This window comes from Vibrio sp. 10N.247.311.14 (genome assembly GCF_041467715.1).
Taxonomy (GTDB): domain Bacteria; phylum Pseudomonadota; class Gammaproteobacteria; order Enterobacterales; family Vibrionaceae; genus Vibrio; species Vibrio crassostreae_C.
In genome coordinates, this window is the sequence record NZ_JBFSVE010000032.1 from 1 (window position 1) to 57,671 (window position 57,671).

Below are 57,671 nucleotides of genomic sequence, written 5' to 3' on the forward strand. Positions count from 1 at the left end.
ATGTAAACTGACCAAATTGATTGGTAATCAAGTTTTCATTTTATAATGTACATTGTGCCTCCCACACTGGTGTTTGCCCGGGTATATGATGGATATGTGAGCCTTAAAACCGAATAACAGAGGTGGTTTTCCGTGACATTACAGCTCAAAACCGATTTCAACGACGGTCTAGACTGAAGGCGAACCTCAACATTGAAGCCTTCATCACTTATGTCCGTGGTACACGTACATAAGTGATTATCTGAATGAGCGATCCAGAAAAACTCTATCTAATAGATCTTTTGATGTTAATTTAATAAATTGAGAGGAATTTAAGTTTTCATTTTACAGTGTACATTACATTCAAATTACAGAGGTGGTTTTCCGTGGCATTATTGTTCAAAACCGAATTAGTCGGCGGGCTTGACCGTTGCAAAGTTGATAAAGAGCATTAACTTAAATGTATTTATTTAAATTAAATGATAAAGATGCTGCTCGCTAAACACAAACAAGCTGAGCGTCATTTGAAGAAGCAATTTCAATATCGACTGACACACAAACTCTATTACGCCCGAGTATGGGGTTCAGTAGAAGAAGCAGAAGGTTTGATTGACCTCCCTCTTATTTGCGATTGGCCAAACCGGCCGAAGCAAAAAGTGTGTTTCGAGGATGGTAAATCATCACAGACTCGTTATGTGGTAGAACAGCAAGAACTCCAAACGACTTTACTTAAGTTACTGCCAATTACCGGGCGTTCTCACCAATTGAGAGTGCATTGCATGGAAATAGGCGCACCGATTGTGGGCGATGAGTTTTACGCAACATCAGAAGCATTTGAATACAGTGATAGGTTGGCTTTGCATGCGTGTGAGCTGAGCTTTTATCATCCAGCGAATAATCAATTGTTTAAAGCCTTTGTTCCCTGTGACTTTTATCCTCAAGCATCCCCACAAATCGAACAGCACTTTGAAATTGCGCTTGAGCTTCCAGACTACAGTAAGCTAAAAGCTTAGAATGGACTGATTCATAGATCTAACCAAGGAAGAAGAATGCCAACGCTGAATGTTGTGTTTCTCGATAGAGCGACTATCCCATCTCAAATTCATTTAAAGCCTCTGAGCTTTGAGCATGAATGGGTAGAGTATGATTTCACAGCTCCTGAGCAAGTATCAGAGCGAGTTGAAGAAGCTGATGTGGTGATCACTAACAAGGTAGTGCTCAATGAGTCGAATCTCGCTGGTGCGAAAAAACTCAAGTTGATCGCGGTTTCAGCGACCGGTGTCAATAATGTCGATGTGGAATACTGCAAATCTAAAAACATTGCAGTGACAAACGTGCAAGGCTATGCGATTCAATCGGTTCCTGAACATGTCATCGCAATGCTGTTTGCACTTAAACGAAACCTTGTTGGTTATCATAAAGACATTGAGGCGGGCGAGTGGCAAAAGGACAAGCAGTTCTGCTTCTTTACTCATCCGATTCAAGATGTGGCTGGCAGCACACTGGGGTTGATGGGGAGTGGCAGCTTAGGTCAAGCCACCGCAATGTTAGCCAAAGCGCTTGGTATGAAGGTGATGTTTGCCGAGCGAAAAGGAGCAGAGTCTTGTCGAGAAGGGTATCTACCTTTTGATACGGTATTGAAGCAAGCGGATGCGATCAGTCTACATTGCCCATTGACTGATGCGACCCAAAATCTGATTTCAGAGCGAGAGCTCACAATGATGAAATCGAGCGCGGTATTAATTAATGCCGGGCGCGGAGGTCTAGTAGATGAACAAGCCCTAGTTGAGGCTTTGAAAAAACATGAGATTGCAGGCGCAGGTATGGATGTGTTTACACAAGAGCCAGCCGACAACTCAAATCCACTATTGGCTAATAGCCACTTACCGAACTTATTACTCACTCCACATGTGGCGTGGGGCAGCGACAGCTCGATTCAAAAACTGTCTGATATCTTAATGGATAATATTGAAGGCTTTATTGCGGGTCGCCCGCAAAACATAGTGAATTGACTCTAAAGCTATGTAGCATGAATTAAAACAAAAAAGGTTGGCCTGTAGGCCAACCTTTTTAGATTGTGTGTCGATTAAATGACTTAACCTTGCGGTTTAACCACCAATACATTGATTGGTGAGTTCTGTACCACTTTGCTTGCAACAGAACCAAGCACAACTTTGTCGATTTTCGAACGCTTATGGCTAGGCATCACGATAAGGTCAGCGCCCAGTTTTTCTGCGTAATCTAGAATCGTTGTGTAAGTCTTGCCTTCGGCAACGTGAACTTTATACACCACTTCATCGTCAATGTGCTTGTCAGCAAACTCTTTCAGCTGATTTTTAACATCAAGCTTCATTTGGTTCGCTGCATCTTTCGGGAAGTAAGACGCCACCATCGACATGTGAATGCCTGGTAGTACGTTCAGAATGTGGATTTCAGCATTGCTGTGTTTTGCGTGCCATACCGCCAGTTCGACTGCCTTATCAGAAAAGCCTTTGTCGTTAAGATCAACGGGAACAAGGATTTGTCTATACATGTATTCGTCTCTTTTTGAGCAGCGCTTAGTACATACCAAACGCTGTAATTATCTTTTCCATGTAGTAAAAAAGCCAAATAGAGTAGAGCGCTACTTGGCTCTATCCATTACGCGCTAATCTCATCCTTACGAGCACGCCTTCTTTGGTTCATCGCTAAACCAATCAAAATCAGTAGGGCAGGTAAGAATACCCACTCTTTCATTGGTCGATCTGCATCTTGGATAACGGATTTGATTTCCCAATCGAAATCAATACCAGCCGCTTCTGCTGGGCTACCGAACTCAACCATATCAACAATCATCTTGCCTTCTGATTCAGTCAGCATTAGACCCATAGAGGCAATACGATCTTCACTTGAGGTCGCAGAATCTTCAAACGGCAGGCGAACTGTCTTTTCAGAATAGTCACCTTCTAAGTTTTCGCCACCCACTCTAAGTTCAAGTGATTGTCCCACATCCAGCTTTTCCGTGATTTGAGCAATCTCAACTCCAGGTGAAAGAACTTTCTCTGGGTAAATCATGTCCCACCAGAAGCCAGGGCGGAAGAAAGTGAAGGTTAATGCAATAAGCAGCACCGTTTCCCACCACTTGTTCTTCGTGAACCACCAACCTTGTGTTGCAGCTGCGAAGATAAGTACCGCAGTCACAGATGAGAAAATCGTTAGTGCTAAGTGCCACCAAGAATCAATGCCCATCAGTAGTAGTTGAGTATTGAAGATGAACATGAAAGGTAGAATTGCGGTACGGATATCATAGGTAAAACCTTGAATACCAGTGCGAATTGGGTCTGATTTCGCAATCGCGGCGGCAGCAAAGGCTGCCAAACCTACTGGAGGTGTATCATCCGCAAGAATACCGAAGTAGAACACAAACAAGTGAACCGCAATCAATGGAATGATTAGGCCGTGTGCTGCGCCCAGGGTAACAATGACCGGAGCCATCAAGGTTGAAACAACAATGTAGTTCGCTGTGGTTGGTAAGCCCATACCTAAGATTAAGCTGATTACCGCGGTAAACAACAGCATAAGAATGATGCTACCGCCTGAGATAAATTCAACGAAATCGGTCATAACAAGGCCGATACCGGTCAGAGTTACTACACCTACAACGGTACCAGCAGCCGCTGTCGCTACGCCGATACCGATCATGTTACGTGCGCCTGAAACCAAGCTCTCTGCGAGGTCAACGAAGCCCGCTTTGGTTTGTTCTGCAAGATCGTTCGATTTGTTCATCAGAGTCATCAAAGGACGCTGAGTGATCAAAATGAAGATCATGAAAACTGTTGCCCAAAATGCAGATAGACCCGGAGAGAAGCGCTCAACGGTTAGACACCATACTAGTACGACAATCGGTAGTAAGAAGTGAAGACCTGATTTAATCGTTGGGCCAGGGTCTGGAACCTCAGTAAGCTCAGCATCGATTTCCATGCCGCCTTCAGCGGCGTATTTTGCTGATACGCGAACGAGGGCAACATAAGCGATCAATAGCGCTACTGTTACGATTGGTGTTGCAGCATCGCCAAAGACATCTTTTGTCCAACCTACACCGTAATAAACCGCAGCGCTAATCACACATAGCCCAAGAATGGTACCCGTGAAGGAAAGTAGGCTTTGTACAAGTGTCGGTGTGTGACGGCGAGGTAAGCCAGTCATACCTGCTTTACATGCTTCTAGATGAACAATGTAAATCAGAGCGATGTAAGAGATCAGAGCGGGCAGTAGCGCGGCTTTGATTACTTCTACATACGAGATGCCCACATACTCAACCATCAAGAATGCCGCAGCACCCATGATAGGTGGTGTAAGCTGACCGTTGGTTGAAGCTGCTACTTCTACTGCACCTGCTTTTGTGCCCGGGAAACCAACACGCTTCATTAGCGGGATAGTAAAGGTACCTGTGGTAACAACGTTTGCAATCGAAGAACCTGATACCAGACCAGATAAACCAGACGCCACAACGGCTGCTTTCGCTGGGCCGCCTTTCATGTGACCAAGCAGAGAGAATGCAACCTTGATGAAGTAAGCACCAGCACCCGCGCGCTCTAGCATTGCACCAAACAGTACAAACAAGAATACGAATGACGTTGATACGCCAAGCGCTACACCGAATACCCCCTCAGTTGTTAGCCACAGGTGCGACATTGCCTTGTTCAGGCTCGCACCTTTGTGGGCAATAACGTCTGGCATGTGAGGGCCACCAAAGGTGTAAAGTAGGAATACTGCCGCCACAACCATAAGAGGTGGACCTAAAGCGCGTCGTGTTGCTTCAAGCAGTAGAACCATACCGAACACCGCTGCAACAATATCAAATGTTGTGGGAGCACCAGAACGACCGGCAAGTTCAGTGTAGAAAATATAGATATAAGAAGCTGAAAAACTACCTACAAGCGCTAATACCCAGTCGACTGCCGGGATATGGTCCCGCGGCGAGTTCTTCATAGCTGGATAAGCGGTAAATGCTAGGAAAATAGCAAAGGTAAGGTGAATTGCTCGAGCTTCGGTATCGTTTAAAATTCCGAAGTTAAAAATGAACGGCAGCGGAGATGCATACCAAAGTTGGAACAGTGACCAACATAGAGGCACAAACCATAAAATACGGCCTTGGATACCGCGAGGGCTACGCGCACCAGTGTCTGATTGTGCCACCATTTCTTGCACATCTGGAGACGGTGATGTTGTCTGCGTCATGTACTTTATCCTTATTATTGATGGTCTGCCTTTCTTACGAACAACGAGACGTTATTTCTTTCCTATCTAGTGTAGTGAATGGATAGGGAAATGCGTTTTTTGCTCGTCTTTGTCTTAGGCTTGATACGAAGGTAAGTCCGCCAAATTGGAGAAACTTAAAGGGCTGTTCTTTTCACTTAAATTATTTTTATAAAACGTGAAAAGCCAATAAGGAGGGCTAGCCTCCTTATTGGTGTAGTAGGCTTAAAGTAGAGTTACTTTAGAAGGCCCACTTCTTTGTAGTATTTTGCTGCGCCTGGGTGAAGAGGGATAGAGATACCCGCTTTAACCATGTCTTCTTTTTTCAGGTTAGCAAATGCTGGGTGTAGGCGTTTGAAAGTGTCAAAGTTTTCAAATACTGCCTTAGCAACGTTGTATGCAACTTCTTCAGAAACGTCTGAAGTTGTTACCATAGTAGCTGCAACACCGAAGCTGTTTACGTCAGCGTCAGTACCACGGTACATACCAGCAGGAACTGTGCTGTAAGCGTAGTATGGGTTTTCAGCTACGATCTTGTCGATCTGTGGACCTGTTGCTGAAACCAGTTTTGCATCACAAGACGTTGTTGCTTCTTTGATTGATCCGTTCGGGTGACCAACCATGTAGATGAATGCATCAATTTTGTTATCACAAAGTGCTTGTGAACGCTCAGAACCTTTAAGTTCAGAAGCAAGCTTGAAGCTGTCGTTAGTCCAGCCCATAGCGTCCATTACAACACCCATCGTTGCACGGTCACCAGAACCTGGGTTACCAATGTTTACACGCTTACCTGCTAGGTCAGACACATTGTTGATGCCAGCATCAGTACGAGCGATGATGTTGAACGGTTCTGTATGTAGAGAGAACATCGCGCGAAGTTTCTTGTATTCGCCCTGATCTTTGAACTTACTTGTACCGTTGTAGCCGTGGTATTGCCAGTCCGATTGAACAACACCGAAATCTAGTTCACCAGCACGGATGGTGTTAACGTTGTAGATTGAACCACCAGTAGACTCTACAGAACAACGAATGTTGTGGTCTTTGCGGCCCTTGTTCACTAGCTTACAAATCGCACCACCAGTTGGGTAGTAAACACCCGTAACTGAACCAGTACCAATCGTGATGAACTCTTGAGCGTTAACAGCGCCAGCGCCCATTACAGCAGCTGCAATAGCACCAACTTTAATAAGTTTGGTAAATGCCATGAATTTCCCTTCCTTTATTCATTATTAACCCTGAAACAAGTGTAGTTGCTTCAGGAGTTTCCTATTTGGAAACGGCACCTTTTTCAATCCATGTGATGAAAAAGTGGCTGAATAATATCAAAAATTGGCAGAAAATTACTCGAATGTTAAAAGGTATAGCTAAAAAATCTAACAAATGATGTCTTGATCTCGTGTTTGATTTGCTACTGAGTTTTTTAAAATCAATGGTTTAGTGTGATTTTGGAAGGGAGGTATGGATATTCTAGGATGTGATTTGGATCACGAAGCGAATAGATGCTCGTGATCCATTAATAAGGCTGATAGTTATGAAACAGAGATCAATTATCCAGCGTATTCAAACAGTTCGCACACTGAATCAAACAGTTGCTTAGTGGTAACCGATAACGTTGGAGTAATGAAGATAGTGTCATCACCTGCGACTACGCCCAGTATACCTTCCGACTTACCTAGTGAGTCTAATAAACGAGCAATCAGCTGCGCCGCACCAGGACCTGTGTGTATCACCACCAATGCATTGTTGTGGTCAATATCTAGTACTAATTCTCTTAGAGAGCTAGAAACGGTCGGAACACCTAGCTCAGCAGGAAGACAGTAAACCATCTCCATTTTTGCGTTACGAGTTCGAACGGCACCAAACTTGGTTAACATACGCGAGACTTTAGACTGGTTGATGCTTTCAAAACCTTCGTGTTTTAGGGCATCCACAATTTCGCCTTGTGAGCCAAAACGTTCTTCTTTTAGTAAGGCTTTAAATGCACGAACTAAGTTGTCTTGCTTTTCTGTATTGCGCATATGTCATTCTTATTCATTAACAAAGATGTTTGCATATTCTCGCATACATATTCAATTTTAGCCAAAACATCCCTGTAATTTGTTAGTCATATCACTGTAAATATTTAATAGAATAATGTGTTATTTGCGACGACTTATTTTGTTATTTCAGTCGATTATCGCCATAATGCGAACTTGCTGTGTAGCACGGTTTTATTGACTTGCGCGAAGTCGCAAAGCTAGCGTTAATTGATTGTAATCACTTTGTGATTAATATAGTTTTTTAACTTAGATTTAGCTCAAGAATTACCCTACAAAGAATCTATAAGAGAAAGCTCTCAAGGAGAATAACAATGAAAGTAGCTGTTATTGGTGCCGCTGGTGGCATCGGTCAAGCCCTAGCCCTACTACTTAAGAACCGCCTACCTGCTGGTTCAGATCTTGCACTTTACGACATCGCTCCGGTAACACCGGGTGTTGCTGCCGATCTTAGCCATATCCCAACGCCTGTTTCGATCAAAGGTTACGCGGGTGAAGATCCAACACCAGCACTCGAAGGTGCGGATGTTGTACTTATTTCAGCGGGTGTTGCTCGTAAGCCTGGTATGGATCGTGCGGATCTTTTCAATGTGAATGCTGGCATTGTTAAGTCTCTTGCAGAGAAAATCGCAGTTACTTGTCCTACTGCTTGTGTTGGTATCATCACGAACCCCGTAAACACAACAGTGCCAATCGCGGCTGAAGTACTGAAGAAAGCGGGCGTTTACGACAAGCGTCGTCTATTTGGTATTACGACTCTTGATGTGATTCGTTCTGAAACGTTCGTTGCTGAACTTAAAGACAAAGATCCAGGCGACATTCGTGTTCCTGTTATCGGTGGCCACTCAGGCGTAACGATTCTTCCTCTACTTTCTCAAGTTGAAGGCGTAGAGTTCACTGACGAAGAAATCGCAGCACTAACGACTCGTATCCAAAATGCAGGTACAGAAGTAGTAGAAGCGAAGGCTGGCGGCGGCAGTGCGACACTGTCTATGGGTCAAGCGGCTTGTCGTTTCGGTCTTGCTCTAGTGAAAGCGCTTCAAGGTGAAGAGAACGTGATTGAATGTGCATACGTTGAAGGTGAAGGCGAACACGCTCCATTCTTCGCACAGCCAGTTAAACTAGGCAAAGAGGGCGCTGAAGCGATCCTTAGCTACGGTGAGCTGAGTGACTTCGAACGTAACGCTTTAGATAGCATGCTTGAGACGCTAAATGGTGACATCGAGATTGGTGTTGAATTCGCTAAATAAGCGAAACGCTATTTAACTCAGACTTAAGCTAATTAATAAGGGCCGGTCATTATGATCGGCTTTTTTGATCCTGAAGTTCAAGCTACTCGTATTTAGCTTTACAATTAATGTGAAGGTAAATGTTATGGCTACTGTTCAGAAGGGTATGAATGTCGAATATTTGGGGCACTTAGGAAAAGTATTGGTAATTGATGAGCAAGAGCAGTACGCGCTAGTAGAGACTTACAACGGGCATGAGCAGTACGCGGTGCCAATGGAAGAGCTTGAAGAGATTGAAGCACAACTGCCGTTATCATTAGAAGCCAGTCGATATTGAATTTGGCTCACCTACAAATATTTGTTGAAAACCAAAAAAAAGAGCCCTGAGGCTCTTTTTGTTATTTATATAGAAGCTAGAAGCTAGAAGCGAGTTGTCTATTAACCTGCTTACTTACTGCGTTTAACAGCTAAGTGTGCGAGCGTGGTTAGCGCTTGCTTATATTCTGAGTCAGGAAGTACAGAAAGCTCAGCGATGGCTTTATCGGCCTCTTCGTAGGCTTTATTTGTTGTGTACTCTAAAGAGCCTGTCTCTTTCATTACAGCCATAATATCGTCAAGACGTTCCATGCCGTTCGCTTTCTCAATCGCTTCACGAATCATGCTTGCTTGTTCAGGAGAGCCATTATGCATTGCGTAAAGTAGAGGCAGTGTTGGTTTGCCTTCGGCTAGATCGTCACCAACGTTTTTACCCATCTCTTTACCATCTGCAGTGTAATCCATCACATCGTCAATCAGTTGGAAAGCGGTGCCTAGGTATTTACCATAGTTCTGCATTGCTGTTTCGATCTCTGGTGATGACTCAGTAAGAATCGCACCGATTTGGGTCGCAGCTTCGAACAAACGAGCAGTCTTAGAGTAGATCACCTGCATGTAGCTTTCTTCTGTGGTGTCTGGGTTATTGCAGTTCATTAATTGTTGAACTTCACCCTCGGCAATCACGTTTACCGCTTCACTCATTAGCTCAAGGATCTTTAAAGATCCTAGCGTTGTCATCATTTGGAATGAGCGTGTGTAGATAAAGTCACCCACCAAAACGCTAGCGGCATTACCAAAAGCGGCATTGGCCGTCGCTTTACCGCGTCTCATGTCTGATTCATCGACAACATCGTCGTGAAGCAGGGTTGCGGTGTGAATAAACTCGATAAAGGCTGCAGAGGTGATATGAGCTTCACCTTGATAACCAAGTGCGCGAGCAGATAAAAGAGCAAGCAAAGGGCGTAGGCGTTTGCCACCACCGCTAACGATATAAAAACCAAGCTGGTTGATTAAACTTACGTCAGAATTAAGTTGGGCTTGAATTGTTTCATTCACTTTTGCCATATCATTGGCAGTAAGCGTTTGGATAGCTTTAAAATCCATTGTTCATCCGGCTGAAGTTAGACCCTGTAAGGCTTATACGTTGTATTTAATTGTTGAATAATACACTAAAAAACGTTGATTAATACATCGCTAAAGGGCATGATTGCCGCACTTTTCTTTGGCGAACAGGTTTTCGCCAATTTTTTAAAAATATGGCTTGTCATAGCGCCATGATTCCCGTAGAATCTGCGCCCTATTGATTAGTTTAGCGCACACCCGAGTTGTACAATTAACAACCATAGGCTGTGCGGAAAAAGCGGAGTAAAATATGTACGCTGTTTTCCAATCTGGTGGCAAACAACACCGAGTAAGCGAAGGTCAAACACTTCGTTTAGAGAAATTAGACGTTGAAACTGGTGCAACTGTTGAATTTGATAAAGTTCTTCTTGTTGCTAACGGCGAAGAAATCGCTGTTGGTGCACCTCTTGTTGAAGGTGGCAAGGTTACTGCAGAAGTAGTACAACACGGTCGTGGCGATAAAGTAAAAATCGTTAAGTTCCGTCGTCGTAAGCACTCGCGTAAGCAAGCTGGTCACCGTCAGTGGTTCACTGAAGTGAAAATCACTGGCATTAACGCTTAAGTATTAGGAGAGTTTAACAATGGCACATAAAAAAGCTGGCGGTTCTACTAATAACGGCCGCGATTCAGAAAGCAAACGTCTTGGTGTTAAGCGTTTTGGTGGTGAATCTGTTCTTGCAGGTAACATCATCGTTCGTCAACGTGGTACTAAGTTCCACGCTGGCACAAACGTTGGCATCGGTAAAGACCACACTCTTTTCGCTCTTACTGAAGGTAAAGTGAAATTTGCTGTTAAAGGTCCTAAAAACCGTAAGTTTGTAAGCATCGAAGCTGAGTAATTTAATCTTTAACTAGATTATTTTATTAGCTTTCAAGCTGAATTCAAAAGCCCTGCCGATTCGGCAGGGTTTTTTATTTATAGCAAGAATAAAAAAGCAGACGCTCTTGTTTTGGTTTTGAGAAGCCGTTTTATTTTTTGATAAACAGATTAGTTTTTAAGAAATAAGAAGCAAAGAACCTCTCCTTATTTGTTCCTTGGTTGCAGGTCGGCCTAGATCTTAGGTGATCGATCTAAACACGGATCTGCTAGAATTTATATCACTCCTTGATGAGTGGTAACGCAACGTAAGTGCGGAGTTAAAAAATGAAATTCGTTGATGAAGCGGTAGTAAAAATAGAAGCCGGTGATGGCGGTAATGGTACAGTTAGCTTTTGGCGCGAAAAATTCGTCGCTAAAGGTGGTCCTGATGGCGGCGACGGTGGTGACGGCGGTGATGTTTACATCCAAGCGGATGAGAACTTAAACACACTGATCGATTACCGTTTCCAACGTTTTTACAATGCAGAGCGTGGCGAGAATGGTCGCGGCGGTAACTGTACTGGTAAACGTGGTAAAGACATTACGCTGAAAGTACCAGTTGGTACGCGTGCAGTTGATATCCACACCAACGAAATCGTTGCTGAAGTTGCTGAACACGGCAAGAAAGTAATGGTTGGTAAAGGTGGTTGGCACGGTCTTGGTAACACGCGTTTTAAATCGTCTGTTAACCGCGCTCCTCGTCAAAAGACAATGGGTACTAAAGGCGAAGTTCGTGAACTGCGTTTAGAGCTTCTTCTATTAGCTGACGTTGGTATGCTTGGCCTACCAAACGCAGGTAAATCTACTTTTATTCGTTCAGTATCTGCTGCGAAACCAAAAGTGGCTGATTACCCGTTCACTACTTTGATCCCAAGCTTGGGTGTGGTAAGTGTTGTCCCTGAAAAGAGCTTCGTTGTTGCCGATATCCCAGGACTAATCGAAGGCGCAGCTGATGGCGCTGGCCTTGGTATCCGATTCCTTAAGCACCTTGAGCGTTGTCGTGTTCTGCTGCATATGATCGACATTATGCCGATCGATCAATCTGATCCTATTCAGAATGCACTAACGATCATCGATGAGCTTGAGCAATACAGTGAAAAAGTTTCACAAAAACCTCGCTGGTTAGTGTTCAATAAAGTTGACCTAATGCCAGAAGACGAAGCAGACGAAAAGATTCAAGAAATCATCGATGCTTTGGGCTGGGAAGGCGAGTACTTCAAGATCTCTGCTGTGAATAAAATCGGCACCAAAGATCTTTGCTTCAAACTAGGTGAGTTTATGGAAAACCTACCTCGTGAAGTTGTAGAAGTTGAAGAAGAAGAAAAAGTAGACTTTATGTGGGATGACTACCATAAAGATGCGATGAGCGGTAAGAATGTCGTTACTGAAGATGACGACGATTGGGACGATTGGGATGACGAAGAGGATGACGGCCATGTTATCTATGTTCGTGACTAATCCTCTTAGTTTCTCATAACGCATCGGTCGCTTCTTACAAGTACACTGATAGTTTTATTAAACCGCAATGAAAATTGCGGTTTTTTTGTATCTAAATCATGACGTCTTACTGTTTTTTATGCAAAATTTATCTTTAGATAATTAACGCCTATGGGAAGGAAATCATGGCATCAAAGCAAAGAGCGATCTCAAGACTCGTCGCTCAATCAGGACAAATGTTATTGGCGCACGGGGCAGAGAGCACACTGGTCGGCGATATCATGCGTCGCATCGGTATTGCTTGTGGGGTGAATGAGGTTGAAGTCGCACTGTCAGCCAATGCGCTTGTTGTAACTACCGTAATGGATGATCACTGTATTACCACTACTCGAAGTTGTGCTGATCGTGGCATTAACATGCAGGTTATCACCGACATTCAACGCATTTGCATCATGATGGAGAAGGGAATTCTCGATTATGATTTGGCGTATAAAAAGATTCAAAACATCAGCCCCGAGCGCTACAACCGTTGGTTAGTGGTTGTGATGATAGGGTTGTCGTGCGCCTCTTTTAGCCACCTTGCGGGCGGAGACTGGCAAGTCTTCATGATGACTTTTATTGCTTCAGCTTGCGGTATGATCGTCAGGCAAGAGATTGGGCACCGCCATTTCAATCCGCTATTAAACTTTGCTATCACAGCATTCGTTACCACGACCATTTCAGCTCAAGCCGTACTTTACAATATTGGCGGCCAACCCACGATCGTGATGGCTTCATCTGTATTAATGTTAGTACCTGGTTTTCCTCTGATTAACTCCGTCGCTGATATGCTTAAAGGCCATATTAATATGGGGTTAGCGCGCTTTACCATGGCCAGCTTATTAACCCTGGCGACGAGCTTGGGCATTGTCGCGGCGATGAGTCTATCAGATGTTTGGGGGTGGGCAAGCTAATGAGTATTTTCGAACTGTTTTTAGGTCTGCTCAACGATATGTTTTTCGCCGCTATTCCTGCGGTTGGGTTTGCATTGGTGTTTAACGTTCCGCAACGTGCTTTAATTTATTGTGCACTCGGTGGTTCTATCGGTCATGGTAGCCGGTATCTGATGATGCACTTTGGTATTCCAATCGAATGGGCGACGTTCTTCGCCGCAACCGTGGTTGGTATGATAGGGGTTCATTGGTCACATAAACTGTTAGCACATCCGAAGGTGTTTACGGTTGCAGCTCTAATTCCTATGGTGCCAGGTGTGTTCGCCTTCAAGGCGATGATTGCGATGGTGGAGATTAACAGGGCAGGCTACACGCCTGAGTTGTTGGCAATGTTGATGGAGAACTTTTTAAAATCGATGTTCATTATCGCAGGGTTGGCGGTTGGCTTAGCTGTGCCAGGGCTGTTATTCTATCGCCGTAGACCTATCGTTTAGCGTTAATTTTCTTTTTAGGGACAGGACTTTCGATTTATGATCATCAGCATGATAGCGGCAATGGCAAACAACCGTATAATTGGTAAAGACAATCAGATGCCTTGGCATTTACCTGCGGATTTTGCATGGTTTAAACGCTCGACTATGGGTAAACCAGTCGTGATGGGACGTAAGACCTACGATTCTATTGGACGCCCTTTGCCGGGTCGGTTGAATGTCGTAATCAGCCGTGATGAGAGTTTAAAGATTGAAGGTGTAACGACGGTAACTTCTATTGAACAGGCTCTAGAGCTACTCAGTGATGTTGAAGAGGTGATGATCATTGGTGGCGGCTCTATTTATGAGAGCTGCTTACCTAAAGCGGACAAGTTGTATCTGACTTACATCGATTTCGCCGTCGATGGAGATACACAATTTCCTGACTGGGGTGAAGGTTGGAAGCAGAGCTTTAACGAGAGCTATCAAGCTGACGAGAAAAACAAACACAACATGGAGTTTGTGATTCTCGAGCGTTAACTGTGGTTATCAATAGCTAGTCTCTGAAAAATGCTTGCGTTACCCTACCAAGGTAGCGCAAGTTTCTCGTATCTTTATAGCGCTTTCTGAGTGAAAAACTGTTTATCTTCCCAGCGAAGAATTGTCAATTCACCTCCCCAGACGCATCCAGTATCAAGTCCAATTACGTCTTTTCCGTTATAGCCTTCAAGCGCAGCCCAGTGTCCAAAAACAACGGTTTTATCGAGCTTTATGCGTTGCGGAAGGTCAAACCATGGCAAGAATGGTTCATCGGTAATCTCATTCGGTGGTAGCTTACATGCCATGTCGAGACGGCCATCTTCAAAACAGAAACGCATTCTTGTCAGGCTATTGATCGCATAGCGATAGCGCTCAATATCATGTAAATCCTGATGCCATAAATCAGGCGCGTTGCTGTACATGTTTTCGATTAGCCATTGCCATTTATCGGACTTTAACAAGGATACGATCTCTCGATTTTCAACACGTGCTCTTTCTAGATTCCACTGCGGTGAGATACCCGCATGGCACATCACGAACTCTGGGTGTTCTTGAAGCAAAGGCTGTTGTCTTAACCATTCGATTAGCAGTTCACGATCTTCAGCATCAAGAATCGCTTGAGTCTTATCTTTTGGTTTCGCTGGAAATAGTCCTAAGGACACCGCCAGAAGATGTAAGTCGTGGTTGCCTAATACAACCTTAGCTGCGTCACCAAGGTTACGAATAAAGCGTAACGTCTCCAATGATTTAGGGCCTCGAGCAACTAAGTCTCCGGCGACCCATAAAGTATCTTGGTGTTTATCAAAGTTAATTTTTTCAAGTAGTCCTTGAAGTTCGTCGAAGCACCCTTGGATGTCTCCGACAATGTAATTCGACACAATAATTTCCTGTAGATACGGATGTACGGCTAATTAAGAATATTAGGGATTGCGAGTCTGAATGGGTCAACTTCGGTAATAAAATCAATGCCCTTGTTATCGGTCATCACATAGTGACCTTGCATAACGCCAACAGGGGTTTCGATGACCGTACCACTTGTGTAGGTGTACTCGTCGTTGGCTTCAATCACGGGTTGTTGGCCAACTACACCATCACCCTCAATGGTGAGCTGCTTGCCGTTAGAGTCGGTAATTAACCAGCGGCGAGACATAAGTTGCACCGTTGTTTTACTTAGATTTTTGATGGTAATAATGTAGGCGAAGACATAACGATTCTTCGTTGGCTCAGATTGTTCTTCTATGTACTTAGAGTGAACCTGGCATTTGATACAAGGCGTAGATATATCCATATTCGCACCTTTTGTTGTTGATATACTTAATGTAATTAAAGTATTACATAAAAAAGGCTCCTAACCGAAGTGTAGGAGCCTTTTTTATTTATTTGTCAGCGTTATGACTGTCGTACAACCAGTTTGCCATGTCGACAAACTGCTCGAGCGTTAAGTTCTCAGGACGCATGCTTGGGTTGATACCTAGCTCTTCAAGCACTTCCTTATCGATTAAGCTCTTGTAGCAGTTACGAACTGTTTTACGACGTTGGTTAAAGCCTTCACGACATACGCGATCTAGCCATTTCAGATCTTTTGCCGGATAAGGCAGCACTTCGTATGGCTGTAGGCGCACGACTGCTGAGTCTACTTTCGGTGGCGGAACGAAGGCCGTTGGTGGAACTTCTAACACAGGCGTTACTTTACAGTAGTATTGAGCCATTACAGTAAGACGACCGTAAGCTTTACTGCCAGGGCCAGCAGCTAGACGGTTAACCACTTCTTTTTGAAGCATAAAGTGCATGTCTTGCACGTCTTTATGGAATTCAAAAAGGTGGAACATCAATGGTGTAGAGATGTTATATGGCAAGTTACCAAAGATGCGTAGCTTATTGTTTGGCTTAACCAGTTCTTGGAAATCGAACTTCATCGCATCGCCTTCACGGATCGTTAGCTTGTCCGCAAGATCTGGATGGTTACGAAGACGTTCTGCAAGGTCTCTATCCAATTCGATAACAGTAAATTTATCGACAAGCTTACCCACAGGCTCAGTAATTGCGCCTAGACCAGGACCGATCTCTACCAAGTTTTGACCTGGTAGTGGGTTAATACTCGATACGATGCCATCAATAATGTATGGATCGTTAAGGAAGTTTTGACCAAAACGTTTACGCGCTTTGTGCCCTAAGTGGACATCATTTCTCATTGCTTTTTCTCTACTAATTCAATGGCGTGCGTGAGCGCTGTTCTAAAGCTCCCTGTATCGGCTTGGCCTTTCCCTGCCAAGTCTAAGGCGGTACCGTGGTCGACTGATGTGCGAATAAACGGTAAGCCAAGCGTGATGTTCACTGAGCGACCAAACCCTTTGTATTTCAATACCGGGAGTACTTGGTCGTGATACATACCTAAAACAGCATCTGCATCTTGCAAATATTTTTCATTAAAGATGGTGTCTGCTGGCAATGGGCCAACTAAATTGATGCCATCTTCTTGGCGAATTTTTTCTAGCGTCGGGGTGATGGTTTCAATCTCTTCACGCCCTAAACAACCATCTTCACCAGCATGTGGATTCAAGCCACATACGTAGATAGTTGGTTTCTCAATAGCAAACTTCTCAACCAAATCTTTATTCAGAATAGCAATAATTTGCTCTAATCTGTCTTCGGTCACTACTTGAGATACATAAGCTAGTGGGATGTGCGTTGTGACTAGCGCAACACGCAGCCCTTCAGTTGCCAACATCATCACCACCAGTGGTGTATTGGACTTCTCTGCAAAGAACTCGGTATGGCCGCTAAAAGCAACGCCAGCTCGGTTAATTACACCCTTGTGAACGGGGCCGGTGACAATAGCATCAAATTCATCATTCATACAGCCAATTGCTGCGGTTTCTAAAGTATTTAATACGTAATGACCATTAGCCTCATTGAGTTGACCTGCAACTGCCGCTTCAGCAAGTGGAACGTGTTTCACTACCAGTGTGCCAGCGCGTAGCGGTTGCTTAGTTGCGTTTGCGTCATAATCTAGCAGATCGACTTCGATACCAAGAATTTTAGCTCGCTCGGATAGCAGTGTTTTATCAGCACAAACCACGAGTTGATGAGGCCAACTTTCTTGAGATAGAGCCAAAGTTAAATCTGGGCCTATCCCTGCTGGTTCACCTGCGGTTATGACAATACGTTTAGTTGTTGCCATCTTGGTCGTCCTCAACCATCTCAACAAAGGCACTTGCTCTTACTTCTTGTAGCCAAGCACCAGCTTCTTCGTTGAATTTACGGTTAAATAGAATTTGGTAAGCTTTGTTTTTCAAAGCTGAATCGGTACGGTCGACTTCGCGACGGTCTAGTACTTCAACAATGTGCCAACCGTGTACGGTTTTGAATGGCGCACTGATTTTGCCTTCTGGTAGCGTTTCTACTTGGTGTTTGAATTCTGGTACATACAAATCTGGTGTTTGGTAGCCTAGCTCACCATCTTGTACTGCAGAACCTGGATCTTGGCTGTATTGCTGTGCAAGGTCGCCAAAGCTCGCTTCACCTGCGTTTACGCGGCGCGTGATCTTTTCAAGTTGTTCTTTCGCGCCATCGTCACTCAAGATTACGGTTGGCTTAATCAAGATATGACGAGCATTCACTTCCGTTACTGCTACGGTTTCTAAGCCTTTCACATCTTCAATTTTTAGAATGTGGAAACCTACACCGCTACGGAAAGGACCGATGATGCTGCCTTTATTTTGCATTTTGATCTGGTCAGCAAAAATGGTTGGCATCTCTTCTTTACGCATCCAACCCCAATCACCACCTTGCAGCGCTTTAGGACCCTTAGAGTAAGTATATGCCATGGTGCTGAAATCTTTGCCTGAGTTCAGTTCTTCGACAAGTTCTTTAGCTTGGGCTTCTAGCTCTTCTTTGGTTTGGTCATCATTGAAGCGAAGTTGAATGTGTCCAATCTTGTATTGAACGGTTGCGTTAGTCTCTTGCGCTAAGATATCCGCTAGGTTATCGACCTCTGCAGGAAGGATGTTAATACGACGGCGAACTAGAGCATTGCGAGCCTCACTTGCCGCAATTTCTTTTCTTACTTGCTCTCGAAATGCATTGTAGCTAAGGCCTTCTTCAGCAACCGATGCGGTAAGTTGTTCTACCGTTTGGTTGTTGTCTTTAGCGATACCTTCAATTGCTTGATCAAGTCGAGCATCATCAATACGAACACCGATACGTTCTGCTTCTTGAGTTTGAATAGTATCGATGATCAGTTTTTCTAGTACTTGCTCATTGAGCACATCTTGCGATGGCAATGTTTGCCCGCTTTTCTTAGCGTTTGCGCGCAGCGTCTTCATCGAGGCATCGATGTCGCTTTGTAAGATAACGCCTTCGTTAACGATAACTTTTACGCTGTCTAGCTCGACTGGCGCTGCAAAGCTTGTTGATAAAGTACAAGTCGCTGCGATAGCAATTAATGTGCGTTTCCACAATGTCATGTGTAATCCTTTAAATTTACTGACGTTTTATCAATAAAGAAAATTAGTTATTTAAGAAGAATGGGCGACCGTAGCTCAAAGAGTTATCTGAACTGCTATCACCAATAGCGCCGGAATCAGATCCGATATTGGTACCAAAGCCAACAATACCGAAGTTCACACTGAAGTTGTTTTCGTATTCAGGTGTGGTATTCGGGTCACTAATGTTATTTGTCAAACGGTTACTATAGGTAAAGCCGATGTACCAACAATCCGATCTATAGTTTAAACGAGCTAACCACTCTAGATCTTCTTGTGTGGTTAAGTCATAGAAATATTGAGCACTGGTGCTCCATTTCGGTGAAATTTGGTAGGAACCAAGTAAACCCGCTTGCGAAATACCATCTCTTGTTATGGATGATACGTCAAAATCTACAGTTTCATTTATGTACTCTTCTGTTACATAGCGGTAGTTGGTTTGTATGTAACCGCCTGCGAAGCGATATTCTAATGTGCTGTTTGCAAGTTGCATTGCAGTAGTATCGATATCGTATTGCACGCCACCATGGTAGAACAGGTAGTCATCATAGTTGAAATCCATTTCAATAGCCCAAGACGAGTAATTAGTTTTTTTGCCTGAATCGTCGTTGTCTAAAGTCTGTTTTGTATCTTTGTCGATATAAAAAATTTGACCGAAAGAGATATTGAGGCGCTCTTTATATTCATCATCAAAGAAACGAGATGAGGCGCCGTAGCTGATTTGGTTTGCTGAAGCAATACGGTCTACGCCACTGTATTTACGACTTCTAAATAAGCCGTAATAATCTGTTTGTAATAGTGTAGTGTCGTACAAGCCAATATCACTTTGATCTTGCTCTGGTACATACAAATACTGAACCTGTGGCTCGAGTGTTTGAGTGTAGTTGCCAACAATAGTGGTGTCGCGTTCTAGGACGATACCTGCGTGGCTTCTAAACTCTGGAATAACTCGGCTTACCGATTCTTCTAAGCCTTCATAATCAGAACCCGCACCTGTATCAACGCCGTCAAGGTCTTGTTGATAGTAAGTACCAAGTAGTCGAGCTTCAGTTGTCCACGTTCCCCAAGTATTTCCAACAGGTATAGTAATACCCGGTTCGATATGGACGCGAGTCGCAGATGGCTTGCCTTTGGCGTCAGTATCAAATGCCGATACATGACTGACCATATCGAAATCTAAATATTCCATTACCTCAGGAGCGTAGTAGTTATATTCAAGCTGCGGCATTAGGCGGTAAGGTAGGTTGTTACTGGTTGTTAGGACTTGGAAGTCTCGGACAAGCACTGACGCATCCCAATTGTGAGAACGGTAAGTCGCTTGGCCTTCCTGCAATAGTTGGCCATCTTCACGGTTACCAATGCTGCTTGAGCTAACGTCAGTAAAGTAATCAATATCACTCACTTTTGAGTAGTCGACTTCGAATAACCAAGACTGTTGGAATATACCTGAGTGCTGGAGTTGTGCACCCCAGCGGTCACCTTTCTCTTCGAACTTTTTATCATCAGGTAGGTATTCTGATTTGATGCTACCTGAACCAAAGTCGCTCAAATATCTGAATTTACTGTTGAGTTGAGTGCCACGCTCTTGCATGTACTTGAAGGTGGTTTCTAAGTCGTAGTTTGGTGCTAAGTTCCAATAAACTGGGATTTCAGCTTCAAAACCATCACTTGAACCGTATGACACTGTTGGGTATAGGAAACCAGTCTTACGTGTGTCACCAATAGGAACGGTCAGGTATGGTAGGTAAAAGACAGGAACACTTTGAATTTCAAAACGTGGGTTATAAAAAGTGGCTTGTTCTTCATTCTGATCTACGTCGATGCTTGATGCTCTCAGACGCCACGCGTTGTCCCCAATAGGACAAGAGGTGATCGAGCCATCTTCGATCTCATAAACCGCTTTACCTGTTTTTGCGATATAAACTGCATCGCCACGGCCTGGCTCACATAGAAATTCGTAGTCGGTGTTTTCTAGCGTCATTTCATCAGTCGTCAGATTATTGGTCGCTCTGTCTGAGATAGATTTGATTTGACCATCACTAAAGTTTACGTTGCCTTCAGCTACAACGATGTTTTCTTGTTGGTGAAGGGTTACGTTATCTGCAAGGATGGTCTTGTTTCCTTGCGTAACTCTTACGTCACCTGAATATATTGCCTTGTCACCATTGATAGCCTCTAAGCGATCTGACTCAACATGAGCGGGTAGTTGAGTCTCGTTTTCTGCAGCGGGTTCGATCAAGCATTGATCTATAGAGGGCATTTCCTGCACACTACTATCGGTGATTGTTTCAGCTTGAGTTGTCGACACGTATAACGCCGTACTTATAGACGCGGCTAACAAGGTGCGGGAAAAAGATTGCATGAAGTTGAACTATCCTGTGTCACTAGATGAAGGGTTGATCTAGTATCAATCCAATTAATAAAGCATTTTCCTTATGATAAAGGAAATAATAGCATTCAGCATCATCAGACAGCATTACTCAGATAAAATTCATAGATAGAGAACACATAATGCAAATATTTGGCAAAATTTTGGGCGCGTTTTTTGGCTTTTTATTTGGAGGGCCACTCGGTTTAGTTTTTGGTCTGTTTTTAGGACACCAATTCGATAAAGCTCGCGGATTGAACCAATCAGGCTTCAATAGCTCTGGTTTTGGTCGAGGTCCAAGCCAAGCAGAAAGACAGAACGAGTTTTTTAAATCCGCTTTTGCGGTTATGGGGCACGTTGCTAAAGCGAAAGGGCAGGTAACGCCAGAAGAGATTCAACTCGCTTCTACCATGATGGAGCGTATGAACCTGCATGGCGAACAGCGTAAAGCAGCGCAAGATGCATTCCGTGACGGCAAAGAGAGCGACTTCCCTCTGAACGACGTACTTGAGCGAGTTAAAATCTCATCGGGTGGTCGTTTTGATCTTCTGCAGTTCTTTCTAGAGCTTCAGGTATCTGCCGCATTTGCGGATGGAAGTTTGCACCCGAGTGAACGTCAAGTTCTGCATAAAATAGCGCAAGGGCTTGGGTTTTCGGCAGCACAACTAGAACGCCGCTTGCAGATGCAAGAAGCTGCGTTCCGTTTCCAACAGCAAGGTGGAAGCTTTGGTGGCCATCAGGGTCATGGGCAATCATCAGGTTGGCAACAGGCTTCGCAACAGAACCAACTTGGCGACGCATATAAGGTTCTTGGTGTGAGTGAAAGTGCTGACGGTAAAGAGGTGAAGAAAGCCTACCGCAAGCTGATGAATGAACATCACCCAGATAAACTGATGGCGAAGGGCTTACCGCCTGAGATGATGAATGTTGCGAAAGAGAAATCGCAAGAAATTCAGAATGCTTATGACCTGATAAAGAAAGTAAAAGGTTTTAAGTAATTGAACACTAAACCGAGTAATAACAAAGTTACTCGGTTTTTTATTAAAGGGAATTATATGACGGTAACGTATCAGGATGTTCTAGAGTTTTGGTTCGATGAGTTGACGCCTAAAGATTGGTTTACTGGCGGCGCCGAGATTGACACTTTGATAGAGTCTCGATTTTCTGAATTGCATAAAGCAGCCATTCAAGGCGAGCTATTTGAGTGGCGCCAAACTGCGCAAGGACGATTGGCTGAGATTATCGTACTTGATCAGTTTTCTCGAAATATTGGTAGAAAAAGTCCGACAGCATTTTCTGCTGATCCGATGGCGTTGGCTCTAGCCCAAGAGGCGGTAGCGGGTGGTTTTGATCACCTGCTTAACGAGCAACAGAAAAGCTTCCTGTATATGCCTTATATGCACAGTGAATCTTTGTTAGTCCATGAACAAGCCGTGGAACTCTTTTCTCAAACGGGATTAGAGCATAATCTGGACTTTGAGTTTAAGCACAAGGTTATCATTGAGCGATTTGGTCGCTATCCGCACCGTAATGAGGTGTTAGGGCGAGCTTCGACTCCCGAAGAGGTTGAGTTCTTGCAGCAACCGGGCTCAAGCTTTTAATTGTAGAAATACGGTCAAAGAATTGAGAAGAGGCTAGAGGTTAATAAAAACCTCTCGCCTCTTTTTTACTTTAGTGATCAACTTTAGCCTTAGAGCTAGTTTGCTTGGTTGAGCGACCAATCGTATTCATAACTGATGTTTTGAGTATTGGTTACTGCTTCAATTCGATATTGTTCTAAGTGCTGAATAAGCTGTTTCTTCGTACCAAAATCCACAGCAAACCATTCGTAAATCGATGATAGTTGAAGCTTATTGTTTGTAACCATCACGCCTTTGTCACTGCTTACAAACTCAGTTGCAGCTTGCTCTAGCAAGGCTTCAGTATTTTTAGAGGTAAAAGCGTCAGGTTGTAAGTTAGGGCAACCTAGGCTGGCACAGTTCACTGCATAATGCGTGCGAGGATCTTGCCAAATTGGTCTTAGGATTCGGTGTTCAATGTCATTGAGTGTCAGTGATTTCCCATTAACGACTACCACATCATCTCCCCACGGACCGAAACTAAATAGTCCGCCAAGTTTAGTTATGGATTTGATCGGGTAGGCATCAAGAATCAAATCGACAGTCACGGCGTTGTATAGGTTAACCCAATAGGCATACTGCTCCGCTTTTGAATAGTCGAGCGGATTCACCTGTTCGAGTTGCTTGATGTATTGTTTAAGCTTTGTTTTATCGGCGGTGTTCACTGCTTTATAGCGAACTAACGTATTTTGCCCCTGTTTAACCAAGTAGCTATCGAGGAATTGCTGCCAATCTTGATGAGATACCTGTTCTAGGTTGGTTTCGTCGCTTTGCTTCCAGTATGGCCAAAGATCGGATTTAGGCGCAGACCAAGCTAAGGTTGAGAAAAGTAGGCTGACAATAAAAAGTAGTTGTTTCATGGCATTCTCCTGATGACTGACTACTAAGACCTTAAGGCTTACCATTTTCTTTCATTGCTCTTCATTTAAATAAACATATGAAGTTAAGTTAAAAGCTTAGCCAAATAAAAAAGGTTGGCACTTGGCCAACCTTTAGATTTATTCAGAAACGTCTCATTATTTTAGGAAGCTAGGAATCTTAGCTTCAAACTCTGAGATCTTATCGGCATGTTGAAGTGTAAGGCCGATATTATCTAAACCATTCAGTAAGCAGTGACGACGGAACTCATCAATTTCAAACGAGTACTCTTTGCCGTTCGCGCTGACTTTCATTGCTTCTAGATCAACCGTAATTTCTGCACCTTCATTCGCTTCAACGAATTGGAATAGCTCATCCACTTCTTGCTCAGTCAATCGAACTGGCACCATTTGGTTGTTGATCGAGTTACCGTAGAAAATGTCGGCAAAGCTTGGTGCGATCATTACTTGGATACCGTAATCGGCAAGCGCCCACGGTGCGTGTTCACGAGATGAACCACAACCGAAGTTTTCACGAGCTAAAAGAATTGAAGCGCCTTGGTAGCGAGCTTCGTTCATTACAAAATCAGGGTTTGGCTGTTGGCCTGCATCGTCTAGGAAGCGCCAATCGTGGAACAAGTGCTTACCAAAACCGATGCGGTTTACTTTCTGTAGAAACTGCTTTGGAATGATCGCATCAGTATCGATGTTGGCCGTATCTAGAGGAACGACTAATCCGGTGTGTTGTTGAAAACCTGACATGTTAAATCCTCTAATTAAAGTTCACGAATATCGACAAAGTGACCAGCGATAGCCGCTGCGGCTGCCATTGCTGGGCTAACTAGGTGCGTACGACCATCACGGCCTTGGCGACCTTCAAAGTTACGGTTTGATGTAGAAGCACAGCGCTCTTGTGGACCTAGACGGTCGTTGTTCATCGCAAGACACATAGAGCAACCCGGTAAACGCCATTCAAAGCCTGCTTCGATGAAGATCTTATCTAGGCCTTCAGCCTCAGCTTGTGCTTTAACTTGCTCTGAACCCGGAACGATAAGCGCTTGAACATGTTTCGCTACTTGACGGCCTTTCGCTACCGCTGCTGCTGCACGCATGTCTTCGATACGAGAGTTAGTACAAGAACCCACGAACACTTTATCTACGTTGTAATCAGATAGAGATTTACCGGCTTCAAGACCCATGTAAGCCAGCGCTTTTTCAGCTGATGCTTTTTCTACAGGGTCTGCGAAGCTTTCTGGTGCAGGGATTGGTGTGTCTACTGAGATAACCTGACCTGGGTTGGTACCCCAAGTGACTTGTGGTTTGATGTCTGCCGCTTCTAATGTAACAACTGCATCGAATTCTGCATCAGCATCGGTTTTTAACGTATCCCAGTATTCGATTGCTGCTTCTAGGTCTTCGCCTTCTGGAGAGAACTTGCGACCTTTGATGTACTCGTATGTCGTTGCATCTGGAGCGATTAAGCCTGCTTTAGCGCCAAGCTCGATTGCCATGTTACATACTGTCATACGACCTTCCATTGTAAGGTCTGTAATTGCCTCACCACAGAATTCAACTACATAGCCTGTTCCGCCTGCAGCTGTTGTCTTGCCGATGATCGCGAGCACGATATCTTTGGCTGTAATACCTTCTGCGACTTTGCCTTTTACTTCGATCTTCATGGTTTTAGCGCGCGCTTGTTTTAGCGTTTGAGTCGCTAGAACATGCTCTACTTCTGAAGTACCGATACCGAATGCTAATGAACCAAATGCACCGTGTGTCGCCGTGTGTGAGTCACCACATACGATGGTCATACCCGGCAGAGTAATACCTAGCTCAGGCCCCATTACGTGCACAATACCTTGGTATTTGTGGTTTAGGTCGTAAAGCGTGACACCAAACTCTTCACAGTTCTTCGATAGCGTTTCCATTTGGATACGAGCCATCTCACCAGAAGCGTTGATGTCTTTGGTTTGTGTCGATACGTTGTGATCCATGGTCGCGAAGGTTTTGCCTACTTGGCGAACTTTACGACCTTTTTCACGCAGGCCATCAAAGGCTTGTGGCGACGTTACTTCGTGGACTAAGTGGCGATCGATATAAAGAATTGGCGTTTCGCCCTTCGCTGCAACTGCAACGTGAGCGTCATAAACTTTTTCGTATAAGGTTTTTGCTTGCTGGTTTGTCGACATAGCTTTCTTCCTTGGGAGCATCAGTCCCAGTGTTTGTTTCGAGCCAAGTCATGCGGTTTACGCTGACTTGGCTTGATATTATTCTTATGTACTTGCTTCTAATCTAAGCATCTCGCTTATGAAGCTAAGATGTACTCAGCGATCTTGTCACCCATTTCTGAGGTAGTCAGTGCTTCGTTCTTACCTGCAAGGTCTGCCGTTAACTCGCCTGCAGAAAGTGCTTTCGATACCGCTGCTTCGATGTCTTGTGCTGCTGCTTCTTCGCCTAGGCTGTAACGAAGCATTAGTGCTGCAGAAAGAATTTGCGCGACTGGGTTTGCAATGTTCTTACCTGCGATATCTGGTGCGCTGCCACCTGCTGGTTCATATAGGCCGAAGTTGCTTTCGTTTAAGCTTGCAGAAGGAAGCATACCCATCGAACCTGTGATCATTGCACACTCATCAGAGATGATGTCACCAAAGATGTTTGAACATAGCATTACGTCAAACTGAGATGGATCTTTGATTAGCTGCATGGTCGCGTTGTCGATGTACATATGGTTTAGCGTGACATCTGGGTAATCTTTTGCGATCTCTTCAACGACTTCACGCCATAGGATAGAGCTCTGTAGAACGTTCGCTTTATCGATTGAGTAAACGTTTTTGTTACGTAGGCGTGCCGATTCAAACGCAATCTTTGCAATACGTTCGATTTCGTAGCGGTGGTAAACCTCTGTATCAAAAGCTTTTTCAGTTGCGCCTTCGCCTTCACGTCCTTTAGGTTGGCCGAAGTAGATACCGCCTGTTAGCTCACGGACTACCACGATGTCGAAACCGTTACCTGAGATGTCAGCACGTAAAGGAGAGAAAGACTCTAGACCTTTATGGATTTGAGCTGGACGTAGGTTACAGAACAGTTGGAAGTGTTTACGTAGAGGAAGTAGGGCACCACGCTCTGGTTGGTCGTTCGGTGGAAGGTGTTCCCATTTAGGACCGCCAACAGAACCAAAAAGTACTGCGTCAGATTCTTCACAGCCAGTGACTGTTGCTTCTGGAAGTGGACAGCCGTGGTTATCAATTGCGATACCACCAACATCATACTCTTCACGAGAAAAGCTAATCGCATGCTTCTTTTCAATCGCGTCTAGCACTTTGTGTGCTTGCTGCATTACTTCTGGGCCAATGCCATCACCAGGTAGTACGGCAATCTTGTATGATTTATCAGTCATGTTAATCCTTTAATTCTTGTTACTGAGCTCTTTCGCTCGTTTTAAATTTTGTCCCTAAAGCCAATAACATCGGCTCTAGGGCTCTGTTATTGGGTGTTTAAACTGTTGCGATTCTTTGCTGTTTCATTTCAGCAATGGTGTCTGCGCGTTGAATGCTATTAATAACGTGCAGTAGCGCCTGACCAGAGGCCTCAACGATATCCGTTGAAACGCCCGTACCGTGGTACTTACGGCCTTTATAGTTAGCAATAATATCAGCTTGGCCTAAGCCATCTTCGCCTTCACCTTTCGCGGTAAGGTCGAATTTATCCAATGCAATTTCGTAACCCGTTAAGCGGTAGATACATTGGTATAAAGCATCAACCGGGCCGTTACCGACAGCCGCTTCGCATTTCTCTTCATCACCACATTGCAGCTTGATGCTGGTGGTTGACATAACACTACCAGATTGTACGCTTAGGTAGTTAAGTTTATAGAAGTCATCTTCGTCACGTAGATTTGCGAAGTGCATTAGTGCTTCTAGGTCGTAATCGAATACTTGGCCTTTACGGTCAGCCAGTTTCAAAAAGTCTTCGTACAATGAATCTAGGTTGTACTCATTGTCTTTGTAGCCCATTGCGTCCATGTGGCTCTTAACGGCTGCACGACCACTGCGACTTGTTAGGTTCAATGCCTTGTTTTTCAAGCCAATAGACTCAGGAGTCATGATCTCGTAAGTGTTCTTGTTCTTTAGCATGCCGTCTTGGTGGATACCTGAAGAGTGGCTGAATGCGTTAGCACCGACGATTGCTTTGTTGTCTTGAATTGGCATGTGGCAAAGCTGGCTAACCAACTTACTGGTACGGTGAATCTCTTGATGATCCAAACCAGTATGAACACCTAGTAACTCTTGGCGAGTTTTGATGATCATTGCGATTTCTTCTAAAGAACAGTTGCCCGCACGCTCACCGATACCGTTAATAGTACCTTCAACTTGACGAGCACCGGCTTGTACCGCAGCAATTGAGTTAGCAACCGACATACCCAAATCATCGTGACAGTGAACAGAGATGATTGCTTGGTCGATGTTTGGAACGCGATCAAATAGCGTTTTGATAATGCCACCAAACTCGTTAGGTACTGTGTAGCCCACTGTGTCTGGAATGTTGATGGTTTTCGCGCCCGCGTTGATTGCCGCTTCAACCATACGACATAGGTTATCGATAGGCGTACGACCTGCATCTTCACAAGAGAACTCAACATCGTCTGTGTAGTTGCGCGCATGCTTTACCGCTTTTACTGCCATATCGACAACATCGTCGTAGCTACGGCGTAATTTATCTTGCACGTGAACCGTTGATGTAGAAATGAAGGTGTGAATACGGAACTGCTCAGCGACTTTTAACGCTTCTGCAGCGGCATCGATATCCTTCGCTACAGCACGAGAAAGTGCACAGATTCGGCTGTCTTTAATATTTTTTGCGATGGTTTGTACTGACTCAAAGTCGCCTGGTGATGACACCGGAAAGCCCGCTTCAATAACATCTACACCCAGTCGTTCAAGTGCATAAGCGATCTGTAATTTCTCTTTTACCGTTAAGCTTGCAGCCAACGCTTGCTCGCCATCACGTAAGGTCGTGTCAAAAATTATCACTTGATCGTTCATGGGTGCTTCCTTATATCGATAATGAATCGATTGCTATCCAAATTATTATTAAGAATGATGTTCTTTTAAAAGTGCCAGTTACAAAAAAACCCGCTCAGCGCGGGTTTTAATATTTGTGTAGTTCTTGACCCACAACTTACCCGCGCGATTGGTTCACGATAAGGAGAAGTTTCAGCAGTCGAGAAGAAGAAAAAATCATTACACAAATATCCGTAAATAAACTGTTAACACCATATTTACCGCAATTTATTCTGAGCGTCAAACAAGAAAATCCAATATCAGCGTGCTTTGGCGGTGTTTTTTTTTGGTTTGTGCTGCTTGCGTGTTGTTTGCTGGTGTTATCAGCTGATTGAGTGTTTTGTACTGGGCGGTTAGTTTATCGTTTGGCTGATGTGCAGGTTAAAACTTTGTAGTAAATCTTTTTGATGGAACGATTCACCAATAAAATTAAAAGGGTGGCTAAATTAATTAATCATTTGATTAAATAGTGAGTAATTAATCTTCTACAACCATGTCGATTTATCCCTATAATTAATCGTGTGATTAATTATAGGGATAGGTCTCAGTGATGGCAGCGCGTAAAGCAGGGCGACCTCAACAGAATCTAGATGTACGGCAGTTACTCATTGAGCACGCTCGAGATCTGTTCGTGGTTCAACCGTACGACAAGGTATCGACTCGCTTAGTTGCTGAGCGAGCGGGTGTGAATATTGCGATGATTCGCTATTACTTTGGCAGTAAAGCCGGATTGTTTGAGGCGATGCTGCGTGAAACATTACGCCCTATGCAATTACAAATGCAGAGACTCGTTGATGAAAGCAGTCATGAGAACTTTCTTGATTTAATGCGGACTTACTACAAAGAGATGGTCAAAGTGCCGAAGTTTCCTCGCTTGATAGCCCAAGTGATGAATATGCCTCCCTCTGAAGTGCAAAGAGAGTTGCTCGAAAAGGTTTTCCTCGATGTTGCAAAGCCAGCCCAAGATGTCATTTTTGAAAAGTTGGTTGAACAAGGCATCTTAAAACAGAACATGGATCCAAAATTGTGCCGTATTTCGTATGTAAGCTTGATGGTGTTTCCTTTCATCGCTCCGCCGCCTTTATTGGCAATTCATGGGATTGAGATTAATGAAGAATTTCTTAATCGTTTAATCGAACACAACATTCAATTGATGACTGAAGGCTTTATTAACGCACCGAGCCCTTCTTCCGTGCAGGACCAAAGATAATGAAAATAAATAAAAAACTACTCTTCTTTCCAGCACTTGCGGTTGGTGTTATTGGCCTTGTCGCCGCGATTAACTTGAAGCCGGATCTTCCAACCAAACCTGCGGGTGATAGGGCTCGCTTAGTTGATACTGTGAGCCTAGAACAACAACTGATAGCGCCGTTAGCGGTCGGCTTTGGCAAAGTAGTGCCTAAAGTTGAATGGAAAGCGATTGCTGAGGTGACAGGACAGATCGTGTATCGACATCCAGATCTTGAAAAAGGCCAGGTGATCCCTGCAGGAACGGTCGTGCTCAAGGTTGATCCATTGGATTACGAATTGAAACTGATACAAGCAGAGGCGGATCTAAAATCAAGCCAAACCTCATTAGCGAAATTGAATCAAGAAGAAGACAACCTTAATCAGACTCTTAAGATCGAAAAGAATCGTTTGGTGATCAGCAATAAAGAGCTACAACGTAAACAGGATCTGCGTAAGAAAGGGCTCACCTCTCAATCGGATGTCGACCTGCAACAACAAAGCGCATTGTCTCAGCAGAAGTTGGTATTAGATATCGCGAACCAAATCGCGTTGATGCCAGATGAAAAGCGTGTTGCGGAAGCGGTGATTAAGGTCAACGTGTCTAAGGTAAAAGAGGCGCAGCGCTCTCTCGATAAGACCACGATCACTTTGCCAAGAGCGATGCGAATTGCTCAGGTTGATATCGAACAAAATCAAGTGGTTAACATTCAGCAGGAGATGTTTATTGCTCACGGGATTAATGTCATGGAAGTAGAGGCGCAACTTTCTATTCACGATATGCAAACTTTAGCCTCCAGCTTTAACCAATTTCCTCGCGATGCTGCAGGAATCCCTAATCCTTATGAAGCGCCAATCAAAGCAAGCATTCAACTTAACAGCGGCAACCTGAACCTCAGTTGGCCAGCGAAGGTGGCAAGAATCAGCGAAACAGTTGATGAAAACCAAGCGACGGCGGGGATTATTCTCGAGATCGCTCAAGATTACTCACAATTGCAACCAGACAGCGCGACGCCTTTGGTTAACGGTATGTTTGTCAAAGCTGAGATTGAGGGTGTCGCCAATCTAAGTTGGGTGGTTCCAGAGCGAGCACTGCATGGTGATAAGGTTTACCTGATGGATGACAACCAGCGTTTGCAAGTGGTCAATGTTGAAGTGCTTTATCGCAGAGACAATCAAGTGGTTGTGAGTGGAGAGCTACAAACTGGAGATAAACTGGTTCTCAATGATGTCCTGCCAGCAATAGAAGGCATGTTACTGAGAGAGTCCAACTCTGAAGAGGCTGAGCTTGAATCAGAAACTCAGGAGAGTGCGTCATGATCAAGTTCTTTTCTAGGCACCCAACAGCGGCAAACTTGTTGATGCTTGGGTTATTGATCATGGGTATAAGCTCATTATCAACCATCAAGCGTGAAACCTTCCCCGCTTATGATCCGCCTTATATTATGGCTGCCATCGTTTATCCCGGTGCATCCCCACAAGAAGTAGAAGAAAGCCTGTGTGTACGAATGGAAGATGCCGTCGATGGCCTAGCTAACATTGAAGAGACTCAGTGTGAAGCCATAGAAGGTAGTGCACGTCTAATCCTGAAGTTGAATGAGAAAGCGGATATCGGTCGAATGCTGGTGGATGTGCAAACTCAAATCAACTCGATCAATGATTTCCCAACTGAGATTGAATCGCCTGTTGTTCAAGAACTGGATTGGAATGAACCAGTTGTTGATATCGCCATCACAGCAGAAACGTCGTGGCCGGAGCTTAAGGCCTACGCTGAAGACCTCAAACGTATCATGAAGCTTGATTATGATGTTTCACTGGTCGATGTTAGCGGCTTCTCTGATCATCAATACCGCGTTGAACTGGATACTCAAGCGATTCGCCAGCTGGGTTTGAGTGTCGGTGATATCGCAGACCAGATTGGCCGTCAGAATGTAAAACTGCCAAGCGGTAACGTTGAAACACCAGACAAGAATTTTCTGATTCGTTTTGATGAAAGACGAATTACACCTGTTGAGCTGGAAAGCATCGTGGTTGGATCTGCGCCTAATGGCTCGGTGATTCGTTTGAGAGACATAGCCAAAATAACCGACCGCTTTGAGCTTGATGAGCAAAAGGTGCTATTTGATGGCAAGCCTTCAGCGCTGCTTAAGATCAGTAAGAACAAAGAAGACGATGCGCTGAGAATCAAAGAGAACGTAACACGATTCGTTGAAGATCAAAGCGCGATTGCTCCTGATGGCGTGACACTACAAATGACCAACGATCTCTCATCTGTGCTTTGGGATCGTCTAACCATGATGGTGAGCAATGGCTGGCAAGGTATTGTGCTGGTGTTCGCCACCATGTGGCTGTTCTTCAGCTTACGTTATTCATTTTGGGTGGCGGCAGGGTTGCCAGTGGCCTTCCTTGGTGGCTTGTTCTTAATGGCCAACCTTGGTTTGTCGATCAACATTATGTCGCTGGTCGGGTTGTTGATGGCAATCGGTATTATGATGGATGACGCCATCGTGATCGCCGAATCGATAGCCTCCCACTTAGATAGGGGACAAAGCGTCGATGATGCGGTGTACAACGGCGTTAAGAAAGTGCTTCCCGGAGTACTGTCTTCTTTCTTAACCACGGTGTGTATTTTCGGTAGCTTACTGTTTCTTGATGGCGAGATGGGCGCGGTGCTTAAGGCCGTTCCTCAAGTATTGATTTTGGTGCTGTCGTTGAGCTTGATTGAAGCCTTCCTGATTCTACCTAATCACTTATCTCATTCATTACATAAAGAAAAAAATGATAAGCCAGCGTTGCGCTTTAAAGTGGTGTTGCTTGAGAAGTTTGAGAACTTCCGTAATACCACTTTGATGAACATGGTTGAGAAAGTCGTGACCTTCCGCTACGCCTTTATGGGCGGAGTGATTACGCTGTTGTTGCTTTCAGTCGCCTTGATTGCTGGTGGCGTTGTTAAGTTCCAACCTTTCCCTGAGCTTGATGGTGATATTGCCGAGGCGCGTATCATTCTTCCGCCGGGGGCGTCACTGTCTCAAACCGAGATAGTGGTCGATAAGATTGTAGCATCAGCCGAGCGTTTAAATGCGCAGTGGAGCGAAGAGGTCGAAGAAGGCAACACCTTGGTTGAGCACATTACTAGCCAATTTAATGCCAACGCAGATGCCAACGAATCTGGTCCGCACTTAGCTACCGTGCGCTTAGACTTACGCGGAGCTGAGAGCCGTAACACGGTTATTGATGACTTTATTGATGCATGGCGAGAAGACATCGGTGACTTGGCTGATCCTATCTCGTTAGTTTTCAAGCAACCGACCATGGGACCGGGCGGCCGTGCGATTGAGATTCGTGCTAAGCATGATGACCTGAGCGCATTGAAATCGGCTTCTTTGGATATTCAGGAATACCTTAATCAGTTTGATGGCGTGCACGGCGTGCTGGATGACATGCGTATGGGTAAAGAAGAGATTTTGGTGAAGCTGCGTCCGGGCGCTGAGACCTACAATGTGAATGGACAGATGATCGCTTCCCAATTACGTGCGGCTTTCTTTGGTCAGACAGCGGATGAGATTCAAATCGGTGTTGAGAATATCTCGATTGAAGTTCGTCTTGATAAAGAACAAGCGGGTGATTTACAGCAGCTGGCTAACTTCCCAATCATCACTGCAGACGGCAGTCAGATTCCATTAGCAACATTGGCAACGTTAGATTTTCAGCGTAACTATGTGCGAATCCAACGTATCGATGGGTTGAGAACCATCAGTATCTTTGGTGATATTGATAATAAGAAAGCGAGTTCATCCGCGATTTTGGCTCAGTTCCAAAAAGATGAAGCCGCCAAACTTATTCAGAAGTACCCGGGTTTACGCTTTGATTTCGAAGGGGAGGCCAAGGATGCAGCCAAGACTGGCGCTTCGATGGGCAAAGGATTCTTGCTCGGCTTATTCGGCGTGTTTGCGATTCTTAGCTATCAGTTCAGAAGCTATTTAGAGCCTGTGGTCGTGATGTTAGCGATTCCACTCGCTTTTATTGGGGTGGTCGTTGGTCACTGGATACTTGGCCATTCTTTGAGTATGCCAAGCATGATGGGCTTTGTGTCGCTTGCCGGTATTGTGGTTAATGATTCCATCTTGTTGGTGCAGTACATTCGTCACCATGTCGATGAGGGAGATAGCGTGCATGACTCGGTGGTGAAAGCCAGTCGCGAGCGTTTCCGAGCGGTATTCTTGACCTCAATGACGACTGCGGCAGGTTTGCTACCGCTGTTGACGGAAACCAGCTTACAGGCTCAGGTTATCCAGCCATTGGTTATTTCGATCGTATTCGGCATATTTGCCTCGACCTTACTGGTGCTGTTTATGATCCCTGCTGCTTACGCGATATTGGCGGATTTCGGTTTGGTTAAAAAGCACGAGCCACTAGCGCTATAGCCTTTAGCGTTTAATTATTTGCGAGCTCTACTATTATTAGCGAGCTCTAGTATCATTAGCGAACGCTATAACCATTGACACGATAGAAGTAGCGTTTGCTTGCTTATATAAAGAATTGAAAACATAGAAGAATAAAGCGGCCTTGGGTCGCTTTATTTTTATCGGTCGCTTCTATCGCCATCCTGACTTGATCCATTGACCTGTCTATCAAGCATGGGAAATTTCATTTTAGTTCATTCAAAACGTCACTTAACTGTCATTTGTTGGGCATAACTTGAGCCTTAACTGAATAAGGATTGTTAAGGAGATCGTATGCGTACTATCGAACCTATTGTCCGCTGGGATGTGGCATTTTCTGTTTTCTGTTTAAAGAGCCGTTATAGCGGGCAACATGCAACGCTCAGTAAAGCGGTGTCTCATACTGGAGATGGACACCTTTATGTTTTGATTGCCTTGATTGCACTGCTGGTCGATAGCAACACCGGTCGAGACTTTCTTTTGGTGGGCTTAACCGCCTTCGCAATCGAACTGCCTATTTACTGGTTTGCTAAAAATACCCTCAAGCGCCGTCGACCAGCTGAATTCTCTTCACTACTTCACTCTCATATTGTGCCATCCGATAAATACAGTCTGCCTTCAGGGCATTCCGCTGCTGCTTTTGTTATGGCGACCCTAATCGGGCATTTCTATCCGAGCTTATACCTCTTTAGCTTGGTGTGGGCAACTGCGATTGCAGGCTCTCGAATCCTGCTCGGTGTGCACTTTTTAACGGACGTACTGATTGGCGCAGCCTTGGGCATCGCTTGTACCAGCCTCGCTATCAGCTTCATCCTGTAATTATTTTGTTGGCAACCACTGCCGAGCTTAAGTGGTAAATTTAAAGGAACATGCATGAAAATTTTATATGGCGTACAAGGCACAGGAAATGGGCACATCGCTCGAGCGAGAGCAATGGCCGTCGCTTTTCGTCAGCAAAATATTGATGTCGATTTTCTGTTCTCTGGGCGAGATGAGAGCAAATACTTTTCGATGGAAGCGTTTGGCAACTATCAGACCCGCAGCGGCTTAACTTTTTACAGCGAGCAGGGGCAGGTTAAATACGGTAAAACATTCATGAAGAACAACATCTGGCGATTTCTCCGTGAGATTAACCAGATCGATCTTACGCCTTATGACTTAGTGATTAATGATTTTGAGCCTGTCACTGCATGGGCGGCTAAGAGACAAGGTGTGCCATGCATTGGGATAAGCCACCAGAATGCGTTTCGTTATGATGTACCCAAAGAAGGGGGCAACTGGATTGAACATTCAGTGATTCAACATTTCGCCCCAACCGAGCACTCTATTGGCTTGCACTGGTATCACTTTGAACAGCCGATTTTGCCGCCTATCGTTCACACGCTGGTTGGTGAGCAACAAATAAAAACAACACAAGACTTTACGTTGGTCTATTTGCCATTTGAGGATCTTGAGTCGATCTCAGAGCTGCTGATGAAGTTCATTTCGCAAAACTTTGTCTGTTACCACCCGGATGTGATTGAGCATAGCCGAGTTGAAAATATTGAGTTCAAACCACTCAGTCATGCGGGCTTTCAATTCGACCTCAATCAGTGCTCTGGTGTGGTCGCAAATGGCGGCTTTGAATTGCCATCTGAAGCCCTAACTTTGGGGAAGAAATTGCTTCTCAAACCACTCGAAGGACAGTTCGAACAACAGAGCAATGTGGCGACGCTAGAGGCCCTTGGGTTAGCTCAAACCATGACGTTTTTAGATGCGGCTATCTTGCGCGCTTGGCTCAGTGAAAAACAGGCCGAAGTGGTCACCTATCCAGACGTGGCAAGTGCACTCGTTGAGTGGGTATTAGCAGGGAATTGGTCTAATCAAGATGATTTAAGAAAGCAACTTTGGGACAAGGTCGACTTTCCAAGTTATGCATCGCTCACCTAACTCATAAGTGCTATTTCTGAATTGACCGGTTGAACAATTCACGAGTTCAATAAATTGTAACAAATGTAACCAAACGATAGAACAGCTAAATAAGTCGAAATTAAACTCATAAGTGACGCATTTTATGTTTTTTTATAACTCTATAAATAATTGATTTTTAGATGTTGTTTAATCATTAAGGTAAAATAAAATTATTCTTTATCAATCTTGTTGGTAGCTCGAGATGCATTGGTTAATAGTAATGTCAATCCGAAAAACATCGGTCTGATAAATATAAGAATTAGTGGTTATCTATTCTCATACCATTACCAATTTAACGCTGTCGAACCGACAAGAGGCAACTTGAATGTTAGATAAGAAAGACGCAATGAGTGCTATTGCAAGCTACAGAATGGAAAGCACACTTCGTGGAGTCGACTTAAATCTTTTGACTGTATTTGATGCAGTTATGCAAGAGCAAAACATTACACGTGCAGCTCACAATCTGGGTATGTCTCAGCCTGCTGTAAGTAACGCTGTTGCTCGTCTAAAAGTGATGTTTAACGACGAACTATTCATGCGTCAAGGTCGTGGTATTCAACCGACTCAACGTGCTCGTCAGTTGTTTGGTCCAATCCGCCAAGCGCTACAGTTAGTACGCAACGAACTACCAAGTTCTGTGTTCTCTCCAGAGTCGTCTTCTCGCCTGTTCAAACTAGCGATTTGCAGCCCTTGTGATATGCGTTTTGCTCCTAAGATTATGTCGACAATCAACGAGCAAGCACCTAGCGTGAAACTGCACATGGATGCTGAATTCGATCGTCAACTTTCTGAGCGTATGCGCTACCAAGAAATCGACTTCGTTATTGATTACGCTCGTTTTGATGAGCAAGGCTTCTCAAGCACTGAAATCTTCCAAGACGAATTAGTTGTGGTTGCTTCTGCTTCTCACCCACGTATCAACGGTGAAGTTTCTGCGGCAGAGCTGCTTAACGAAAAGCACGCAAAACTGTCTCGCATCCATGGTCAACGTAGCTTCTCTGAGCAAGCTTACCGTGACCTAGATTGCACGCCTTTCTACGAAGGTACGAGCTTGAGCAACGTTCTTTACGTTGTAGGCCAATCTGAACTAGTAACAATTGCTCCTCGTTGGATGGTAGAACATGCAGCAAACAAAGAGCAGCTTCAGATTCTAGATTTCCCATTCGATAATGCGGCGATTTCTGGCTTCCTAAGCTGGCACGAATCAAGTGAAAAGGATAAAGGACACATTTGGTTACGAGATCAGTTAATGATGATCTGTGGCGAAGTAGTGGCACTTAACTAGACACTAATCCCTATGATTTATAAGCCCTAAGCTAGGAGACTGGCTTAGGGCTTTTTTATGCGCGCTATTTTAGTAGGTAGAAAACTTAGCGTGAGACGTACTATTACTTATAACTTTGAGCTTCATCAGTTGCCTTTTCCATGATCAGAGGTACACTTGTGCGCTCAAAAAAGCTTACAGGTGTAAGCCTAAAGGTAAAGAGATGGCCAATTTAGATTTTCATATCGTAAAAAGACTTCGTGACCAAATTGCCCAAGGCGGCAACCGTACAGCTTTGAAGCACAAAGTAGACAATGTATGGCAAGGCATTAGCTGGGAACAGTTTGGACAACAAATCGATACGCTTTCATTAGCACTATTGGCTCAGGGACTGAGAGTTCAAGATAAGATCGGTATCTATTCAAATAATATGCCTCAATGGACCGTGGCAGATTTTGCATCTTTACAAGCTCGTCTTGTGACTGTGCCGATTTATCCAACCAACACAGCAGCACAGTCGTCTTACATCATCCAAAATGCGGATGTGAAGATCTTATTCGTTGGTGAGCAAGTTCAATTTGACGCGGCGGTGAGCCTATTCGAAGAGTGTGAACAGCTAGAAGTGGTTGTCGCGATGTCTGATGATATCGATCTTCAAGGCCATAGCTTTGCGGTATCTTGGGCTGATTTCATGGCGCGCGGTGTTGAAGCTCAGCAAGCTGAACTTGATGCTCGTCTTGCAGATGCAAGCATGGACGACTTACTGACTCTTATCTATACCTCTGGTACTACTGGCCAGCCGAAAGGCGTAATGCTTGATTACACCAATATTGGCTATCAATTAGAAGGCCATGACGAGCGTCTAAGTTTAAGCAAAGACGATGTCTCATTGTGTTTCTTACCTCTATCTCACGTATTTGAGCGTGCGTGGACGTTCTACGTTCTCTATAAAGGCGCAACCAACTGTTACTTGCAAGATACCATGCAGGTGCGTGACGCGCTGAGCGACGTGAAGCCAACCGTAATGTGTGCGGTTCCACGTTTCTACGAGAAGATTTTCTCTGCGATTCACGAGAAGGTTTCGAAAGCGCCGTTTATCCGCAAGGTTCTATTTACTTGGGCGGTGAACATGGGAGCGAAACTCTCTGTTTGTCACCAAGAAGGTCGCACTCCTTCGCTAATGCTGAAGAAGAGCCATGCATTAGCAGATAAGCTAGTACTCTCTAAATTGCGTGCGCTGCTGGGCGGTAATATCAACTTCATGCCTTGTGGTGGCGCGAAGCTTGATGAGACGATTGGTCGTTTCTTCCATGCTATCGGCATCAACGTAAAACTTGGCTACGGCATGACAGAAACCACAGCAACGGTGTCTTGCTGGGATGACCGCTGCTTTAACCCTGATTCTATCGGTATGTCGATGCCGGGCGCAGAAGTTAAGATTGGTGCTAAGGACGAGATTCTTGTTCGCGGTCCAATGGTGATGCGTGGCTACTACAAGATGCCAGAAGAGACAGCTAAGACATTCGATGAGCACGGTTTCTTGAAAACCGGTGATGCGGGTCATTTTGATGAAAATGGTAACCTGTTCATTACTGATCGTATCAAAGAGCTGATGAAAACTTCTGGTGGTAAGTATATTGCCCCGCAAGTGGTTGAAGGTGCGATTGGTAAAGATCACTTTATCGAACAGATTGCTGTTATCGCTGATACACGCAAATTCGTTTCTGCGCTGATTGTTCCTTGTTATGACTCGCTAGAAGAGTACGCCAAAGAGCTTAATATCAAGTATCACGATCGCGTTGAACTTGTTAAGCACCACCAAATCGTCGAGATGCTAGAAAAGCGTGTGAATGACCTACAGCAAGAGCTCGCGAAGTTTGAGCAAGTGAAGAAGTTCAAGCTACTGCCAAAAGCGTTTTCTATGGATGATGGCGAACTGACGCCGACCCAGAAACTGCGCCGTAAGGTTATCAACGATAAGTATCAAGACGAAATCGAAGAAATGTACACTGAAAAGTCGAAAGATAAGTAGTTTTCTACTGAGATAAATTTTCAGTTGTTTAAAAATCCCCCTACGAATGTGATTGCATTTTTAGGGGGATTTTTTGTATCTAATGACACAGCACAATGTGCGAAAGCGCACACCAGCAAGCTCGCGGTTTATCGATAAATAGCGATCTATTAAAATATTAAGTGCTTTTTTTTGTTCGCTAACTAGTGTTTAAACCTGGCGTGGGGGGCTGAGTTGGGTTTTATTTAATGCTTTGAGCTAATAGTTGGTTTTTTGGCACAGTTGCCGAATAACAGGTGTTAGACCAGATGATAATAAAGCGTTAAAGTTGTTTCGTATTACTGTTTGTTGTTATCACGACAGACAGCCATAGCCGAAAAAGTGGAAGTATTTCGAATTAGGCTACGAATAAGCCCTAGACTATGAAAAACCAGCCCAACATGTTCACCAAATATGATTGGAAACTGGTGAGGAGAGCAATATGACAACAAAACCTGAAACAGCCATGTCATCCGGCGCTGAAATGTTATCCGGCGCTGAGATGGTGGTGCAGTCTCTAATTGAAGAGGGTGTAGAACAAATCTTTGGTTACCCAGGTGGTTCTGTACTTGATATCTACGATGCGTTGCATGCTAAAACTGCTGAAATTAAACACGTATTAGTGCGACACGAACAAGCCGCTACCCACATGGCAGATGGCTATACTCGTTCTACCGGTAAACCGGGTGTAGTACTTGTGTGTTCTGGTCCAGGTGCGACCAATACCGTTACTGGTATTGCAACCGCCTACATGGACTCAATCCCAATGATTGTTATTTCTGGTAACGTACCAAATAACCTCATTGGTAATGACGCCTTCCAAGAGTGTGACATCGTGGGTGTATCACGCCCGATCGTTAAACACAGCTTCTTAGTAAAGAAAGCGGAAGATATCCCTGAAGTCGTTAAAAAAGCATTCTATATTTCAACGACAGGGCGTCCCGGTCCTGTGGTTATTGATCTGCCGAAAGATATCTTAAACCCACAAATCAAGCTTCCTTATGAATACCCAGAAACGCTCAAAATGCGTTCGTATAACCCAACGGTTACGGGTCATAAAGGTCAGATCAAAAAGGCGCTAAAAGCCCTTCTTGAAGCGAAGAAGCCGGTACTTTATGTCGGTGGTGGTGCGGTTATTTCTGAGGCAGATAAGCCGCTGTTAAAATTAGCAGAGGCACTGAATTTACCTGTGGTAAGCACCCTAATGGGGCTTGGCGCTTTCCCTGGCACCCATAAGAACTCTTTGGGTATGTTAGGCATGCATGGTTTATATGAAGCCAATATGGCGATGCACAATGCGGATTTGATCTTTGGTATTGGCGTACGTTTCGATGATCGAACGACTAATAACCTAGATAAGTACTGCCCTGATGCGAAGATCATGCACATTGATATCGACCCATCTTCGATCTCTAAGAACGTAAAAGTGGATCTACCGATTGTAGGTTCTGCTGAAAAGGTTCTAGAGAGCATGGTGAACTTGCTCGTTGAGCAAGGCGGCACTAACGATGCAGAAGCGATTGAAAGCTGGTGGAGTGAAATCAAGCAGTGGCAAGAGCGTGACTGCCTAGCTTACGAGAAATCGTCTGAGCGCATCAAACCACAGCAAGTAATTGAAACACTGCATAAAGTAACCAATGGCGATGCCTATGTTGCTTCTGACGTAGGTCAACACCAAATGTTTGCTGCTTTATACTACCCGTTTAACAAGCCACGTCGTTGGATTAACTCTGGTGGTCTAGGCACGATGGGCTTTGGCCTGCCTGCTGGTATGGGCGTTAAGTTTGCTAAGCCAGATGAAGAGGTGGTTGTGGTAACCGGTGACGGCAGTATTCAAATGAATATCCAAGAGCTGTCGACTGCGCTGCAATACAATATTCCTGTTAAGATTATTAACCTTAACAACCGTTTCCTAGGCATGGTAAAACAGTGGCAAGACATTGTTTATCAAGGCCGTTACTCTAACTCATATATGGACTCTGTTCCTGATTTTGCTGCTATCGCTGAGGCTTATGGCCACGTTGGTATGCGCATTTCATCTCCGGATGAACTGGAATCAGGTTTGGAAAAAGCACTAGCGATGAAAGACCGTTTGGTATTTGTCGATATTAGTGTGGATGACACCGAGCACGTATACCCAATGCAGATCAAAGGCGAGGGTATGGATAACATGTGGCTAAGCAAAACGGAGAGAACATAATATGAGACACATTATTTCACTACTAATGGAAAACCAACCTGGTGCGCTTTCTCGTGTGGTTGGCTTGTTTTCTCAACGTGGCTACAACATCGAGTCTTTGAACGTATCTCCAACCGATGATCCGACGCTGTCTCGTTTGAACGTCACTACTAACTCGAGCGAAATGCAGCTTGAGCAGATTCAGAAACAGCTACATAAGCTAATCGACGTACTTAAAGTACAAGAAGTGTCTGAGCTTGAGCATATTGAACGTGAGCTGTTGATGGTAAAAGTACGTGCGAGCGGCTTTGCTCGTGCGGAAGTGAAGCGCACAGCGGATATCTTCCGTGGTCAGATTGTTGATGTCACGGCTTCTCAATATACGGTTCAAATGGCGGGTACTAGCGAGAAACTGGATGCCTTCATTCAGGCACTGTCTGAAGTGACGGAAGTGCTTGAAGTTGCTCGAAGTGGTGTTGTTGGCATCGCACGAGGCGAACGTGCGTTGAAAGCCTAGACGATAAGTCTTTAAAAAATAACTTAAAAGCCGCTTTTTTAAGCGGCTTTTATTTTGTTAATTTTATAGAGTGCTATAATCCCGCGCTGCACTTCCATTCATCTGAGTTAGCAATGCGAAATAAAAAATCAATAATTACATTGCTGATTATCTCTATCATATTGTCTTCTGCAGTATGTCTGTATTATTTGCAGCGTTACAAAGAAGTAAAACAGCAGAGCTTTGACTACTCGGCTAAGCAAGCCGTTCATCAGTTAGTGTATGCCAAGCGAGATTATGATCTTCTCAAGACTCAGTTAGTCTCGGTCATGGAGCTACTCAGTCATAGCCAGAGCTTGGTTAACTTTGCTTCTTCTCCCTCAGACCAAACCAAACATCTACTTGAAGAGGTCTGGCAATCTGTTCTCGTGAACCAGAAGTGGTATACACAAATCCATCTGTTGGATGTCACTGGCAAAGAATTGGTGCGTGTTAACTATTCCTCTGATACCGGTAGAGTGACGTTTCCTCAACAGCTGCAAGATAGGTCGGATTCTAACTACTTCCAATACGCTCAAAAACTAGAAGCCGAACAGATTGGCGGTTGGGGTATTGAGCTTGAAACTGAGCATGGTGAAGTCACCTTCCCTTATTCGCCGGTAATCCGTGTCTTTACCCCAGTAGAAACCCCTGACGAAAGAGTAGGCTACCTCGTCATCAATCTTGATGTATGGGGCTTATCGTCGCGTCTGAGCTTTTCACCAGATAACGATCTTAGAGCAGAAGTTCTCAATGACGCGGGTTACTTCATCGCGAGTAACAACAGCGGTAAGTTGTTCGGAGACTCTATTCCTGAAAGAAAAGGCTATAACCTGAAAAATATCGCGCCGAAGACGTGGGATGCGATCTCCAATGATCAGGTGGGATACGTTTTTGAAGATGGTAATTTGTTTGCCTTTAACACGGTTATGCTCGCGAACAGTCAAAAGGTCCATTTACTGATTCAACTTAATCAAAAGCAACTGATGGATCGGGCTGAGCGTGATCTAGATGATTTGGCCCATGAAGAGATCATTGTTCTGATTACGGTGCTGATATTCGCTTTCCCGTTTGCTTACCTGGTGACGCACTGCCGACGCCGAAGCCTAGAGAGTAAATTGGCACGCGCCGCATTGAATGGTATGTCGGCAGTGATGATCTCTGACAAGCAGCACCGCACAATGATGATCAACAACGAATTTGAGAACATGACTGGGTACTGCAAAAAACAGGTGATCGGTCAAAATGCATTGCAGTTGCTGCTTGAGAATACCGACCAAGTGCTCTCAAGCTCGGCTATTTGGAGTCATTTAGAGCAAGAAGAAGTATGGGAAGGGGAGGTTCAGTGTAAGAACAAGCTGCGTATTCCTTTTACTGCGATCATGCGAGTGCATGCGGTCAAAAACAATTCAGGCAAAGTCAGTTACTACATCACCTCGTTGGTTGATATTTCCGTAAGGAAGGAGCTTGAGGTACGTTTGAGGATCTTAAGTGAACGTGACTCTTTGAGTAATCTCTGGAACCGACGAAAATTCGAAGAGCAGCTGGCCTACTATTCTCGCTTAGTTGAGCGTTACCCGATCGAAGCGACCACCTGCTTAGCCTTGGTGGACATCGATAACTTCAAGCGAATCAATGATGAGCTTGGCCACGACGAAGGTGACCGTGTGATCGCTGGTGTTGCTAAACTTCTGCAAGATAGCCTTCGTGGGACGGACTTTGTTGCACGTGTCGGAGGAGAAGAGTTTGCACTCTTGATGCCACACACGTCTCTGCCAGAAGCAAAGCGCGTATTGGATCGCTTGCGAATAGAGATTGAACTGGCAGCCGGAACTAAGGTAACGGTGAGTGTTGGCTTTACTGATTTAACAAGTAACAGTACTCGCTCATACAAGTGTGCCGATGTTGCGCTTTACGAATCTAAATCGTCTGGTCGTAATACGGTCTCTATGTGTCCTAGCTACGATGATGTCGCTTAGGTTCGCTTCTATCTAGTCCTGTCTTCTATTTCCTTCACCTCTTCAAGTCGCGGCCCGACTCCTTTTTCCTTCCCCTCTTTTTATTAGGAATCTCACTTTTGAGCGACCTATGTCACAAAATCTATACAGTTAGACTAAAGTCTAATGCTGGTGGAAATTTGAGCTAAAATGAACAATAAGTAAACTACCTTGCTTCAGATTACATCGTGCTTAACGGTGTAATAAATAGAGTGTTTACCAGATGTAAAAGGATGACACCGTTAACTTAATTCAACTGATTAGCTAGCCTTTTCAATGGTTTGAAAGGCAGCAGTAGAATTAGGTTAGCTGGAGCAAGAGTTTGGGGATCATACAGTCTGGTTAAAAGAGGCGTGGTATGTTTGTCGATTTTTTAGTGAGGTTAACCATAGGCACATTAGCCATTCTTGGCTTTCAATTGAGTGCTTTGTATTTTTTACCTATGGTTGTGCTACTCAATACTCATCACAAAGAGTTTTTTGGGTGGTAGTTCAGTCGTAATACTGGAAACAAAAAACGGAGCCATTGGGCTCCGTTTTTATTTGGTTAGAAGCTACTTTAGCGTTATGCCGCTTCGATAACTTCTTCAATTCGTTTCATTGAACCTAGCAGGTGTTGATCAAGCAGTTCAGTCGCTTGTTCTACATTCTTAGACAGTACTAGTTTCATGATCATTTCGTGTTCATCAATATTGAACAGATCATCTGATGCGCTTTCTGCAGACATAGCGAGGAAGCGGTAACGTTTCACTTGGTTAATTAGGTCATCAAAGAACTTAAACATGTTCTCTGAATCTGCACCTTCAAGCAGTGCGACATGGAATTGCTGGTGGCGCTCTTCCCATTCTACACAGTCAAACTCTTCAGATACGTACTGTACTCGCGATAGTTTATGGTAAGACGTTAGTACATCCAGTTCCCAGCTCTCATCACCTGCTGCAATCGCTTTTTTAAGCAGAACCGATGATACAACACGAAGGCTTTCGTATAGGTCATTCAGTTCTTTCTTTGATACAGGAGATACCCAGCAGCCTTTTTGTGGCTCTAGCTTTACGTATTTGCTCCAAGATAACTGTACCAAGGCTTCGCGAATAGGGGATGCGCCAACGTTGTAGCGTGCTTTTAGATCAGCAACAACAAGCTTTTGGCCTGGGGTTAACTCACCATTAAGAATATCTTGGCGAATCATCTTTGATACTTTGTCAGTGAGCGTAGGACTAGACATTACAAACCTCATCTATATATGATTTCTAGTCTGCTAATCCGTCTCTTAGAAAGAGTCAGTTGGAGGTTAACAGTACGTAGTTCTATTGTGATTGATAATACAGCGTACTGAAAAGTTAGGCAAGATTTTGTTTCATAAAAAAAGAGGGCCGAAGCCCTCTTTTATATTTTATGCGAATCGGTTCATTCTTATAGAACGTGAACAGATGCCGTGTTTGTAGTACCAGAAGCTACTAGAGCACCAGAAACCATAACTACGATGTCGCCTTTGTTACCTAGGCCAGATTGTAGAGCGATTTCTTTACCGTTGATGTAGAACGCGTCTGTGTTCTCGATAGAGTCAACAAGAACTGGCTTAACACCTTTAGTAAGAACTAGCTGTGCAGCTGTCTTTTCGTTAGTTGTTAGAGCTAGGATGTTTGCAGTTGGGAAGTACTTACGTACTGAACGTGCAGATTTACCGCCTTCAGTTGCAACAACGATTAGAGGAGCAGCTAGCTTCTCTGCTGTGTCTACAGCGCCTTTACATACTGCTTCAGTGATACGTAGACGTGGGCTGTCTAGACGAGAACCTAGCTCAGCTTTAAGAGCTGAATCAGTACGGTTCGCGATTTGAGCCATGATAGTAACAGCTTCAACTGGGTACTTACCTTTAGCAGTTTCACCAGAAAGCATTACTGCATCAGTACCATCCATGATTGCGTTCGCAACGTCACCCGCTTCAGCACGAGTTGGACGTGGGTTGCTGATCATAGAGTCAAGCATTTGAGTTGCAGTGATAACCATCTTACGTGCACGGTTACACTTCTCGATCATCATCTTCTGAGCGAAGATTACTTCTTCAGCTGGGATTTCAACACCTAGGTCACCACGAGCAACCATGATGCCGTCAGAAGCTTCAAGGATTGAATCGAAGTTATCTACACCTTCTTGGTTTTCAATCTTAGAAATGATGTGGATGTTCTCGCCGCCGTTAGCGTTTAGAAGCTCACGGATTTCTTTAACGTCTTCTTCTTTACGGATGAAAGAAGCAGCAACGAAATCTACGCCTTGCTCACAACCAAACTTAAGGTCAGCTTTGTCTTTCTCAGAAAGAGCAGGAAGTTGAACAGAAACGCCAGGAAGGTTAACACCTTTGTTTTCGCCTAGAGCACCGTTGTTAAGAACTTTACACTTAACTTCAGTTTCTGTTGTTGCGATAACTTCCATTTCGATTAGGCCGTCATCAACAAGGATAGTGTTACCTGCTGTTAGGTCTTTAGCGAAACCTAGGTAAGTTACTGCTACTACGTCTTTGTTACCAACAACTGTTGCGTCAGTTGTGAAAGTGAACTCTTGACCAGCTACTAGATCTACGTCGTTACCATCTTCAAGTTTGATAGTACGGATTTCTGGACCTTTAGTATCTAGAAGGATAGCAAGTTGCTCACCTTTGTTTTCCATTACTTTACGGAAGTTCGCGATACGAGTGCCGTGCTCTGCGAAATCACCGTGAGAGAAGTTAAGACGCATAACGTTCATGCCAGCATCTACTAGTTCAGTTAGCTTCTCTACAGATTCAGTTTTAGGGCCAATCGTACATACGATTTTGGTCTTTTTCATGGAAGGTACTCTCCGGTAAGTATTGTTACAATTTGAAATTTATTTAAGTTCTGAAGATTGGTCCGCTACATCAACATTTTGTGCCTGTTGTGTAAAAGCGCGGGACTTCCAATATGTCCTTCAGAGTTGTAAGTCTTTCATCAATTTTAGTCATTTTATGACTAAAAGATTTTGATTCAATATCGGTTTTCTGTGACTTACCCCACTATATAGGGGGTAAGTTGCAAAAAAATAACAGTCAGTTTTGTAATTTTTTTTCTTTTCGGGTGCGGATTCTACCACCTAATGAGTTCAATATCACTGCTTAACAATTGTCTTAGGACAAGGTTTTATCGCTATTTATTAATTTTTTGGATCAAAATAAATGGACTAAATAGTTTCGTTGTAACTATAATATGTTTCACATCGAAACTTAGTGGCCTTTTTTAAATGTCGAAACGAAACACCCAACTCAGAAGACATGCAATTTCTAACCTAGTGAATGAAAAAGGGGAGGTTAGTGTTGATGAATTATCCGCTAAGTTCGAAACCTCAGAAGTCACTATTAGAAAGGACTTGGCGTCTTTAGAGAAAAACGGTCAGCTTTTACGCCGTTATGGTGGTGCGATTTCGTTACCGAAAGAGGTTGTCAACGAAGAGCTGGGTCAACAAGTTTCGACTCGAAAGATTTCATTGGCAAAAGCCGCTGCAGATTTAATTCGCGACCATAACCGCATCGTGATCGATAGTGGCAGTACGACCGGTGCTCTAATTCAGCAGCTTAATGCTAAGCGTGGCTTGGTTGTTATGACCAACTCATTGCACGTTGCTAATGCGCTTAATGAGCTTGAAAGCGAGCCGACGTTATTAATGACTGGCGGCACTTGGGATACCCATTCGGACTCTTTCCAAGGCAAAGTTGCAGAGTCGGTACTTCGTGCTTACGATTTTGACCAACTATTTATTGGGGCTGATGGTATCGACCTCGATAGAGGCACAACCACGTTTAACGAACTGGTTGGCCTGAGCAAAGTAATGGCTGAAGTGTCACGAGAAGTGATCGTGATGGTTGAGTCGGAAAAGGTGGGACGAAAGATCCCGAACTTAGAGCTGGCATGGGAACACATTGACATCTTAATTACCGATACAGACTTAGGCGAAGAATCCAAAGCAAGTATCGAATCACATGATGTTCGAGTGATCCTGACCGATCCAGCGTAAAAACAAATTTAAGTATTATGCATTTACCTTCCTATAATTGATCTTAATGAAGATTTGGCCTTTGCTTGCTGCCAATAGGAATAAAACAAAATTGATGGAGTGAAACTATGTGTGGAATTGTTGGTGCAGTAGCACAGCGTGATGTAGCTGAAATTTTAGTAGAAGGCCTTCGTCGTCTAGAATACCGTGGCTACGATTCAGCTGGTGTCGCTGTAGTCGATACTGAATCTAACCTAACTCGTGTACGCCGCCTAGGTAAAGTACAAGAGCTAGCTGACGCAGTAGAAGAGCAACAAGTGATTGGTGGTACAGGTATCGCTCATACACGTTGGGCGACACACGGTGAGCCGTCTGAAGCGAACGCACACCCACACATGTCTGGTGATATTGCCGTTGTACACAATGGCATTATCGAAAACCACGAAGCACTGCGCGCTATGCTGCAAGAGCGTGGTTACGTATTTACTTCACAAACGGATACAGAAGTTATTGCTCACTTAGTTGAGTGGGAACTTCGCACTTCAGCTTCTTTGGTTGAAGCGCTACAGAAAACAGCAAAACAATTAGACGGTGCGTACGGCACGGTTGCGGTTGATCGTAAAGATCCTAGCCGTATCGTTGTAGCTCGTTCTGGTAGCCCGATCGTTATCGGTTTTGGTGTCGGCGAGAACTTCCTTGCTTCTGATCAACTGGCGCTACTGAGCGTAACTCGTCGCTTCATGTACCTAGAAGAAGGTGATGTTGCTGAGGTAACTCGTCGTGATGTTACGGTATTTGATGTAGCGGGTGAGCGTGTTGAGCGTGAAATCGTTGAGTCAAACGCTGAACACGACGCAGGTGACAAAGGTCAATACCGCCACTTCATGCAGAAAGAGATCTTCGAGCAGCCAACAGCGCTGATCAATACAATGGAAGGCCGTATCTCTGACACTTCGGTTATCACTAACGCGATCGGCGTTAAAGCTGAAGAGATCCTAAGCAAGGTTGAACACGTGCAGATCATCGCATGTGGTACGTCTTACAACTCAGGCATGGCAGCGCGTTACTGGTTTGAATCTCTAGCTGGCGTAAGCTGTGACGTAGAGATTGCTTCTGAATTCCGTTACCGTGATTTCGTTGTTCGTCCGAACAGCCTATTGGTGACTCTGTCTCAATCTGGTGAAACTGCGGATACGCTTGCTGCACTTCGTCTTGCAAAAGAGAAGGGTTATATGTCTGCAATGACTATCTGTAACGTTGCGGGTTCTTCACTGGTTCGTGAATCTGATTTTGCCTTCATGACTCGCGCAGGAACAGAGATCGGTGTTGCTTCTACTAAAGCTTTCACAACTCAACTAGCAGCGATGCTGATGATGGTAACGTCAATTGGTCGTCTACAAGGTCGTATCAATGAAGAAAAAGAAGCGGAAATCGTTCAAGCACTTCACCAACTGCCTGCTGATATCGAGAAAGCATTAGCGTTCGATAAAGAAATTGAAGCACTGGCACCTGATTTTGCTGATAAGCATCACACACTGTTCTTGGGTCGTGGTGAGTTCTACCCAATCGCGATGGAAGCGTCTCTTAAACTGAAAGAGATCTCTTACATCCACGCAGAAGCATACGCAGCTGGTGAGCTTAAGCACGGTCCTTTGGCTCTTATCGATGCAGATATGCCTGTAGTCGTTATTGCACCAAGCAACGACTTGCTAGAGAAGCTGAAATCGAACGTTGAAGAAGTGCGTGCTCGTGGCGGTCTACTTTACGTATTCGCTGATGAAGATGCGGGCTTTGAAAGCGATGAGAACATGAAGATCATCAAGATGCCTCACGTAAGTGAAGTAACAGCGCCTATCTACTACACAGTACCGATGCAGCTGCTGTCTTACCATGTCGCACTAATAAAAGGTACCGACGTTGACCAACCTCGTAACCTAGCGAAAGCGGTAACAGTTGAGTAATCGACAGCTTACCTAAGATATAGATAATAAGAAGCCCATCCTGTGATGGGCTTTTTTATGTCTGTTAGTTAACGATCAGTGTTAGAGCTAGCTGTAGCGTCATTAAGCGCTCAGTGCTTGCTCTAGGTCAGCCAAGATATCGTCAATGTGCTCGATACCTACTGATAGGCGAATCATCTCCGGTGATACACCGGCTTGTTTCTGTTCAGCTTCGCTTAGTTGACGGTGTGTCGTCGAAGCTGGGTGACAAGCGAGAGATTTCGCATCGCCAATGTTAACTAAGCGCTTGAAGATTTGCAGTGCATCATAGAAGCGAACACCGGCTTCATAACCGTCTTTTAAACCAAAAGATAGAATAGCCGATGGCTTACCCTGCATGTATTTTTCAGCAAGCGGGTAGAATTCTGAGCTAGGCAGACCAGCGTAGCTTACCCAACTGACTTTTTCGTGTTGGCTGAGGTATTCTGCCACTTTCAAGGCATTCTCTGTGTGTCGCTCCATACGTAACGACAATGTCTCCAAGCCTTGCATCAACATGAAAGCATTCATTGGCGACAGTGCTGCACCTGTATTACGTAGGGGAACCGTTCTAGCTCGACCAATAAACGCAGCCTCACCAAATGCCTCGGTATAAACCACGCCATGATAAGAAGGCTCTGGCTGATTAAAAACAGGGAAGCGCTCTTTGTGCTCTGCCCATGGGAATTTTCCTGAATCGACAATCACGCCACCTAACGTTGTACCGTGACCACCCACGTATTTGGTTAGTGAGTGCACCACGATGTCAGCACCAAAATCGATAGGTTTACACAGTACAGGCGTCGCCACCGTGTTATCAACAATCACAGGCACTCCTTGTGCGTGGGCAAGTTCTGCAACACGTTCTAAGTCGATGATATTACCAGCAGGGTTACCAATACTTTCACAGTAAATCGCCTTGGTTTTTTCATCGATCAGTGCCGCTAAGCTTTCTGGTTTGTCGTCTTTAGCAAAACGAACTTCAATTCCTTGGTTTGGCAACATGTGAGCAAATAGGGTGTAAGTACCACCGTAAAGCTGAGGCGTTGAGACAATGTTGTCACCGATTTGCGCCAACGTCTGAATCGCGTAGTTGATCGCAGCACTGCCCGCACTTACCACTAAGCCTGCAATCCCCCCTTCTAAGGCTGCCATGCGTTTTTCTAACACATCATTGGTTGGATTCATTATCCGTGTGTAGATATTACCTGGCACCGCAAGGTTAAACAGGTCGGCGCCATGTTGTGCGTCATCGAATTCGTAAGCGACGGTTTGGTAAATAGGTGTGGCAACCGATTTGGTTGTTGGATCAGTTTCGTAGCCGAAGTGAATCGAGAGTGTTTCGTCTTTCATGTTTCTTCCCTGAACTATTGAATGATTTGTGTACACTCATATTGCCGATTTTTTTATAAAAGAAAAGTATGTTTAGTCACAGAGAGGCAATTGGAATTGTGTGCGGGATGATTCGTTATTGGTTAGGAAATGCAGGGCGTAAGTTGTACAGATTTAGAAAAGCAAAAAGCCAGAGCAGCATGAACTGTTCTGGCTTTTCTAATTTGGTGGCCCCTCCCAGATTTGAACTGGGGACCGAACGATTATGAGTCGTGCGCTCTAACCACTGAGCTAAGGGGCCGTAGGGCATAGATTATAGGGGAAGCATTCAGTGGTGTCTAGACACTATAAGGGGCAATTCCGCTTACATCTTAGCCACTTAAATCACACGGATAAAAAAAAGGTGAGCCAACGCTCACCTTTTCTTATTTATGCTTAAAAGCTAACCGCACTAAAGTGTGTGATTACTCGTCTAGGAAGCTACGCAGAGTTTCTGAGCGGCTTGGGTGACGAAGTTTACGCAGTGCTTTTGCTTCGATCTGACGGATACGTTCACGAGTTACGTCGAACTGCTTGCCCACTTCTTCAAGAGTGTGGTCAGTGTTCATGTCGATACCGAAACGCATACGCAGTACTTTAGCTTCACGAGGTGTTAGGCCAGCAAGAACGTCTTTAGTTGCACCGCGTAGGCTGGTTGCCGTTGCAGAGTCTAAAGGAAGTTCTAGCGTTGTATCCTCGATGAAATCACCTAGGTGCGAATCTTCGTCGTCACCGATTGGTGTCTCCATTGAGATTGGCTCTTTAGCGATTTTCAGTACTTTACGGATCTTGTCTTCAGGCATTTGCATGCGTTCAGCCAGTTCTTCCGGCAGTGGTTCACGACCCATCTCTTGTAGCATTTGACGAGAGATACGGTTTAGTTTGTTGATCGTTTCGATCATGTGAACCGGAATACGGATAGTACGAGCTTGGTCGGCAATCGAACGAGTGATTGCTTGACGGATCCACCAAGTAGCGTAAGTAGAGAACTTGTAACCACGACGGTATTCAAACTTATCTACCGCTTTCATCAGACCGATGTTACCTTCTTGGATTAGATCCAGGAATTGTAGACCACGGTTTGTGTACTTCTTAGCAATCGAGATTACTAGACGTAAGTTCGCTTCAACCATCTCTTTCTTCGCACGACGAGCTTTCGCTTCACCGATAGACATGCGACGGCTGATATCTTTGATGCTTTGAACAGTAAGAGACGTTTCACGTTCGATCATATCCAGTTTTTGGATAGAGCGACGGATGTCGTGCTCGTTACGTTTAATCTTTTCTGCGTATGGCTTGTCTGAAGCAAGAACTTCATCCAACCATGCTTCGCTAGATTCGTTACCAGTAAATAGAGCAATGAAAGATTTCTTCGGCATTTTGCCGTACTCAACCGTTTGACGCATGATTAGACGTTCTTGAGTACGTACGCGATCCATAGAGTTACGCAGTTCGTTTACTAGGTAATCAAACTGTTTTGGTGTTAGACGGAACTCTTTGAATACGTCTTGCATCATTGTCGTTGCAAGCGTTGCTTTCGGGCTTTCATGGCCGTACTCGTTGATCGCTAGCTGACGGTTCTGGTAGCTAGTACGAAGCGCTGTGAACTTCTCAAGAGCAAGCTCAGGATCGATACCTGTATCTTCTTCTTCCTCTTCCTCGTCGTCTTCAGCGTCTTCTTTGTCTTCGTCTTCCAGATCAGTTTCAGCAAGTTCTGAACCGATGTGAGTCGCCGTTGGCGCAGCTGTGCCATCGTCGTCTGGGTCAACAAAGCCATTGATTAGGTCTGTTAAGCGAATCTCTTCTGCTTGTACGCGGTCAAACTGTTCCAAGATGTATGGAATAGTGCCTGGGTACTCAGCAACCGATAGTTGAACTGTATTGATACCATCTTCAATACGCTTCGCAATGTCGATTTCGCCTTCACGAGTCAGTAGTTCAACTGTACCCATTTCACGCATGTACATACGAACTGGGTCAGTAGTACGGCCAATCTCGCTTTCTACGCTTGAAAGCGCAGCAGCTGCAGCTTCGGCTGCATCTTCATCTATATTGGCATCGTCATCATTAAGTGCTAGATCATCAGCATCAGGTGCAGTTTCAACTACCTTGATACCCATGTCGTTAATCATTTGAATGATGTCTTCTACCTGTTCAGAATCCACGATTTCTGCAGGTAGGTGGTCGTTTACTTCGGCGTAGGTCAGATAGCCTTGTTCCTTGCCTTTAATAACAAGTAATTTAAGCTGTGACTGCGGATTTTGATCCATAGATGATATCCAACTTCAGGTCTGGTGAAGGACGTTGCATTCTCAAATGCAAACCAATTATGTTAACAAATTTATTAAATGCTGACTAATCAAACAGGGTTACGCTTTTAGATCTAGCATTAAAGCTAGTAGCTCCCTTTTTTCTTCGGCTGATAAACCGACGCTTCTTGCTTTGGCCTGCAGGTTTTCAATTTGTTTTTCAACGCACTGGGCAAGTATATTGTCCAATGAGTCTAAAAATATGTCTTCTTGATTGTCTTCGTCGAGGGGGATTTCCCAGCTCGCGAGACGAGACAGAAGAGCCTCATGTTTATTGTGTCGCCAATGCTCTAATAATTGGCCTGTGTTGATATGGGGATGCTCGTGGCATTTATCAAGTACTTCGATGAATAAACTTAGCCCAGGCAATTGTAAGCCTTTGACACTTGATAAATCCGGTACCATATCAGCATAGCTCGGATTTTGGATAAGCAAAGCGATAACTTCACGCATTGGAGTGCGCTTCAGCTCTTTATGTGGTTGAGGTGTCGGGTTCTGTGTATGAACACGCGCACGTCTCAATTGGTTATCAAATCCAGTTCGCTCATCGAGCAGTTTTTCGAGCAATTCTTGGAAGTAACTGTCAGGGATTTTATTAATCAAGGCGCTGGCGTGTGCACGCAGTGCTGATTTCCCTTCGGTTGTTCCCAAGTTTAACTTGTGTATTTCAATCAGGTTATCGAACAAATAGGTCGAAAGCGGCGTCGCATTGTGGACCAGCTGTTCAAAAGCGGCTTTGCCATGCTCTCTAATATAGCTGTCTGGATCTTCACCGTCGGGCAAGAATAGAAACTTAAGCGTGTTACCGGTTTTGAGATACTCAAGTGCGTTTTCTAGTGCGCGCCATGCGGCCTCTTTACCTGCTCGGTCACCATCGTAACAACAAACCACAGTGCTGGTTTGACGGAACAACATTTGAACATGGTCGCCGGTTGTCGAGGTGCCCAGTGATGCTACTGAGTAATCGACACCATATTGCGCGAGTGCCACGACATCCATGTAACCTTCAACCACAAGTATTTGCGGCGGTTCACGGTAGGCTTGCAGCACTTCATAAAGGCCGTAAAGCTCTTTACCTTTATGGAAGATAGGCGTTTCTGGTGAGTTGAGGTATTTTGGTGTGCCGTCTTCTAATACACGACCACCAAAACCAATCACACGGCCACGACGATCACGAATTGGGAACATTACGCGTCCACGGAATCGGTCGTATCGGTTACCTTTATCGTTCTCAATTAACATGCCGCCAGTTACGAGCATGTCTTGGGCTTCTTTCTGTTGGCCAAAGTTCTTACGAACTAAGTCCCACTCATCGGCCACATAACCAATGCCAAACTTCTGGACGATCTCGCCCGAAAGGCCACGATTCTTTAGGTAATCAATCGCAGGTTTGTTGGCTGATATTTTCAGTTGAGAGCGGTAAAAATTACTGATGCCGCCCATCAAATCGTAGAGGTTACGTTTTTGTTCGCTGTTGGCTCTTGGTGCTGTTGATATCTCGCCGCTACGTTGCTCTCTAGGAACATCGAGCCCTAAGAAAGAGGCTAGCTCTTCAATAGCTTCAACAAAATCGAGACGTTCGAACTCCATAATGAAGTCGATAGCATTACCGTGTACGCCACAACCAAAGCAGTGATAAAACTGTTTTTCTTGGCTTACGCTAAAAGAAGGGGTCTTTTCGTTGTGGAATGGGCAACAAGCACCATAGTTTTTGCCTTTTTTCTTAAGTTTCACGCGTGCGTCCACAATGTCGACAATGTCGAGACGCGCTAGGAGATCATCGATGAAACTACGCGGGATGTGTCCTGCCATAAAACCTTAGAAAAATGCACTAACTGAGAGTGTGGATAATAATAGTTTGAATAGGTTACAGATACAAACAAGCCGTGCGTTCCGAAGGATTGCACGGCTTGTTGCAATTTGATTTGGGATTAAGCGAGTTTAGAACGAACTAAACCACTAACTTTCCCCATATCTGCACGCCCTTGAATTTGTGGTTTCAAGATAGCCATTACTTTACCCATGTCTTGCATGCCCGCTGGTTGAGCTTCGGCGATTGCGCTATCAAGTAGTGCAATAACTTCTTCATCAGTTAGCGGTTGAGGCATAAAGCCTTCAAGTACCGTAATTTCTGCTTTTTCCACGTCAGCAAGATCTTGACGATTTGCTGATTCATATTGAGCAACAGAATCGCGACGTTGCTTAACCATTTTAACTAATACAGCAAGAATGTCGTCGTCGTTCAGAGTGATCCGTTCGTCAACTTCACGTTGCTTAATTGCTGAAAGAGCTAAGCGGATAGTGCCAAGGCGCGGTTTGTCCTTGGCTTTCATCGCTAATTTTTGCTCTTCTTTGAGTTGTTCAATAAGAGCCATAACTCAGTCCTTATGGATTAAGTTATTAGTACAGGCGAACGCGACGTGCGTTTTCGCGAGCTAGCTTCTTAGCGTGACGCTTTTGAGCTGCTGCTTTAGCGCGTTTGCGAACTGTAGTTGGCTTTTCGTAGTGCTCGCGACGGCGAACTTCAGAAAGGATACCTGCTTTTTCACAAGAGCGCTTGAAACGACGTAGTGCAACGTCGAACGGTTCGTTTTCACGTACTTTAACTATTGGCATATGCCTTTCACCTCAGGGGTTATTCATTATCGCTGGCTACTCAGTACCAAATCAGAGAAGTTACCCATCGAGCTAACTCTCTATTCGCGTTTGGCCATTAACCAGCTTGATCAAAAATGGTGCGGAATTTTAATCCGATCACAGTGGCTTTGTAAAGCACTTTGTCGATTATAGTCTGTACAATATTTGTTTGAAGAGCTTAGGCAGGGTAATATTGCGCTAATTTCCCATTTTAGACGAAAGCGTGCCGAGAAAATTATGCGCATTATTGGTATTGAAACCTCTTGTGATGAAACAGGAATCGCGATTTATGATGATGAGCAAGGGCTGCTTTCTCATCAATTATATAGCCAAGTAAAGCTGCACGCCGATTACGGTGGTGTGGTACCTGAGCTAGCTTCACGTGACCACGTGAAAAAAACAATTCCTCTTATTAAAGCGGCATTAGCTGAAGCGAACCTAACGTCGAAAGACATTGATGGTGTGGCTTACACGGCTGGCCCTGGTTTAGTGGGTGCACTGCTGGTTGGTGCAACGATTGGTCGCAGTATTGCTTATGCGTGGGGAGTGCCTGCAGTGCCTGTTCACCATATGGAAGGTCACCTTCTTGCGCCAATGCTAGAAGATAACCCACCACCATTCCCATTTGTGGCTCTGCTGGTTTCTGGCGGCCATACCATGATGGTAGAAGTGAAAGGTATTGGTGAATACCGAATCCTTGGTGAATCGATTGATGATGCAGCGGGTGAAGCGTTTGATAAAACCGCGAAACTGATGGGCTTAGATTACCCTGGTGGTCCACTGTTATCTCGTTTGGCGGAAAAAGGCACTCCGGGTCGTTTTAAGTTCCCGCGTCCAATGACCGATCGTCCGGGTCTAGATATGAGCTTTTCTGGTTTGAAGACGTTCGCAGCGAATACCATTCGCGATAACGATAATGATGACCAAACTCGCGCTGATATCGCTTATGCATTCCAAGAAGCTGTTTGTGCAACCTTAGTAATCAAGTGTAAGCGAGCCTTGGTTGAAACGGGCATGAAACGTATAGTGATTGCTGGCGGTGTAAGTGCCAACAAACAACTGCGTGTTGAGCTTGAAGCTCTTGCTAAGAAAGTCGGTGGTGAGGTGTACTACCCACGCACAGAATTCTGTACAGATAATGGTGCGATGATCGCTTATGCGGGCATGCAGCGCCTAAAGAAT

Annotated in this window: 47 protein-coding genes, 1 tRNA gene and 1 pseudogene (1 of these 49 running past the window's edge); 25 read left to right on the plus strand and 24 right to left on the minus strand. The window is 44.5% G+C overall.

Annotation, left to right across the window (positions count from 1 at the left end; genetic code table 11):
* Positions 1 to 467 precede the first annotated feature (467 nt).
* Both AB6F11_RS12965 and AB6F11_RS12970 read left to right on the plus strand, forming a co-directional pair.
* Positions 468 to 992 (plus strand): annotated as a pseudogene (locus tag AB6F11_RS12965) (pseudouridine synthase); the annotation flags it as partial.
* Between the two features lie 36 nt (positions 993 to 1,028).
* Positions 1,029 to 1,991: a D-2-hydroxyacid dehydrogenase gene (locus tag AB6F11_RS12970; protein WP_102393676.1), complete on the plus strand. Its 963-nt coding sequence runs from the start codon at positions 1,029 to 1,031 to the stop codon at positions 1,989 to 1,991.
* 83 nt (positions 1,992 to 2,074) lie between these two features.
* Here AB6F11_RS12970 and AB6F11_RS12975 read toward each other — a convergent pair whose 3' ends face one another.
* From AB6F11_RS12975 to argR, 4 genes are all read right to left on the minus strand, one after another.
* Positions 2,075 to 2,512, minus strand: a complete 438-nt coding sequence (locus AB6F11_RS12975; RefSeq protein WP_010434405.1) for a universal stress protein — start codon at positions 2,510 to 2,512, stop codon at positions 2,075 to 2,077.
* A 107-nt stretch (positions 2,513 to 2,619) separates the two neighbouring features.
* On the minus strand, positions 2,620 to 5,199 hold the full coding sequence (locus AB6F11_RS12980) for a TRAP transporter permease (RefSeq protein ID WP_102393675.1): 2,580 nt from the start codon (positions 5,197 to 5,199) through the stop codon (positions 2,620 to 2,622).
* A 254-nt stretch (positions 5,200 to 5,453) separates the two neighbouring features.
* Entirely contained in the window at positions 5,454 to 6,422 is a 969-nt protein-coding gene (locus AB6F11_RS12985) for a TAXI family TRAP transporter solute-binding subunit (RefSeq protein ID WP_017061374.1), read from the minus strand.
* A 342-nt stretch (positions 6,423 to 6,764) separates the two neighbouring features.
* Entirely contained in the window at positions 6,765 to 7,235 is a 471-nt protein-coding gene (argR, locus tag AB6F11_RS12990; protein ID WP_004740827.1) for a transcriptional regulator ArgR, read from the minus strand.
* A gap of 332 nt (positions 7,236 to 7,567) precedes the next feature.
* Here argR and mdh point away from each other — a divergent pair, with 332 nt between their 5' ends.
* Together mdh and AB6F11_RS13000 are read left to right on the plus strand one after the other, a co-directional pair.
* Positions 7,568 to 8,503 (plus strand): malate dehydrogenase, encoded by a 936-nt coding sequence (gene mdh, locus AB6F11_RS12995; RefSeq protein WP_009847834.1) that lies wholly within the window; start codon positions 7,568 to 7,570, stop codon positions 8,501 to 8,503.
* 124 nt (positions 8,504 to 8,627) lie between these two features.
* Positions 8,628 to 8,819: a hypothetical protein gene (locus tag AB6F11_RS13000; protein ID WP_017061375.1), complete on the plus strand. Its 192-nt coding sequence runs from the start codon at positions 8,628 to 8,630 to the stop codon at positions 8,817 to 8,819.
* A 110-nt stretch (positions 8,820 to 8,929) separates the two neighbouring features.
* On the opposite strand, the gene ispB is transcribed toward AB6F11_RS13000, so the two are convergent.
* Complete coding sequence (gene ispB, locus AB6F11_RS13005) at positions 8,930 to 9,901, minus strand: octaprenyl diphosphate synthase (RefSeq protein WP_017061376.1); 972 nt, start codon at positions 9,899 to 9,901, stop codon at positions 8,930 to 8,932.
* A gap of 268 nt (positions 9,902 to 10,169) precedes the next feature.
* Here ispB and rplU point away from each other — a divergent pair, with 268 nt between their 5' ends.
* From rplU to folA, 6 genes are all read left to right on the plus strand, one after another.
* Positions 10,170 to 10,481 carry a 50S ribosomal protein L21 gene (rplU, locus tag AB6F11_RS13010; protein WP_004740823.1) on the plus strand — a complete coding sequence of 104 codons (312 nt, stop codon included), beginning with the start codon at positions 10,170 to 10,172 and terminating at the stop codon, positions 10,479 to 10,481.
* Between the two features lie 19 nt (positions 10,482 to 10,500).
* Positions 10,501 to 10,758 (plus strand): 50S ribosomal protein L27, encoded by a 258-nt coding sequence (rpmA, locus tag AB6F11_RS13015; protein ID WP_004735905.1) that lies wholly within the window; start codon positions 10,501 to 10,503, stop codon positions 10,756 to 10,758.
* Between the two features lie 305 nt (positions 10,759 to 11,063).
* Positions 11,064 to 12,236: an Obg family GTPase CgtA gene (gene cgtA, locus AB6F11_RS13020; protein WP_017061377.1), complete on the plus strand. Its 1,173-nt coding sequence runs from the start codon at positions 11,064 to 11,066 to the stop codon at positions 12,234 to 12,236.
* Between the two features lie 164 nt (positions 12,237 to 12,400).
* Positions 12,401 to 13,168, plus strand: coding sequence for a threonine/serine exporter ThrE family protein (locus AB6F11_RS13025; RefSeq protein ID WP_017061378.1), 768 nt, complete (start codon positions 12,401 to 12,403; stop codon positions 13,166 to 13,168).
* The gene (locus AB6F11_RS13030; RefSeq protein WP_017062945.1) at positions 13,168 to 13,641 is read left to right on the plus strand and encodes a threonine/serine exporter family protein; all 474 of its coding nucleotides are present in this window, start codon (positions 13,168 to 13,170) and stop codon (positions 13,639 to 13,641) included. The genes AB6F11_RS13025 and AB6F11_RS13030 overlap by 1 nt, the downstream gene beginning before the upstream one ends.
* Positions 13,642 to 13,677: 36 nt before the next feature.
* Positions 13,678 to 14,157 (plus strand): type 3 dihydrofolate reductase, encoded by a 480-nt coding sequence (gene folA / locus AB6F11_RS13035; protein ID WP_017062944.1) that lies wholly within the window; start codon positions 13,678 to 13,680, stop codon positions 14,155 to 14,157.
* 74 nt (positions 14,158 to 14,231) lie between these two features.
* Here the strand turns inward: folA and AB6F11_RS13040 are convergent, their stop codons facing one another.
* From AB6F11_RS13040 to lptD, 6 genes are all read right to left on the minus strand, one after another.
* Positions 14,232 to 15,035 carry a symmetrical bis(5'-nucleosyl)-tetraphosphatase gene (locus tag AB6F11_RS13040; protein WP_102393674.1) on the minus strand — a complete coding sequence of 268 codons (804 nt, stop codon included), beginning with the start codon at positions 15,033 to 15,035 and terminating at the stop codon, positions 14,232 to 14,234.
* Positions 15,036 to 15,064: 29 nt separating this feature from the next.
* Positions 15,065 to 15,445, minus strand: a complete 381-nt coding sequence (gene apaG / locus AB6F11_RS13045; protein ID WP_004735899.1) for a Co2+/Mg2+ efflux protein ApaG — start codon at positions 15,443 to 15,445, stop codon at positions 15,065 to 15,067.
* An 88-nt stretch (positions 15,446 to 15,533) separates the two neighbouring features.
* A complete protein-coding gene (rsmA, locus tag AB6F11_RS13050; protein WP_017062942.1) occupies positions 15,534 to 16,349 on the minus strand; it encodes a 16S rRNA (adenine(1518)-N(6)/adenine(1519)-N(6))-dimethyltransferase RsmA in 816 nt (271 codons plus the stop codon).
* Complete coding sequence (gene pdxA, locus AB6F11_RS13055) at positions 16,346 to 17,338, minus strand: 4-hydroxythreonine-4-phosphate dehydrogenase PdxA (protein WP_102393673.1); 993 nt, start codon at positions 17,336 to 17,338, stop codon at positions 16,346 to 16,348. The genes rsmA and pdxA overlap by 4 nt, the downstream gene beginning before the upstream one ends.
* Positions 17,325 to 18,623 carry a peptidylprolyl isomerase SurA gene (gene surA, locus AB6F11_RS13060; protein ID WP_102393672.1) on the minus strand — a complete coding sequence of 433 codons (1,299 nt, stop codon included), beginning with the start codon at positions 18,621 to 18,623 and terminating at the stop codon, positions 17,325 to 17,327. The genes pdxA and surA overlap by 14 nt, the downstream gene beginning before the upstream one ends.
* Before the next feature lie 43 nt (positions 18,624 to 18,666).
* Positions 18,667 to 21,003 carry an LPS assembly protein LptD gene (gene lptD, locus AB6F11_RS13065; protein WP_102393671.1) on the minus strand — a complete coding sequence of 779 codons (2,337 nt, stop codon included), beginning with the start codon at positions 21,001 to 21,003 and terminating at the stop codon, positions 18,667 to 18,669.
* Positions 21,004 to 21,152: 149 nt separating this feature from the next.
* On the opposite strand from lptD, the gene djlA reads away from it, so the two are divergent.
* Both djlA and AB6F11_RS13075 read left to right on the plus strand, forming a co-directional pair.
* Entirely contained in the window at positions 21,153 to 22,007 is an 855-nt protein-coding gene (gene djlA, locus AB6F11_RS13070) for a co-chaperone DjlA (protein WP_017061385.1), read from the plus strand.
* A 57-nt stretch (positions 22,008 to 22,064) separates the two neighbouring features.
* The gene (locus tag AB6F11_RS13075; protein WP_102393670.1) at positions 22,065 to 22,610 is read left to right on the plus strand and encodes a DUF924 family protein; all 546 of its coding nucleotides are present in this window, start codon (positions 22,065 to 22,067) and stop codon (positions 22,608 to 22,610) included.
* A gap of 95 nt (positions 22,611 to 22,705) precedes the next feature.
* Here AB6F11_RS13075 and AB6F11_RS13080 read toward each other — a convergent pair whose 3' ends face one another.
* The 5 genes from AB6F11_RS13080 to leuA form a co-directional block, all read right to left on the minus strand.
* Positions 22,706 to 23,488 carry a DUF547 domain-containing protein gene (locus tag AB6F11_RS13080; protein WP_102393669.1) on the minus strand — a complete coding sequence of 261 codons (783 nt, stop codon included), beginning with the start codon at positions 23,486 to 23,488 and terminating at the stop codon, positions 22,706 to 22,708.
* A 156-nt stretch (positions 23,489 to 23,644) separates the two neighbouring features.
* Positions 23,645 to 24,247 carry a 3-isopropylmalate dehydratase small subunit gene (leuD, locus tag AB6F11_RS13085; protein ID WP_017062937.1) on the minus strand — a complete coding sequence of 201 codons (603 nt, stop codon included), beginning with the start codon at positions 24,245 to 24,247 and terminating at the stop codon, positions 23,645 to 23,647.
* A 14-nt stretch (positions 24,248 to 24,261) separates the two neighbouring features.
* Entirely contained in the window at positions 24,262 to 25,674 is a 1,413-nt protein-coding gene (gene leuC / locus AB6F11_RS13090) for a 3-isopropylmalate dehydratase large subunit (RefSeq protein WP_102393668.1), read from the minus strand.
* Between the two features lie 116 nt (positions 25,675 to 25,790).
* Positions 25,791 to 26,882 carry a 3-isopropylmalate dehydrogenase gene (gene leuB / locus AB6F11_RS13095; protein WP_102393667.1) on the minus strand — a complete coding sequence of 364 codons (1,092 nt, stop codon included), beginning with the start codon at positions 26,880 to 26,882 and terminating at the stop codon, positions 25,791 to 25,793.
* Between the two features lie 97 nt (positions 26,883 to 26,979).
* The gene (leuA, locus tag AB6F11_RS13100; RefSeq protein ID WP_017066940.1) at positions 26,980 to 28,527 is read right to left on the minus strand and encodes a 2-isopropylmalate synthase; all 1,548 of its coding nucleotides are present in this window, start codon (positions 28,525 to 28,527) and stop codon (positions 26,980 to 26,982) included.
* Positions 28,528 to 29,095: 568 nt separating this feature from the next.
* Between leuA and AB6F11_RS13105 the strand changes: the two genes are divergently transcribed.
* The 10 genes from AB6F11_RS13105 (at position 29,096) to AB6F11_RS13150 (ending at position 44,171) form a co-directional block, all read left to right on the plus strand.
* The gene (locus AB6F11_RS13105) at positions 29,096 to 29,755 is read left to right on the plus strand and encodes a TetR/AcrR family transcriptional regulator (protein WP_017062933.1); all 660 of its coding nucleotides are present in this window, start codon (positions 29,096 to 29,098) and stop codon (positions 29,753 to 29,755) included.
* Complete coding sequence (locus tag AB6F11_RS13110; protein ID WP_102393666.1) at positions 29,755 to 31,092, plus strand: efflux RND transporter periplasmic adaptor subunit; 1,338 nt, start codon at positions 29,755 to 29,757, stop codon at positions 31,090 to 31,092. The genes AB6F11_RS13105 and AB6F11_RS13110 overlap by 1 nt, the downstream gene beginning before the upstream one ends.
* A complete protein-coding gene (locus tag AB6F11_RS13115) occupies positions 31,089 to 34,196 on the plus strand; it encodes an efflux RND transporter permease subunit (RefSeq protein WP_102393665.1) in 3,108 nt (1,035 codons plus the stop codon). The genes AB6F11_RS13110 and AB6F11_RS13115 overlap by 4 nt, the downstream gene beginning before the upstream one ends.
* A 312-nt stretch (positions 34,197 to 34,508) precedes the next feature.
* A complete protein-coding gene (locus tag AB6F11_RS13120) occupies positions 34,509 to 35,033 on the plus strand; it encodes a phosphatase PAP2 family protein (protein ID WP_017061395.1) in 525 nt (174 codons plus the stop codon).
* A 54-nt stretch (positions 35,034 to 35,087) separates the two neighbouring features.
* Positions 35,088 to 36,143, plus strand: a complete 1,056-nt coding sequence (locus AB6F11_RS13125) for an MJ1255/VC2487 family glycosyltransferase (RefSeq protein WP_102321198.1) — start codon at positions 35,088 to 35,090, stop codon at positions 36,141 to 36,143.
* Positions 36,144 to 36,489: 346 nt separating this feature from the next.
* Entirely contained in the window at positions 36,490 to 37,449 is a 960-nt protein-coding gene (gene leuO, locus AB6F11_RS13130) for a transcriptional regulator LeuO (protein ID WP_017061397.1), read from the plus strand.
* A gap of 202 nt (positions 37,450 to 37,651) precedes the next feature.
* Entirely contained in the window at positions 37,652 to 39,460 is a 1,809-nt protein-coding gene (locus AB6F11_RS13135) for a long-chain fatty acid--CoA ligase (RefSeq protein ID WP_102393664.1), read from the plus strand.
* Positions 39,461 to 39,920: 460 nt separating this feature from the next.
* Positions 39,921 to 41,678 (plus strand): acetolactate synthase 3 large subunit, encoded by a 1,758-nt coding sequence (locus tag AB6F11_RS13140; protein WP_017062926.1) that lies wholly within the window; start codon positions 39,921 to 39,923, stop codon positions 41,676 to 41,678.
* A gap of 1 nt (position 41,679) precedes the next feature.
* Positions 41,680 to 42,174, plus strand: a complete 495-nt coding sequence (ilvN, locus tag AB6F11_RS13145; protein WP_008219984.1) for an acetolactate synthase small subunit — start codon at positions 41,680 to 41,682, stop codon at positions 42,172 to 42,174.
* Positions 42,175 to 42,287: 113 nt separating this feature from the next.
* Positions 42,288 to 44,171: a diguanylate cyclase gene (locus tag AB6F11_RS13150; protein ID WP_017068819.1), complete on the plus strand. Its 1,884-nt coding sequence runs from the start codon at positions 42,288 to 42,290 to the stop codon at positions 44,169 to 44,171.
* Positions 44,172 to 44,753: 582 nt separating this feature from the next.
* Here the strand turns inward: AB6F11_RS13150 and AB6F11_RS13155 are convergent.
* Together AB6F11_RS13155 and pykF are read right to left on the minus strand one after the other, a co-directional pair.
* Positions 44,754 to 45,425 carry a GntR family transcriptional regulator gene (locus AB6F11_RS13155; RefSeq protein ID WP_080582236.1) on the minus strand — a complete coding sequence of 224 codons (672 nt, stop codon included), beginning with the start codon at positions 45,423 to 45,425 and terminating at the stop codon, positions 44,754 to 44,756.
* 176 nt (positions 45,426 to 45,601) lie between these two features.
* Positions 45,602 to 47,014: a pyruvate kinase PykF gene (gene pykF / locus AB6F11_RS13160; RefSeq protein WP_017061403.1), complete on the minus strand. Its 1,413-nt coding sequence runs from the start codon at positions 47,012 to 47,014 to the stop codon at positions 45,602 to 45,604.
* A gap of 429 nt (positions 47,015 to 47,443) precedes the next feature.
* Here pykF and AB6F11_RS13165 point away from each other — a divergent pair, with 429 nt between their 5' ends.
* Both AB6F11_RS13165 and glmS read left to right on the plus strand, forming a co-directional pair.
* Positions 47,444 to 48,214, plus strand: coding sequence for a DeoR/GlpR family DNA-binding transcription regulator (locus AB6F11_RS13165; RefSeq protein ID WP_017061404.1), 771 nt, complete (start codon positions 47,444 to 47,446; stop codon positions 48,212 to 48,214).
* Positions 48,215 to 48,321: 107 nt separating this feature from the next.
* Positions 48,322 to 50,154, plus strand: coding sequence for a glutamine--fructose-6-phosphate transaminase (isomerizing) (gene glmS, locus AB6F11_RS13170; RefSeq protein WP_017061405.1), 1,833 nt, complete (start codon positions 48,322 to 48,324; stop codon positions 50,152 to 50,154).
* Positions 50,155 to 50,256: 102 nt separating this feature from the next.
* On the opposite strand, the gene AB6F11_RS13175 is transcribed toward glmS, so the two are convergent.
* From AB6F11_RS13175 to rpsU, 6 genes are all read right to left on the minus strand, one after another.
* Positions 50,257 to 51,525 carry an O-acetylhomoserine aminocarboxypropyltransferase/cysteine synthase family protein gene (locus tag AB6F11_RS13175; RefSeq protein WP_102393663.1) on the minus strand — a complete coding sequence of 423 codons (1,269 nt, stop codon included), beginning with the start codon at positions 51,523 to 51,525 and terminating at the stop codon, positions 50,257 to 50,259.
* Positions 51,526 to 51,729: 204 nt separating this feature from the next.
* Positions 51,730 to 51,805, minus strand: a tRNA-Ile gene (locus AB6F11_RS13180).
* 163 nt (positions 51,806 to 51,968) lie between these two features.
* Complete coding sequence (rpoD, locus tag AB6F11_RS13185; protein WP_017061407.1) at positions 51,969 to 53,813, minus strand: RNA polymerase sigma factor RpoD; 1,845 nt, start codon at positions 53,811 to 53,813, stop codon at positions 51,969 to 51,971.
* Positions 53,814 to 53,912: 99 nt separating this feature from the next.
* Positions 53,913 to 55,664, minus strand: coding sequence for a DNA primase (gene dnaG, locus AB6F11_RS13190; RefSeq protein WP_102393662.1), 1,752 nt, complete (start codon positions 55,662 to 55,664; stop codon positions 53,913 to 53,915).
* Between the two features lie 119 nt (positions 55,665 to 55,783).
* Positions 55,784 to 56,227, minus strand: a complete 444-nt coding sequence (locus tag AB6F11_RS13195) for a GatB/YqeY domain-containing protein (protein ID WP_017069475.1) — start codon at positions 56,225 to 56,227, stop codon at positions 55,784 to 55,786.
* Positions 56,228 to 56,252: 25 nt separating this feature from the next.
* On the minus strand, positions 56,253 to 56,468 hold the full coding sequence (rpsU, locus tag AB6F11_RS13200) for a 30S ribosomal protein S21 (protein ID WP_004396009.1): 216 nt from the start codon (positions 56,466 to 56,468) through the stop codon (positions 56,253 to 56,255).
* Between the two features lie 258 nt (positions 56,469 to 56,726).
* On the opposite strand from rpsU, the gene tsaD reads away from it, so the two are divergent.
* Positions 56,727 to 57,671, plus strand: partial view of a tRNA (adenosine(37)-N6)-threonylcarbamoyltransferase complex transferase subunit TsaD gene (gene tsaD / locus AB6F11_RS13205; RefSeq protein ID WP_017061410.1) — the 5' portion only. Its footprint extends 72 nt past the window's final position; only the first 945 of its 1,017 coding nucleotides appear in the window; its start codon is at positions 56,727 to 56,729; its stop codon lies off the right edge, out of view.

Excerpts from the sequence above, each read along its gene's own strand:
- AB6F11_RS12970 (WP_102393676.1), top strand. The coding sequence starts at position 1,029 with ATGCCAACGCTGAATGTTGTGTTTCTCGATAGAGCGACTATCCCATCT.
- AB6F11_RS12975 (WP_010434405.1), bottom strand. The coding sequence starts at position 2,512 with ATGTATAGACAAATCCTTGTTCCCGTTGATCTTAACGACAAAGGCTTT.
- AB6F11_RS12980 (WP_102393675.1), bottom strand. The coding sequence starts at position 5,199 with ATGACGCAGACAACATCACCGTCTCCAGATGTGCAAGAAATGGTGGCA.
- AB6F11_RS12985 (WP_017061374.1), bottom strand. The coding sequence starts at position 6,422 with ATGGCATTTACCAAACTTATTAAAGTTGGTGCTATTGCAGCTGCTGTA.
- argR (WP_004740827.1), bottom strand. The coding sequence starts at position 7,235 with ATGCGCAATACAGAAAAGCAAGACAACTTAGTTCGTGCATTTAAAGCC.
- mdh (WP_009847834.1), top strand. The coding sequence starts at position 7,568 with ATGAAAGTAGCTGTTATTGGTGCCGCTGGTGGCATCGGTCAAGCCCTA.
- AB6F11_RS13000 (WP_017061375.1), top strand. The coding sequence starts at position 8,628 with ATGGCTACTGTTCAGAAGGGTATGAATGTCGAATATTTGGGGCACTTA.
- ispB (WP_017061376.1), bottom strand. The coding sequence starts at position 9,901 with ATGGATTTTAAAGCTATCCAAACGCTTACTGCCAATGATATGGCAAAA.
- rplU (WP_004740823.1), top strand. The coding sequence starts at position 10,170 with ATGTACGCTGTTTTCCAATCTGGTGGCAAACAACACCGAGTAAGCGAA.
- rpmA (WP_004735905.1), top strand. The coding sequence starts at position 10,501 with ATGGCACATAAAAAAGCTGGCGGTTCTACTAATAACGGCCGCGATTCA.
- cgtA (WP_017061377.1), top strand. The coding sequence starts at position 11,064 with ATGAAATTCGTTGATGAAGCGGTAGTAAAAATAGAAGCCGGTGATGGC.
- AB6F11_RS13025 (WP_017061378.1), top strand. The coding sequence starts at position 12,401 with ATGGCATCAAAGCAAAGAGCGATCTCAAGACTCGTCGCTCAATCAGGA.
- AB6F11_RS13030 (WP_017062945.1), top strand. The coding sequence starts at position 13,168 with ATGAGTATTTTCGAACTGTTTTTAGGTCTGCTCAACGATATGTTTTTC.
- folA (WP_017062944.1), top strand. The coding sequence starts at position 13,678 with ATGATCATCAGCATGATAGCGGCAATGGCAAACAACCGTATAATTGGT.
- apaG (WP_004735899.1), bottom strand. The coding sequence starts at position 15,445 with ATGGATATATCTACGCCTTGTATCAAATGCCAGGTTCACTCTAAGTAC.
- rsmA (WP_017062942.1), bottom strand. The coding sequence starts at position 16,349 with ATGAGAAATGATGTCCACTTAGGGCACAAAGCGCGTAAACGTTTTGGT.
- pdxA (WP_102393673.1), bottom strand. The coding sequence starts at position 17,338 with ATGGCAACAACTAAACGTATTGTCATAACCGCAGGTGAACCAGCAGGG.
- surA (WP_102393672.1), bottom strand. The coding sequence starts at position 18,623 with ATGACATTGTGGAAACGCACATTAATTGCTATCGCAGCGACTTGTACT.
- lptD (WP_102393671.1), bottom strand. The coding sequence starts at position 21,003 with ATGCAATCTTTTTCCCGCACCTTGTTAGCCGCGTCTATAAGTACGGCG.
- djlA (WP_017061385.1), top strand. The coding sequence starts at position 21,153 with ATGCAAATATTTGGCAAAATTTTGGGCGCGTTTTTTGGCTTTTTATTT.
- AB6F11_RS13075 (WP_102393670.1), top strand. The coding sequence starts at position 22,065 with ATGACGGTAACGTATCAGGATGTTCTAGAGTTTTGGTTCGATGAGTTG.
- AB6F11_RS13080 (WP_102393669.1), bottom strand. The coding sequence starts at position 23,488 with ATGAAACAACTACTTTTTATTGTCAGCCTACTTTTCTCAACCTTAGCT.
- leuD (WP_017062937.1), bottom strand. The coding sequence starts at position 24,247 with ATGTCAGGTTTTCAACAACACACCGGATTAGTCGTTCCTCTAGATACG.
- leuC (WP_102393668.1), bottom strand. The coding sequence starts at position 25,674 with ATGTCGACAAACCAGCAAGCAAAAACCTTATACGAAAAAGTTTATGAC.
- leuB (WP_102393667.1), bottom strand. The coding sequence starts at position 26,882 with ATGACTGATAAATCATACAAGATTGCCGTACTACCTGGTGATGGCATT.
- leuA (WP_017066940.1), bottom strand. The coding sequence starts at position 28,527 with ATGAACGATCAAGTGATAATTTTTGACACGACCTTACGTGATGGCGAG.
- AB6F11_RS13105 (WP_017062933.1), top strand. The coding sequence starts at position 29,096 with ATGGCAGCGCGTAAAGCAGGGCGACCTCAACAGAATCTAGATGTACGG.
- AB6F11_RS13110 (WP_102393666.1), top strand. The coding sequence starts at position 29,755 with ATGAAAATAAATAAAAAACTACTCTTCTTTCCAGCACTTGCGGTTGGT.
- AB6F11_RS13115 (WP_102393665.1), top strand. The coding sequence starts at position 31,089 with ATGATCAAGTTCTTTTCTAGGCACCCAACAGCGGCAAACTTGTTGATG.
- AB6F11_RS13120 (WP_017061395.1), top strand. The coding sequence starts at position 34,509 with ATGCGTACTATCGAACCTATTGTCCGCTGGGATGTGGCATTTTCTGTT.
- AB6F11_RS13125 (WP_102321198.1), top strand. The coding sequence starts at position 35,088 with ATGAAAATTTTATATGGCGTACAAGGCACAGGAAATGGGCACATCGCT.
- leuO (WP_017061397.1), top strand. The coding sequence starts at position 36,490 with ATGTTAGATAAGAAAGACGCAATGAGTGCTATTGCAAGCTACAGAATG.
- AB6F11_RS13135 (WP_102393664.1), top strand. The coding sequence starts at position 37,652 with ATGGCCAATTTAGATTTTCATATCGTAAAAAGACTTCGTGACCAAATT.
- AB6F11_RS13140 (WP_017062926.1), top strand. The coding sequence starts at position 39,921 with ATGACAACAAAACCTGAAACAGCCATGTCATCCGGCGCTGAAATGTTA.
- ilvN (WP_008219984.1), top strand. The coding sequence starts at position 41,680 with ATGAGACACATTATTTCACTACTAATGGAAAACCAACCTGGTGCGCTT.
- AB6F11_RS13150 (WP_017068819.1), top strand. The coding sequence starts at position 42,288 with ATGCGAAATAAAAAATCAATAATTACATTGCTGATTATCTCTATCATA.
- AB6F11_RS13155 (WP_080582236.1), bottom strand. The coding sequence starts at position 45,425 with ATGAGGTTTGTAATGTCTAGTCCTACGCTCACTGACAAAGTATCAAAG.
- pykF (WP_017061403.1), bottom strand. The coding sequence starts at position 47,014 with ATGAAAAAGACCAAAATCGTATGTACGATTGGCCCTAAAACTGAATCT.
- AB6F11_RS13165 (WP_017061404.1), top strand. The coding sequence starts at position 47,444 with ATGTCGAAACGAAACACCCAACTCAGAAGACATGCAATTTCTAACCTA.
- glmS (WP_017061405.1), top strand. The coding sequence starts at position 48,322 with ATGTGTGGAATTGTTGGTGCAGTAGCACAGCGTGATGTAGCTGAAATT.
- AB6F11_RS13175 (WP_102393663.1), bottom strand. The coding sequence starts at position 51,525 with ATGAAAGACGAAACACTCTCGATTCACTTCGGCTACGAAACTGATCCA.
- rpoD (WP_017061407.1), bottom strand. The coding sequence starts at position 53,813 with ATGGATCAAAATCCGCAGTCACAGCTTAAATTACTTGTTATTAAAGGC.
- dnaG (WP_102393662.1), bottom strand. The coding sequence starts at position 55,664 with ATGGCAGGACACATCCCGCGTAGTTTCATCGATGATCTCCTAGCGCGT.
- AB6F11_RS13195 (WP_017069475.1), bottom strand. The coding sequence starts at position 56,227 with ATGGCTCTTATTGAACAACTCAAAGAAGAGCAAAAATTAGCGATGAAA.
- rpsU (WP_004396009.1), bottom strand. The coding sequence starts at position 56,468 with ATGCCAATAGTTAAAGTACGTGAAAACGAACCGTTCGACGTTGCACTA.